At 65.0% G+C, this 46,308-nt stretch carries 39 protein-coding genes, 1 pseudogene and 1 riboswitch; of the genes and pseudogenes, 16 read left to right on the top strand and 24 right to left on the bottom strand.

Annotated features, from left to right (window positions below; translation table 11 throughout):
- From V7066_RS24925 to V7066_RS24935, 3 genes and pseudogenes are all read right to left on the bottom strand, one after another.
- Positions 1–207: pseudogene (locus tag V7066_RS24925) on the bottom strand (NAD-dependent malic enzyme); the annotation flags it as partial.
- 13 nt (positions 208–220) lie between these two features.
- The gene (locus V7066_RS24930; protein ID WP_334185662.1) at positions 221–1,666 is read right to left on the bottom strand and encodes an alginate export family protein; all 1,446 of its coding nucleotides are present in this window, start codon (positions 1,664–1,666) and stop codon (positions 221–223) included.
- A gap of 44 nt (positions 1,667–1,710) precedes the next feature.
- On the bottom strand, positions 1,711–3,033 hold the full coding sequence (locus tag V7066_RS24935; RefSeq protein WP_334185663.1) for a dicarboxylate/amino acid:cation symporter: 1,323 nt from the start codon (positions 3,031–3,033) through the stop codon (positions 1,711–1,713).
- Positions 3,034–3,267: 234 nt separating this feature from the next.
- On the opposite strand from V7066_RS24935, the gene V7066_RS24940 reads away from it, so the two are divergent.
- Both V7066_RS24940 and V7066_RS24945 read left to right on the top strand, forming a co-directional pair.
- Entirely contained in the window at positions 3,268–4,977 is a 1,710-nt protein-coding gene (locus tag V7066_RS24940) for a sensor histidine kinase (protein WP_334185664.1), read from the top strand.
- Entirely contained in the window at positions 4,977–6,287 is a 1,311-nt protein-coding gene (locus V7066_RS24945; RefSeq protein WP_334185665.1) for a sigma-54-dependent transcriptional regulator, read from the top strand. Before V7066_RS24940 ends, V7066_RS24945 begins: the two co-directional genes overlap by 1 nt.
- A 213-nt stretch (positions 6,288–6,500) precedes the next feature.
- On the opposite strand, the gene V7066_RS24950 is transcribed toward V7066_RS24945, so the two are convergent.
- From V7066_RS24950 to V7066_RS24960, 3 genes are all read right to left on the bottom strand, one after another.
- Positions 6,501–6,884, bottom strand: a complete 384-nt coding sequence (locus V7066_RS24950; protein WP_334185666.1) for an OsmC family protein — start codon at positions 6,882–6,884, stop codon at positions 6,501–6,503.
- Between the two features lie 13 nt (positions 6,885–6,897).
- A complete protein-coding gene (locus tag V7066_RS24955; RefSeq protein ID WP_334185667.1) occupies positions 6,898–7,794 on the bottom strand; it encodes a pirin family protein in 897 nt (298 codons plus the stop codon).
- Between the two features lie 124 nt (positions 7,795–7,918).
- Positions 7,919–8,617 (bottom strand): pirin family protein, encoded by a 699-nt coding sequence (locus V7066_RS24960; protein WP_334185668.1) that lies wholly within the window; start codon positions 8,615–8,617, stop codon positions 7,919–7,921.
- A gap of 116 nt (positions 8,618–8,733) precedes the next feature.
- On the opposite strand from V7066_RS24960, the gene V7066_RS24965 reads away from it, so the two are divergent.
- The 3 genes from V7066_RS24965 to V7066_RS24975 all read left to right on the top strand — a co-directional run bounded on the left by V7066_RS24965 (position 8,734) and on the right by V7066_RS24975 (position 11,582).
- Positions 8,734–9,663: a LysR family transcriptional regulator gene (locus tag V7066_RS24965; RefSeq protein WP_334185669.1), complete on the top strand. Its 930-nt coding sequence runs from the start codon at positions 8,734–8,736 to the stop codon at positions 9,661–9,663.
- Between the two features lie 250 nt (positions 9,664–9,913).
- Positions 9,914–10,321, top strand: a complete 408-nt coding sequence (locus tag V7066_RS24970; RefSeq protein ID WP_334185670.1) for a DoxX family protein — start codon at positions 9,914–9,916, stop codon at positions 10,319–10,321.
- 217 nt (positions 10,322–10,538) lie between these two features.
- A complete protein-coding gene (locus tag V7066_RS24975; protein WP_334185671.1) occupies positions 10,539–11,582 on the top strand; it encodes a tyrosine-protein phosphatase in 1,044 nt (347 codons plus the stop codon).
- A 143-nt stretch (positions 11,583–11,725) separates the two neighbouring features.
- Here V7066_RS24975 and V7066_RS24980 read toward each other — a convergent pair whose 3' ends face one another.
- The 4 genes from V7066_RS24980 to V7066_RS24995 form a co-directional block, all read right to left on the bottom strand.
- Positions 11,726–13,000: a metallophosphoesterase family protein gene (locus V7066_RS24980; protein WP_334185672.1), complete on the bottom strand. Its 1,275-nt coding sequence runs from the start codon at positions 12,998–13,000 to the stop codon at positions 11,726–11,728.
- Between the two features lie 11 nt (positions 13,001–13,011).
- Complete coding sequence (locus tag V7066_RS24985; protein ID WP_334185673.1) at positions 13,012–16,218, bottom strand: TonB-dependent receptor; 3,207 nt, start codon at positions 16,216–16,218, stop codon at positions 13,012–13,014.
- Positions 16,219–16,331: 113 nt separating this feature from the next.
- Complete coding sequence (locus tag V7066_RS24990; RefSeq protein WP_334185674.1) at positions 16,332–17,321, bottom strand: FecR family protein; 990 nt, start codon at positions 17,319–17,321, stop codon at positions 16,332–16,334.
- Entirely contained in the window at positions 17,318–17,848 is a 531-nt protein-coding gene (locus V7066_RS24995) for an RNA polymerase sigma factor (RefSeq protein ID WP_334185675.1), read from the bottom strand. Before V7066_RS24995 ends, V7066_RS24990 begins: the two co-directional genes overlap by 4 nt.
- A 211-nt stretch (positions 17,849–18,059) precedes the next feature.
- Between V7066_RS24995 and V7066_RS25000 the strand changes: the two genes are divergently transcribed.
- The 4 genes from V7066_RS25000 (at position 18,060) to V7066_RS25015 (ending at position 20,729) form a co-directional block, all read left to right on the top strand.
- Complete coding sequence (locus V7066_RS25000; protein WP_334185676.1) at positions 18,060–18,392, top strand: hypothetical protein; 333 nt, start codon at positions 18,060–18,062, stop codon at positions 18,390–18,392.
- On the top strand, positions 18,389–19,951 hold the full coding sequence (locus V7066_RS25005; protein ID WP_334185677.1) for a PepSY-associated TM helix domain-containing protein: 1,563 nt from the start codon (positions 18,389–18,391) through the stop codon (positions 19,949–19,951). Before V7066_RS25000 ends, V7066_RS25005 begins: the two co-directional genes overlap by 4 nt.
- Entirely contained in the window at positions 19,948–20,235 is a 288-nt protein-coding gene (locus tag V7066_RS25010) for a DUF3325 domain-containing protein (protein ID WP_334185678.1), read from the top strand. Before V7066_RS25005 ends, V7066_RS25010 begins: the two co-directional genes overlap by 4 nt.
- Before the next feature lie 182 nt (positions 20,236–20,417).
- Positions 20,418–20,729: a hypothetical protein gene (locus V7066_RS25015; RefSeq protein ID WP_334185679.1), complete on the top strand. Its 312-nt coding sequence runs from the start codon at positions 20,418–20,420 to the stop codon at positions 20,727–20,729.
- Between the two features lie 4 nt (positions 20,730–20,733).
- Here V7066_RS25015 and pnuC read toward each other — a convergent pair whose 3' ends face one another.
- Genes pnuC through V7066_RS25030 form a run of 3 tightly spaced genes read right to left on the bottom strand, consistent with a single transcriptional unit; the run spans position 20,734 to position 24,748 of the window.
- The gene (pnuC, locus tag V7066_RS25020; RefSeq protein ID WP_334185680.1) at positions 20,734–21,297 is read right to left on the bottom strand and encodes a nicotinamide riboside transporter PnuC; all 564 of its coding nucleotides are present in this window, start codon (positions 21,295–21,297) and stop codon (positions 20,734–20,736) included.
- Positions 21,297–22,418 (bottom strand): phosphotransferase enzyme family protein, encoded by a 1,122-nt coding sequence (locus V7066_RS25025; RefSeq protein WP_334185681.1) that lies wholly within the window; start codon positions 22,416–22,418, stop codon positions 21,297–21,299. Before V7066_RS25025 ends, pnuC begins: the two co-directional genes overlap by 1 nt.
- 23 nt (positions 22,419–22,441) lie before the next feature.
- Entirely contained in the window at positions 22,442–24,748 is a 2,307-nt protein-coding gene (locus tag V7066_RS25030; protein ID WP_334185682.1) for a TonB-dependent receptor, read from the bottom strand.
- A gap of 35 nt (positions 24,749–24,783) precedes the next feature.
- A riboswitch (TPP riboswitch) is annotated at positions 24,784–24,893 on the bottom strand.
- Positions 24,894–25,002: 109 nt separating this feature from the next.
- Between V7066_RS25030 and V7066_RS25035 the strand changes: the two genes are divergently transcribed.
- Positions 25,003–25,293, top strand: coding sequence for a hypothetical protein (locus tag V7066_RS25035; RefSeq protein WP_334185683.1), 291 nt, complete (start codon positions 25,003–25,005; stop codon positions 25,291–25,293).
- A gap of 4 nt (positions 25,294–25,297) precedes the next feature.
- Here V7066_RS25035 and V7066_RS25040 read toward each other — a convergent pair whose 3' ends face one another.
- A complete protein-coding gene (locus tag V7066_RS25040; RefSeq protein WP_334185684.1) occupies positions 25,298–28,306 on the bottom strand; it encodes a DUF2339 domain-containing protein in 3,009 nt (1,002 codons plus the stop codon).
- A 124-nt stretch (positions 28,307–28,430) separates the two neighbouring features.
- On the opposite strand from V7066_RS25040, the gene V7066_RS25045 reads away from it, so the two are divergent.
- Both V7066_RS25045 and V7066_RS25050 read left to right on the top strand, forming a co-directional pair.
- A complete protein-coding gene (locus tag V7066_RS25045) occupies positions 28,431–29,570 on the top strand; it encodes a sterol desaturase family protein (protein WP_334185685.1) in 1,140 nt (379 codons plus the stop codon).
- Positions 29,571–29,572: 2 nt separating this feature from the next.
- Positions 29,573–30,181 carry a TetR/AcrR family transcriptional regulator gene (locus V7066_RS25050; protein WP_334185686.1) on the top strand — a complete coding sequence of 203 codons (609 nt, stop codon included), beginning with the start codon at positions 29,573–29,575 and terminating at the stop codon, positions 30,179–30,181.
- Between the two features lie 20 nt (positions 30,182–30,201).
- Here the strand turns inward: V7066_RS25050 and V7066_RS25055 are convergent, their stop codons facing one another.
- Positions 30,202–31,509: a metal-dependent hydrolase family protein gene (locus V7066_RS25055; RefSeq protein WP_334185700.1), complete on the bottom strand. Its 1,308-nt coding sequence runs from the start codon at positions 31,507–31,509 to the stop codon at positions 30,202–30,204.
- Between the two features lie 222 nt (positions 31,510–31,731).
- Between V7066_RS25055 and V7066_RS25060 the strand changes: the two genes are divergently transcribed.
- Positions 31,732–31,983: a hypothetical protein gene (locus V7066_RS25060; protein ID WP_334185687.1), complete on the top strand. Its 252-nt coding sequence runs from the start codon at positions 31,732–31,734 to the stop codon at positions 31,981–31,983.
- A 10-nt stretch (positions 31,984–31,993) separates the two neighbouring features.
- Here V7066_RS25060 and V7066_RS25065 read toward each other — a convergent pair whose 3' ends face one another.
- Together V7066_RS25065 and V7066_RS25070 are read right to left on the bottom strand one after the other, a co-directional pair.
- Positions 31,994–32,905, bottom strand: coding sequence for a histone deacetylase family protein (locus V7066_RS25065; protein ID WP_334185688.1), 912 nt, complete (start codon positions 32,903–32,905; stop codon positions 31,994–31,996).
- 68 nt (positions 32,906–32,973) lie between these two features.
- The gene (locus V7066_RS25070) at positions 32,974–33,231 is read right to left on the bottom strand and encodes a hypothetical protein (RefSeq protein WP_334185689.1); all 258 of its coding nucleotides are present in this window, start codon (positions 33,229–33,231) and stop codon (positions 32,974–32,976) included.
- Positions 33,232–33,464: 233 nt separating this feature from the next.
- Here V7066_RS25070 and V7066_RS25075 point away from each other — a divergent pair, with 233 nt between their 5' ends.
- The gene (locus tag V7066_RS25075) at positions 33,465–34,229 is read left to right on the top strand and encodes an NYN domain-containing protein (RefSeq protein ID WP_334185690.1); all 765 of its coding nucleotides are present in this window, start codon (positions 33,465–33,467) and stop codon (positions 34,227–34,229) included.
- Between the two features lie 200 nt (positions 34,230–34,429).
- Here V7066_RS25075 and rtcA read toward each other — a convergent pair whose 3' ends face one another.
- From rtcA to V7066_RS25095, 4 genes are all read right to left on the bottom strand, one after another.
- Positions 34,430–35,446 carry an RNA 3'-terminal phosphate cyclase gene (rtcA, locus tag V7066_RS25080; RefSeq protein ID WP_334185691.1) on the bottom strand — a complete coding sequence of 339 codons (1,017 nt, stop codon included), beginning with the start codon at positions 35,444–35,446 and terminating at the stop codon, positions 34,430–34,432.
- Positions 35,443–36,243, bottom strand: a complete 801-nt coding sequence (locus V7066_RS25085) for a nucleotidyltransferase domain-containing protein (RefSeq protein ID WP_334185692.1) — start codon at positions 36,241–36,243, stop codon at positions 35,443–35,445. Before V7066_RS25085 ends, rtcA begins: the two co-directional genes overlap by 4 nt.
- A gap of 49 nt (positions 36,244–36,292) precedes the next feature.
- Entirely contained in the window at positions 36,293–37,519 is a 1,227-nt protein-coding gene (locus V7066_RS25090; protein ID WP_334185693.1) for an RtcB family protein, read from the bottom strand.
- Positions 37,520–38,165: 646 nt separating this feature from the next.
- Positions 38,166–39,713 carry an RNA-binding protein gene (locus V7066_RS25095; RefSeq protein ID WP_334185694.1) on the bottom strand — a complete coding sequence of 516 codons (1,548 nt, stop codon included), beginning with the start codon at positions 39,711–39,713 and terminating at the stop codon, positions 38,166–38,168.
- Between the two features lie 267 nt (positions 39,714–39,980).
- On the opposite strand from V7066_RS25095, the gene rtcR reads away from it, so the two are divergent.
- The gene (gene rtcR / locus V7066_RS25100; RefSeq protein ID WP_334185695.1) at positions 39,981–41,570 is read left to right on the top strand and encodes an RNA repair transcriptional activator RtcR; all 1,590 of its coding nucleotides are present in this window, start codon (positions 39,981–39,983) and stop codon (positions 41,568–41,570) included.
- A gap of 149 nt (positions 41,571–41,719) precedes the next feature.
- Here the strand turns inward: rtcR and V7066_RS25105 are convergent, their stop codons facing one another.
- Positions 41,720–42,358, bottom strand: a complete 639-nt coding sequence (locus tag V7066_RS25105; protein ID WP_334185696.1) for a DJ-1/PfpI family protein — start codon at positions 42,356–42,358, stop codon at positions 41,720–41,722.
- Positions 42,358–43,944 (bottom strand): tyrosinase family protein, encoded by a 1,587-nt coding sequence (locus V7066_RS25110; RefSeq protein ID WP_334185697.1) that lies wholly within the window; start codon positions 43,942–43,944, stop codon positions 42,358–42,360. Before V7066_RS25110 ends, V7066_RS25105 begins: the two co-directional genes overlap by 1 nt.
- A gap of 247 nt (positions 43,945–44,191) precedes the next feature.
- Between V7066_RS25110 and V7066_RS25115 the strand changes: the two genes are divergently transcribed.
- Positions 44,192–44,653 (top strand): hypothetical protein, encoded by a 462-nt coding sequence (locus V7066_RS25115; RefSeq protein WP_334185698.1) that lies wholly within the window; start codon positions 44,192–44,194, stop codon positions 44,651–44,653.
- 528 nt (positions 44,654–45,181) lie between these two features.
- On the opposite strand, the gene V7066_RS25120 is transcribed toward V7066_RS25115, so the two are convergent.
- Positions 45,182–46,081 carry a phytanoyl-CoA dioxygenase family protein gene (locus V7066_RS25120; protein ID WP_334185699.1) on the bottom strand — a complete coding sequence of 300 codons (900 nt, stop codon included), beginning with the start codon at positions 46,079–46,081 and terminating at the stop codon, positions 45,182–45,184.
- Positions 46,082–46,308: the final 227 nt, after the last annotated feature.

Consider the following 46,308-nt stretch of genomic DNA (forward strand, 5'->3'; position numbering starts at 1 on the left):
CAGGAAGGCATAGCGCTGGAAGTCGCTTTCCTTTTCCTCCAATGCCTTGCGGCGGCGTTCGATCTGGCTGTCGAGTGTGCCGACATGCGGGGGCAGCAGGCCATGGAGGCCGAACGCGTCACGCTCCTCGGCGGTGAAGGCGGTCCCCTTGTTGGTCAGGGGATCGGACAGCAGAGCACGGGCGGCGGCGTGACGGGTCGGGGACATCAATGACCTTTCATCAGAAACGTAGACTCAGCCAGCCCGCGAGAAAATCGGAGCTGCGGTAACCCGCATCGGTCAGCGCGGGGCCGGCTTCGAGATGCTCGTAGCGCCCGGTGAACGAAACGCGCGGCGAGATCTGCCAGACCGCCTGCAAGCGGGCGAGTTCGGCAATCTTGCGCGCCCGGCCGTTCTGGGTGCCGGCAAAGGGTTGGCCGTTGGCCCGATAGACCGCATCGGTGACACTGTCACGCCAGGCAAAGCGGTATTCGGCGTTCACCTTCACGTTCTTCAGCGGCGAGAAGCTGAAAGTGGGTGCGAAGGAACGGATGTTCGAAGGCGTCAGGTAGAGTTGGTAGCTGAAATAGACGTTGTTGCCGAAAGGCGAATAGGCGTCGCGCAGCTTGCCCTCTCCATAACCACCCCCGCCGCTGGCGTAGTCGGCGCTCAGGCCGATGCGCGGCGCGGCCTTGTCCTTGCCGAGACGCCAGGACTGCGCGAGGAATACCTGCCAGGCGTCGATCTTCTGATCCATGAACTCGCCCCACTGGTGGTTCACCGTCCAGTCGAGCTGGAGCGGCCCGGCGTCGCCGTAGACGTGGACCCCGCCATACCAGCGCGTCGCCGGGCCGATCCGCCCTCCCCAGGTGCCCACGCCGTTGCGCCGCCGCCAGAGGAAGGGATCGACGAAGATCTTCGAATCGCCCAGGAACGTCTTCGGCACCGCGTAGCCCAGCGTCACGCCGGAGAAGCGGCGCTCGGGATCGCTCCTGTCGTCGCCGATGCCGTCCTCGCCATAGGCCGTCGGGCGCAAGTCGAAGACGTCGGCGCGCACGGCCTTGCCCCGCACCCAGGCGCGCACGCCGTTCAGCGTATAGTGGATGGTGTTGTTGTCGCGCTGCGAGGTGAGCAGATTGGGGCCGTCGACGAACTCCTGGCGGCCGTAGCGGATACCCACGTCCAGTCCCCCGACCTGCCCGTTCGACTCCGCAAAGTACTGCTGGAAAACGAGGCCGTTGCGCATGCTGGTGACGGGCGTGCCGATGTTCCGGCCGCCGATCCCGGCATGGGCCAGTTCGCCGAAGAAGCGCAAGTGCGGCCCCACATGCAGGTCTGCACCTGCTACCACGCGGCTGATGTCCTGCCGCTGTGCCTCGGCCTCGCGCAAGTTGGGATTGGTGGTCTGGTTGACGCGGAGGCGCAGCTCGCCCGAGAGCGTCAGGTAGATGTCGCCGTCGCCATCGAGCGGCAGGAACTTGAGGCGGTCGAGCGGATCGTCACGCTTCTTCTCGTCCGCCATGACCCGCCAGTCCTCGGCCCAGCGGGAGATGCTGTAGCCATTGTTGACGGCACCGTCGCCGTTGGCGGAAACCGGGTAGAGCGGGGTCTTGGCCTCTTCGGCATGGGCCGTGATGGAGGCGCAGCAAAGGGTTGCGGCCAGCAGCCGCTGGGAAACTGTCTTCATGTCCGTGATTCCTGTGCGGGGCTTTCGCCCCGTGTCGGGTCAGGTCAGACGAGCACCGGGCTCGGCTCGGCGGCAGGCTCGCGATTGGCGAGCACGGCCTTGAACCGCTCGGTGTCGAGCTTGCCTTCCCAGCGCGAGACCACCACGGTTGCCACGGCATTGCCGATGAAGTTGGTGAGGCTGCGGCATTCCGACATGAAGCGGTCGACGCCCAGGATCAGCGCCATGCCCGCGACCGGCACCGAAGGCACGATCGACAGCGTGGCCGCCAGCGTGATGAAGCCCGCGCCGGTCACACCCGCCGCGCCCTTCGAAGAGAGCATGGCCACGCCCAGCAGCAGCACCTGCTGGCCCAGCGTCAGTTCCACATTGCAGGCCTGGGCGATGAACAATGCCGCCAGCGTCATGTAGATGTTGGTGCCGTCGAGGTTGAAGCTGTAGCCGGTCGGCACGACGAGGCCGACGATGCTCTTGGGGCAGCCCGCGCGCTCCATCTTCTCCATCAGCGAGGGTAGCGCGCTCTCCGAGGAGGACGTGCCCAGCACCAGCAGCAGTTCGGCCTTGAGGTAGGAAATCAGCGAGAAGATCGAGAAGCCGGCAAGCCGCGCGACCAGACCCAGCACCACCACCACGAACAGCGCGGACGTCAGGTAGAACGTCGCCACCAGCCCGACGAGGTTGGCAAGGCTGCCGACACCGTATTTGCCGATAGTGAAGGCCATGGCGCCGAAGGCCCCCACGGGCGCGGCCTTCATGACGATCGACACGAGCTTGAAGAACACCAGCGAGACGTCTTCGAGCAGCGAAAGCGGGCGCGCACCGCGCTCGCCCAGCATGGCCAGCGCAATGCCGAAGAGAATGGCGATCACCAGGACCTGAAGAATATTGCCCTGGGTCATGGAGGACAGGAAAGTGTCCGGGATCATTTCCATCAGGAACCCGGTGATCGACGTTTCGTGTGCCTTCTCGGAGTAAGTTGCGACCTTCGAGGCATCGAGCGTGGCGGGGTCGATGTTCAGGCCGTGACCGGGGCGAACCACGTTCGCCACGATCAGCCCGACGATCAGCGCCAGGGTCGAGAAGAAGAAGAAGTAGCCGAACGCCTTGCCCGCGACGCGGCCGACCGAGCGCAGGTCGCGCATCGAGGCAATGCCGGTGACGATGGTCAGGAAGATGACCGGAGCGATCACCATCTTGACCAGCTTGATGAAGGCATCGCCCAGCGGCTTCAGCGCTTCACCCGTGCCGGGCGCGAAGTGGCCCACCGTTACACCCGCCGCGATGGCGATCAGGACCTGCACATAGAGGTGACCGTACCAGCGCTTGGGCGCGGCGGTCTCGTGCGTGTCGGACAACTGGGCGTGCATGGTAGGGCCTTCCTTCCTCTCTCTGCCCGCTCAAGACTTATGCTTATCGCGGGCTGAGCAAAGACTGTTCGATTCCACGCTGCGGCCAAAGACATTTTTGCACATGATGTAAATGTCTGATTTTCAGTGGTTTGTGGAGATATCGAGAACCATGGGAGAGCAGAAATCGGCACATTGCAGTGCAGCGATGTGCCAAAATTTGCACATCGCCTGCGCCGAGCCTAGAAAGACAAGGTGACTCGTCGCCACACCTTTCTCTGGCTCCTTGCCGCCCTCCTCGCCGCACTGGTCGCAGCGGGGCTGGTCGGAGAGATCGTGCGCCAGCGCGCGTCATCCGCCTTCGCGGCATCCGTCGCCGCCGATGCCCGTCTGCGCCAAGCCCTGCTCGACAGCGAGATCGCGCGCTTTCGGCTGCTGCCGCAGACCCTGGCCGACGACCGCGACGTGATCGCCGCAGCCGACGGCGAACCCGGAGCCGATCGCCGCCTCGATGCCAAGCTCGAAGCTTTCGCGCAGCAGATCGGCGCTTCCGCGATCTACCTCGTAGGCGAGGACGGCTTCGCGATTTCCGCCAGCAACTGGCGCCGCCCCGACAGCTTCGTGGGGCGCGACTATCGCTTCCGCCGCTACTACCGCGACGCCCGCAGGCACGGCGACGGCGCGCAGTTTGCGCTCGGCACCGTCAGCCACCGCCCCGGACTCTACCTCGCGCGCAAGGCCGCCGGGGACTGCGTGATCGTCATCAAGCTCGATTTCGACCGGATCGAGGCGCAGTGGCGCAGGGCCGGCGGCGAGACTTTCGTGACCAATCGCGACGGCGTGATCCTCGTCGCCAGCCGCCCGGACTGGCGCTTTGCCATGACCCGCCCGATCGCCCCCGCCCGGCAGAAGGCGATCGCGGGGGACATCGGCACGCCCGGCCTGACCCCGACGCCCTACGCGATCGACGGCGACGGCTTCCTGCACCGCTCCGGCGCCTCCGCGCGCCTCCTGCTCGCCACCAGCCCGCCCAATCGCGACCAGTGGCGGGTCAATCTCGCCCTGCCGATCCGCGTCGCCGTCACCACGCCGATGCGCAGCGCACAGGCGGTAGCGGCGATCCTCGCGCTCGTCGCGGTCGGTGCGCTCTGGTGGCTGGCCCAGCGGAGCCGCCGCCGCCGTGAACGCACCGCGCTGCTCGAAACCGCCGTCACAGAACGCACCGCCGAACTGCGCCGGGAAATGGAGGAGCGCACCGCCCTCGAACAACGCGCGGCGCTGCTGCGCGAGGAACTGCGCCTCGCCAACCGCCTCGCCACGCTGGGGCAGGTCACTGCCAGTGTCGCACACGAAACCGCCCAGCCCGTCGCCGCGATCCGCAACTACGCCCGTTCCGCAGGCCAGTTGCTCGACCTGGGCGATCCTGCCGAAGCGCGGGAGAACCTTTCCGCCATCGACCGACTGGCCGAACGCATCGGCGTGATCACCGCGCAGCTTCGCGGCTTCGCGCGCAAGGCGAGCACCGGCGAAAGCGCAGTGTCGCTGGCCGAAGTCGTCGACGGCGCGCGGCTGCTGCTCAAGGAACGCCTCGCCGCGCTGACGTTCGAGACGCCGGCGATTCCAGCCGATCTCAAAGTGCGCGGCGACAAGGTCCGGCTCGAACAGATTCTCGTGAACCTGCTCCAGAACGCGACCGAGGCGCTGGCCGCCAGGCCCGATGCACGCATCAACCTCGCCGTCACCGTCGAAAGCGAAACCCTGCGCCTCACCGTCTCCGACAACGGCCTCGGCATCGCCCCGGAAATCGCCGACCGCCTGTTCACCCCCTTCGCCACCAGCCGCGCCGAGGGCCTCGGGCTCGGCCTCGTGATCGCGCAGGACATCGCCCAGGAATTCGGCGGCTCCCTGCGCCTCGTACCAAGCGAAACCGGCGCCGCTTTCGAACTGCAACTGAGACTCGCCTGATGGAAACCTCCCGCCGTATCGCTCTCGTCGAGGATGACGAGGACCTCGCCCGCTCGACCGCGCAACTGCTCCGTCTCGCCGGTTTCGAGGTGGAGACTTTTCCCGCCGCCACCCCGGCCCTCGCCGCCATAACTGCTGCCGTCACTACCGACTGGCCCGGCGTCGTCGTCACCGACGTGCGCATGCCGCATGTCTCCGGCATCGACCTGTTCCGCCAGCTTCACGAGCGCGACCCGGAACTGCCGGTAATCCTCGTCACCGGCCACGGCGACATCGAGATGGCGGTGCAGATGCTCAAGGCCGGGGCCTGGGACTTCCTGACAAAACCGTTCGCCCCCGACGCCCTGATCGCCGCCGTCAACCGCGCTGCGACCGCCCGTGCACTGACCCTGGAAAACCGCCGCCTGCGCACCCTCGCGCAGGCCGACGACGCGCCCGTCTTCCTCGGCGAAAGCCCCGCGATCCGCCGCCTGCGCGAGATGATCCCGGTGCTCGCCAATGCCGATATCGACCTGTTCATCGAAGGCGAGACCGGCACCGGCAAAGACCTCCTCGCCCGCCTGATCCACCGCTCGGGCAAGCGCGCGCGCCACCGCTTCCTGCCGATCGCCTGCGCCGGAATGCCCGATACTCTCGCGGAGCCGCTGTTCACCGCGAGCGGCCACGCCGAACCCGGCCTCGCCGCCGCCCATCGCGGCACGCTCTACCTCGACGACATCGACCGCGCGCCCGCCCCCTTGCAGGAGCGACTGCTCCCCTTCGTCGAACAACGCGCACTGCGCCGCCGGGACGAAACGATGCCGGTCGACGTGCGGGTGATCTCCACCAGCCAGAACGCCGCCGAAGGTCCGCCGCCCGCGCTCCTCCCGCCGCTGTTCTACCGCCTTGCGGCCATGCGCCTCTCCGTGCCGCCCCTACGCGAGCGCCGCGAAGACATCGCCCCGCTCTTCGCCCGCTTCGCCGGAGATGCCGCCAGCCGCAGCGGCCGCGACCTGCCGCCGGTGACGGCAGCCGTGCGCACGATGCTCGAACGCCACGACTGGCCGGGCAACGTGCGCGAACTTGCCAATTTCGCGGAACAGTTCGCACTGGGCCTCGGCGAATCTTCGCCCACCCCCTCACCCTCGGCGGCAAAAGGCCTGACCGAGCGCGTGGACGCCTTCGAACGGGAGGAAATCGTCGCCGCCGTACTCGCGGCGAACGGCGAGATCGGCGCGGCCATCCGCTCGCTCGATCTGCCGCGCAAGACGTTCTACTACAAGGTGAACAAGCACGGGATCGATCTGGGGGCTTTGCGCCAGAAGGGGTGAAGAGGCAGGGGTGAAGAAAAGGAAAAGCAGGGGAGCATAGCCCCCCTGCACCCCCATTACTGTCGATGTCGCGCCCAGCCTATCCGTTGTGCGCTCATGGCTGCGTCGGGAGACATAATGGCTGCGCCGCAAGGAGCGCGATACGGATAGGTTGGGCGCCACGACGACATTCCGAGGGTCTGGGGGATCATCCCCCAGGACTTCCTCTTACCTTCAAACCAGTTCCGTCTCGATCCCCAACCCCGACTTCAAAGTCAAAGTCACGGGCGTCCGCTCCGCGATATCCGCAAGCCGGGCCTTCTGCTCCTCATCCAGCCCGACGATCGAGAGCTTCCGCTCGATCCGCATCTCTTCCTTCGAGCCCTTGAGCCTGAGATCGACGTCGACCGAAACCAGCGGCCAACCCTTGCGAGCCGCGTACATCTTCAAAGTGATCGCCGTGCAGGCCCCGAGGCTGGCGAGCAGCAGGTCGTAGGGAGCAGGCCCCGCCCCCTGCCCGCCGAGCGCTTCCGGTTCGTCCGCGGTGATCGCGTGGCCGCCGACGACGATCTCGGTGCGCCAGGGGGTTTCGCCGATATGGGCGGTTCCATGTGCCATGGTCTGGTGTTCCTCAGGCCGGAAGGGGGATGAATTCGTGCTCTTCGGGCACGCGGGCGAAGCGCTGTTCCTTCCAGTCTTCCTTGGCCTGCTCGATGCGGTCGAGCGAGGAGGAGACGAAGTTCCAGAAGATGTGGCGCTTTTCCGGGAGCGGTTCGCCGCCCAGCAGCATCAGGCGGGTGCCGCCCTTGGCCCTCAGGATCACTTCGGCGCCCGGCTTGAAGACCACGAGTTCGGTCTCCTTGAAGCTGCCCGTCTGGCCTTCCACTTCCACTTCGCCGCCGACGACGTAGATCGCGCGTTCGACGTGCTCGGCCTTCACCTGGTAGCGCGCGCCGTCCAGCATGACGATGTCGGCATAGACCATGTCGGAATAGGTCTTGAGCGGCGAGGTCAGCCCGTCGGAGGTGCCGGCGATCAGCGTCAGCCGCGTTCCGGCGTCTTCGGTCACGGGAATTTCGTCGGCCTTGTGATGTGCGAAGGCCGGGGCGATCTCTTCGGCTTCCTTGGGCAGCGCGATCCAGGTCTGGAGACCGAACAGCTTGCCGCCGCTGGCGCGGACCTCGGGTGAGGTGCGCTCGGAGTGGACGATGCCGCTGCCTGCCGTCATCCAGTTGACCTCACCGGGGCGGATCGCCTGCGCAGAGCCGAGTGAGTCGCGGTGGAAGATCTCGCCTTCGACAAGGTAGGTCAGCGTGGAGAGGCCGATGTGCGGATGCGGGCGCACGTCCAGGCCTTCGCCGCTGCGGAACACCGCCTCGCCCATCTGGTCGAAGAAGATGAAGGGACCGACCATCCGGCGCTGCGCCGTGGGCAGCGCGCGGCGGACCTGGAAGCCGTCGCCGAGATCGCGGACGGGGGGAAGAACGACGAGGTCTACGCCTTCGATATCGGATGAGTGGACGGTCATGGGGCAATCCTTCCTTGCGCTTCTTCTGTGCGTTTGAGCGCCGGGGAGAGTCTTGGCGCCGAACCGGAAAATTTCAATCGGGGAGATGGGGAGCGGATGGATATCCACCCGCTCCCGGTATTGGTCAGGCTGCGTCGACGAGGACGATTTCGCTGTCCTCGATCGCGGTGATCCGCAGTACGTCGAGGTCGCTGATCGCCACGCCGTCACGGGCATTGGCACGGACATCCTCGATCTGCACCGCACCGATGGCGGGAACGAGGTAGGCCTTGCGATCCTTGCCCAGCGGGTATTCGGCGGTTTCGCCCGCCTTCAGAGTGGCGCCCACGACGCGGGCATTGGTGCGGATCGGCAGGGCGTCGTTGTCGTTCTCGTAGCCCGAGGCGAGCGTCACGAACTGGCCCGAACGATCACCCTTGGGGAAAGGCTTGGCGCCCCAGCTCGGCTCTTCGCCGTCGCGGGTCGGGATGATCCAGATCTGGAAGATCTTCGTCGTCACGTCCTCGAGGTTGTACTCCGAGTGGGTGATGCCGGTGCCGGCGCTCATCACCTGGACGTCTCCGGCTTCCGTGCGACCCTTGTTGCCCAGGTTGTCCTGGTGGGTGATCGCACCTTCGCGGACATAGGTGATGATTTCCATGTCGCGGTGGGGGTGCGGCGGGAAGCCGGTCTGCGGGGCGATCGCGTCGTCGTTCCAGACGCGAAGGTTGCCCCAGTGGACGCGGGCCGGATCGTGGTAGCCGGCGAACGAGAAGTGGTGCTTGGCGTCGAGCCAACCGTGATTGGCACCACCGAGGCTGTCAAAGGGGCGAAGTTCGATCATGTCCTGTCTCCGGGGGCGGCGGGGTAAGGTGCCGTCCTGTTGAAACCCATATAGACTTGCTCTCATTTCAAGTTCAGAGGGATAAAATCGACATGACTGTTCGAGGAGATTGAAAAGTGAGTAACCCCGGTACGCCGACGCTGGACCAGCTTCGCATTTTCCTGGCCATCGTCGATACCGGCAGTTTCGCAGCCGCCGGGCGCAAGCTGAACCGCGCGGTCTCGGTCATCAGCTATGGCATCGCCAATCTCGAAGCCCAGCTCGGCGTCCTGCTGTTCGAGCGCGAGGGCACCCGCAAGCCCGTCCTCACCACGGCGGGCCGGGCCGTGCTTTCGGAAGCACGCGGCGTCGCGGAAGGCATCGACGGGCTGCGGGCCAAAGTGAAGGGCCTGCTCGACGGTCTGGAAGCCGAAGTCGATCTCGCCGTGGACGTCATGTTCCCGGCCGAGAGTCTCGGCGTGATCCTGCGCGCCTTTGCTGCCGAGTTTCCGACCGTGCAACTTCGCCTCCATGTCGAGGCGCTCGGCGCGATCACCTCCATGGTGCTCGACGGGACTGCCGTGATCGGGCTGTCCGGGCCGCTCTTCGCGGGCGTGGAGGGAATCGAAAGCGTCTCGGTCGGCTCGGTGGCGATGGTTCCGGTGGCCGCGCCCGACCATCCTCTCGGCCGCATGGACCCGATCCCGCCCGGCGCGGGCCGCGAATATACCCAGCTCGTGCTCAGCGATCGCTCGCGCTTCACCGAAGGCAAGGACTTCTCGGTCATGAGCTCCAAGACCTGGCGCCTCGCCGACCTCGGCGCCAAGCATGCCCTGCTTCGGCAGGGGATCGGCTGGGGCAACATGCCACTGCCGATGATCGAAGCCGATCTGATTTCCGGCACGCTCATCCGCCTCTCGATGCCCGACCATACCGGCGGCATCTACCGCTTCGGCGGCATCTGGCGCCGCGACACCCCGCCCGGCCCGGCGGCGGCGTGGCTGCTCGACCGCTTCGTCGCCCAGTGCGGCCTCGACAGCGATATGGGCGAGCTTCCTGACATCTGATCGGATAGCTCAAACTGTATCCAAAACACGCAGGCCGCATGGGGCGTCACGACGCCGAAACCCTGGCGCAGTCGCGGGAAGCCGCCAAGCATTCCGCGCTGACGCCTCTCATTTCCAATTAATCGAACGCTAAGATCAATTTTATCCGGATTTCTGGAAACATCTTTCTTCGGCATTTCATGGCCCATCGAGGCACCCCGCAGCCGACCCGGCCGGACCCTCTCCAGACAAAGCCCAAAGGGGAAAAGCCATGAATACTGCAACCGCCAAGATCGCTCCTGCCGCTAACGAAGCCGGAATCGTGAGCTTCCTGCCGCTCGTCGGCCGCATCCTGATTGCCGCCATCTTCATTCTGAGCGGCCTTTCCAAGCTCTCCGACCCCGCCGGAACCATGGCCTACATCTCGTCGGTCGGCCTGCCCTTCCCCGCCGTCGCCATGGCCGGTGCAGTTGCGGTCGAAGTCGTCGGCGGCGCGCTGCTGATTTCGGGTTATCGCCTGCGCACGGTAGCTGCCGGTCTCGCACTGTTCAGCCTCGTCACGGCGGCCTTCTTCCACTCGCAGTTCGCCGACCAGAACCAGTTCATCCATTTCTTCAAGAACGTCGCGATGGCCGGCGGCCTCCTCCAGATCGTCGCTTTCGGCAAGGGCCGCGGCTGACCGATCCCGAATCGACGACACCAGAAAAGGGGCTGCCCAACGGCGGCCCTTTTTTGATTCGACTCGCGTCGGAGAATCATACAGTCGTTTTACGCACGTCCGCAGTCGGCCATCATATCCGCGATCAAATAGGAATATATTGACCGAATTCCTGTCACAAAGGATACATACATCCGTCTTAACGGCCTGCATCCTAACGACATCAAGGATTCCGCTCATGCGCAAGATCGCTCCCTTCGCCGTTATCGCGGCACTCACCGCCGCGCCCGCCGTGGCTAGCGAACCGGCGACGCTCACCCGGCTCGACGACCGGACGGTCGAGCTTGCCCGAACGGACAGCGCCCCCGTAAACGTCTGGGTCAGCACCGACCCCGTTCTCGACAAGGGCGACCAGCGCTTCGCCGCCGCCAGCAAGGAGATCGCGCTCAAGCTGCCGATCCCGGCAAGCGAGCGGCGCTACGTCATTCTCGAAGGCAAGGGCGGCAAGACCACCGTCGTTGCCGAGCGCGTGCTACCGCTCCAGCAGGGCAGCAATTTCCGCGATATCGGCGGCTATGCCACCCGGGACGGTCGTACCGTGAAGTGGGACAAGGCCTTCCGGTCCGGCGCAATGCCGCTTCTGACCGAAGCGGACTACGCCCTGCTCGATCAGGTCCATCTTGGCGCCGTGGTCGATTTGCGTTCGATCGAGGAGCGCGAAGTCACGCCAGACATGCTCGACGACCGCACCGGCGCGCTGTTCCTCGCCAACGACTATTCGCTGAAGCCCCTCTTCGCGAAGATGGCCAAAGGCGGCGGCGAAAACATGTACGAGGGCATGGAGATCATGCTCGTCCCGCAGTTCCGCGCACTGTTCAACCGGCTTCTCGCGAACGAAGGCGCCGTGGTCTATCACTGCTCGGCCGGGCAGGACCGCACCGGGATCGCCACCGCGCTCATCTACGACGTGCTCGGCGTCGACCGCGAGACGATCCTCAAGGACTATCACCTCTCGACGGGCTTCCGGAAACCGCAGTGGGAAATGCCCAAGGTCGATCCCGCCGACTACCCGGGCAATCCGATCCTCAAGTATTACGCCGCGCGCGCCGACGGCCAGCCGCCCAAGGCCGAACCGCTCTACACGCCGAGCGGCGCCTCGCACCTCGCGCAGTTCTTCACGTATCTCGACCGGCAGTACGGCGGCACGGAAGGCTACCTGAAGCAAAAGATCGGCCTTACCGACGCCGATATCGCCAAGCTGCGCGCGACGATGCTCGACTGAGAACGAATGCGCCCGCCCGGCTGATCAAGCCGGGCGGGCTGAACGAGGCCGCCCTTCGGGTCGCAATCGAAGAGCGGCCACGCCCGGGCCGAAGCAATGCCCCCCGGCTTGCCTCGGCCTTTTCGCTGTCAGGGCCTTCGTTGTCAGGGCTTTTGCAAGGTCACCGCGTCGAGCGGCTCGCCCGTCGCCGTGTAAGCCCGATACGTCAGCGCGGAAGGACTGACGTCGATGACCTGATAGGCCTGCGTGCGCGAGGCCGACTTGCGCGCCCAAGGCAGGCTGCCGACCTCGTACATCTTCGGCCCGGCGACCGAGACGGCATATGTCGTGCCCACATCGTCCGCCGCCGGACCGTCCTTGCCCACCGCGCCGCGCGCATAGCCGTGATCGTGGCCCTGAAGCACGAGATCGACATGGTACTTGTCGATCAGCGGCTTGAGCGCCGCGCGGACCTTGGGGTTGTCGCGCCCCGGCTCGCTGGAAAACAGAGGGAAGTGCAGGAACAGGACCGTCCAACGGTTCGGGTTCTTCGCCAGAAGATCGTCCAGCCACTTCACGATCGCCTTGCGGGCGGCTCCGTCACGGTCGACCTGCATGGAGTCGATCGAGATCAGGCGCAGGCCCTGATAGTCGGTGTACCAGCTCGTCTCGCGGCTGGCCGGAACCTCGGCCGGGCCGTTCTCCGGAAGCGTGAACTGGCGGCGCCACTGGCCGTTGATCGAGGACCCGGCCCGGGCGGCCTCGTCCTTGACGTACTCGTGATTGCCCGGCGTCGGCATCTGCGGCGTCTGGGCATAGAGGAACCCGCCCGAGGCGAACCACTCGCCCCACTCCGCGTCGCTGTCGTGCCGGTTGATGAGGTCTCCGGCATGGATCGTGAAGGCCGCGTCGCCCGCCTGCCGGAACGCCATGCGCAAGGTGCGCGAGGCTTCCGACAGGATCTGGTTCTGCATGTCGCCCATGTAGATGAAGCGGAACGGCTTGGCCTCGCGCGCGGCGGTGCGGAACTGGAACCATTCGGACCAGTGCGTGCCGTCGCCGACGCGGTAGGCATAGACGGTATCCGGATCGAGCCCGGTCAGCACCGCCGAGTGATAGGCGGCGCGGAAGGCCGGGTCCTCGCGAACCGCCAGAGTGGCGTCGTCGGTCTTCGCCTCAAGCGTCAGCGGCGTCTTCACGAAATCGGGACTGCTCGTCGCCTTCGCATACTGGACCTGCCCCGAGAGACCCGGCGCCGAGCGCCAGGTCACGGCCATCTCGGTCGCCGGATCGGCGGTGAGATTGAGGATCACGCGCTCGGGCCGGACGGTCGCAGGGGCCAACGGCTCCTGCTGCTGGACCGGAGCATCGGCGGCGATCGCCGGGAGCGGCAGACCGAACGCCAGCGCGCCCAGCAGGATGCGGGTTTTCATCTTCATCACCGATATCCTCAGAAGATCAGGTTCAGGCCGAGCGTGATGCTGCGCCCGTTCTTGATGTAAGCGCGGCTCGCGCCGGTTCCCGACGACACCGTTTCCCAATAAGTGTGGGAGTCAAAGAGGTTCTGGACCTGAAGCTGCACCGACGACTTCTTGAGGAAGGTCTTGCGGAAGGTCAGATCGACGAAGCTATAGGCCTGCTCGTAGGGATTGTTGCCGAAGTCCTGGATGCCGCCCATGAACCGCGACTGATAGTTCCATGCACCGTAGACTTCCCAGCCCTTGCGCTCCCAGAACAGTTGCAGGTTGGCGATCGTCTCGGGCGTTTCCATCAGCGGCAGCTTGTAGCCGTCCGGATGCCACGAAAGCCCCGTCACCGCCCTGGAGCGCTGCAAGGTAAGGTTCCCGCCGACACCCAGCGAGCCGAGTACGCCCGGAAGCCAGTGCAGCAATTGCTGACCGCTGATTTCCATGCCGTAGACTTCCGCAGTCTTGCCGTTGTTCGGCATCGAGATCGCCACGCCCGCCGGATCGACGTTCTCGCCCAGCGTCCCGTCGCGGATGTTGCTGGAGGAGGAGCGGAACAGGAAGTTGGTGATGTGCTTGTAGTAGAGCGCCACCGAATAGGCCCCGGTCCGTCCTGCATAGTGCTCCAGCGACATATCGAGGTTGAGCGAGCGCATCGGCTTGAGGTTCGGGTTGCCCTGCGCGATCGAGGTCAGCACCCATTGCGAGATCGGGTTCTGCTCGCCGTCGCCATCGGGATCGGTGTCGTAGCCGTATTCGCGCGCCGAACTCATGCGGGCGATGTCGGGGCGGGCGAAGCTGGTCCAGACCGCGCCGCGCAGCTTGGTGCGATCGTCCAGCTCGTAGTTCACATGGACCGAGGGCAGCACGTTGACGAAGCTCGACTTGTCCGAGACGAAGCGCTCGCCCTGGATCAGGTCCATGTTCCAGGCATCGATCGTGTTACGCGTCGCTTCCATGCGCACGCCCGCGATCACTTGCGCGCGGCCGAAGCGCGCCGTGCCCATGGCATAGGCGGAGATCACGCGTTCCTCGAAGCGGAAGCTGTCCTCGTTCGAAAGTTCGGCCTGATTGGGATCGACCGCGAAACCGTCGAAGATCTCGCTGTCGCCGGACTGCGCCCGCTGGAGTTCGGCCAGCATCTTGCGATTGTCGATTGTCGTGCCGAGCCGGTAGAGGCCGCTATAGGCCCCGCCGAACAGGCTGTTCACGTCCTTGCCGTAGAACTCGGAAAAGTCCGCCAGCGTGCCGTCCGCTTCGAGATTCAGGAACGAGCCCTGATAGGTGCGGCGGCGCGAGTTGTAGAACTTGGCGCCGGTCTTGAACGCTTCCAGCCAGGAATCGACCGGCTTCCATTCGAGATTGAACTGTGCCTGCCACAGCTTCTCGCTGCTGCCGCCCACTTCGCCTTCGAGGCTGCTGAAGCCGTATTGCGACGGGTCCTGCACCGCATCGAGACCGGCGGAATTGAGCAGCCACTTGGGGAAGCGCGAGTCTTCGCTGCTGCTGAACAGCACGCCCTGGTTGCCCAGCCAGCCGTACTTGTCGCTGCGGAACTCCAGCGTGTAGCCGTCGTCGAGATTGTCCTCCGACTGCGAGTAGGAGACGTCGTAGTCGATCGTCACTTCGCCCAGCCGCGATACGCCGCCGAGGTTGGCCGACGCGAGGCTGCCGGTTTCGCGCGAGCCTTCCCAGAACCGGCGCAGACGGAAGCCCTGCGGGTCCCAGGTGCCCGAACCGCCGTTCAGGCTGTAGAACGAGCGGGTGGAACGGTCGGCATCGGTGATCAGCCCGTCACCGTCGCGATCGACGATCTGTCCCACGGTATAACCGTAAATCCGCCCGAGCTTCGCGTCATAGCCGGTCACGTTGTCGTCGGGCTGGAGCAGCGAGGTGTCATCGCTGTCCACCTGCGAAAGCCGGGCCGAATTCTTCGAGGTATCGTTGCGGAAGTTCAGACGGTTGAGGAATTCGTCCTTGCGGTACTTGTTGTACTGCCCGCGAAAGTGGAAATCGTGGTTGTCCGAACGATAGTCGATGCTGGTATTGGCGCCCCAGCGCTTCACGTCGGTCTCGCCGAAGCCGAGGTCCATGCCGCGCATGACGAAGCGGTTGGGGTCCCAGCCCAGGGTTTCGCTGTCGTCGTACCAGGTGTCCGGCTGGTTGTCGCCGTCGACGCCGTTCTGTTCGAACTGCGATTTGCGGCGGCTCCAGTTGCCGGAGACGTAGATGCCGAAATGCTCGTTGAACTGGCGCGCGAGAGCGCCGGAGACCTGGCCGGACTTGCGGTGGTCGTACTTGTCCAACATGCCACCCTCGACCGAGAGACGCGCATAAGTCGGGGTCTGGTCGAACGCCGTGGGGGTGGAAATATCCACGGAGCCGCCCAGCGCATCGCCGTCGCGGTCGGGCGTCAGGGTCTTGTAGACGGTGATCTGCTTGATGCCGTCAGGCGGCAGGACCGAGAGGCGCACGCCGCGGTAGAAATTGTTGTCGCGCGATCCGGCGCCGCCCAGGCGCACGCCGTTGATCGAGTAGTTGTTCAGTTCGGTCGAGAGGCCGCGCACGGTGATGCGGTCGCCCTCGCCCGTGGTCGGGCTGCGCACCGCATTGACGCCCGGCAGCCGCGCGAGCGCTTCGGAGACGTTGTTGGCGGGCAACTTGCCCATGTCGTCGGCACTGACCGTGTCGGAAACGGTGTCGTTGCTCCGCTTGATATCGAGCGAGCGCTGGACCGCCTCGATGTAGCCGGTGACGACGATCTCGCTGTCGCCGCCCCCGGCAGGTTCTTCGGCGACGGCTGCCGCCGCGACCGGCGCGGCCCGGCGGGTCTGCGCGGCAGCCGCAGGACGCGGCTTGGCGGCCCGCGCCTTGAGGATCACGGTGCCCCCACGCATCTGCGTTTCGACATTGGCCCCCCGCACCAGCTGCGAGAGCGCCTGCTGCGCACTCATCTTGCCGGAAACGGCGCTGCTGCTGCGCCCCCGTACCGCATCGGGCGCCGCCGCCACCTGCATGCCCGTGACGCGCGAGAACTCCTGGAGCGCCCGGCTCAGGTCCTGCGCCGGAATGGTGAAGCTGTACTGCGCGGCGGCTGCCTGTGCAGTCGGCGCGGCAAGGCCGCCCCCGACCGTTGCCAGCGCTATGGCCAGTGCCGAAGCACGGGCCAGGACTTTACTCGAACGAAACATCGGATCCCCCGTTTGGATTAGGTATTCGGGGGGAAGACGCGCGCACCCGGCCGATCCCGACAATTATTTTATCTTACATTTTCATTACTTTATAATGAAAACTTGATGACAGCTCACCGCGACAGCACGTAGCGGGCCGTCTCCTTGCGCCATCTGAGGTCGTGGATCGCCGCCAGCGCCTCCAGCACCATTTCCGGATCGGAGGTCTGGAAACGTCCCGTTACCGGCAGGCTGCCGAGCGCCGGATCGTCGAGGACCACCGGCAGACTCGATCCGCGATTGAGCCGCTGGACGAGTTGCCGCACCGAAGTGTCGTCGGCATCGAACCAGCCGTCGATCCAGCCGGGATGATCGCCCCGCACTTCGCCGAGGCTACGCACCCGGCCACCGCCGACCTCGATGCCGTTCCCCGCCGGCAGGCGCCATTGCCGGCCGGCCCCGGCATCGACGCTGACGAGCCCGCGATAGACCCGCACCACGCGGGTCTCGCGGTCCACCATGTCGATGTCGAACGCCGTGCCGAGCACGGTGATGCGCGAAGTCCCCGTATTCACCGAGAACGTACGGAGATTCTCATGCGCGACGTCGAAGAACGCCTCCCCGTTCTGGAGCGCCACCTCGCGCGACCACGGGGTGATGCGCACGTTCATCTGCGTGCCCCCGCTCATCCGGACTTTCGATCCGTCGGCCAGCAGGACATCCCGCGCCGCGCCGCGCGCCGCCGCATAGCTCGTCTCGTTCACCAACGCGCGCGCACCCAGCGAGGCCAGACCTACGAGGCACAAGGCCACAGCGGCGAAACCGGCGAACTGCTTCCAGGCCTGCCCGGCCCGGCTCGGAATTTCCCAGTCCGGGGTTCCATCCTCGCCGGCAAATCCGAAGTGCTCCGGTTCGGCCTGTGCCGCCTCCAAAGCATGGCGCAAGCCGCCCGACTGCCAGAGCGCCTGGAACCGCGCATAGCTTTCGACGTGGCGGGGGTCCTGCATGATCCAGCGATCGAATTCGGCCGCGACTGCCGCATCGTGGAGCGGGCGGTTCATCCGGTCCACCCACTGCGCCGCCTCGCGATCGATCGCATCGAATTGCTGCGTCTGCGCGTTCATTCGCCGACCCCCGGGACGCGCACGCCCGCACGCTCCAGCGCGGCGCGCAAGTCCAGCAACCCGCGAGTGATATGCTTCTCCACTGCCTTGGCACTCATCGAGAGATCTTCGCCGATCGCACGGCAGCTTTCCTGGTTCAGACGTCTGCGAATGAGAACTTCCCGGCGCAGCGGCGGCATTCCCCGCAGGCACCGCGAGAGCACGTCGAGCGCGCGGCGCGAATCGAGAACCCTGTCCAGCGAGGGGTCATCGCTTTGCCATTCTTCGTCTACTTCCCCGAAATGTCGCTTCTCGCGGCGCCCGGCATCGACGATCAGGTTGTCCGCAATCCTGAAGGCCAGCGCAAAAAGACTGCCGATCTGCTGGGTCTGGCTGAGAGCGATCAACCGCGCAAGCGTTTCCTGCGCCACATCGTCGGCCAGATCCGGTCGCACGCCCCTGGCCCGGAGATAGCGCAGAAGCGCGGCACTTGCTGCATTCCAGTCCTGCGACGGCGCCGCAGGACGATCCATGACCTCGATAAGCACGATTGTTCCGCCCTGCGCCCCGCCGTCTCGTGTCCGGCGCGCGCCGCCCTAGGGACGATCCATGACGGTTTGACGAACAATATCTGCGCGCGGGATTCCGGCAAGCGGCATTCCAGCCAGTCCCAACCAATCATTGACTCCGACGCGCCCCGAAACTACCGGCTTTCTTGCGATTGATTTGCAATATCCTGCTCTCGGGGGAAGATCGAGCATGGCCAGAAGTGCCGCCACTGCCAGGGGAACGAACCGCGGAATCGGCCGCTGGAACGTCGTGTCCCGCATCCTTGCGGCCGTCCCGGCGAACTATCTGTTCACCTCGCTTGCAACGGCCTGCCTTGCGCGGCTGCTGGCGCACGGCCTGACGGTCGATCCCGCCGAAGCCAGCGTCGCCGCGACACTGCTCTCGTTTGCCGTCTTCGCCACGGTGGCGCTGTTCGCCTTCGGCCTGCGCTCGATCGCGCGGTTGTGGCTCTGCCTCGCCGTGGGTAGCGCGATCGGTGGCGGCCTGCTCTGGCTTTCGCTCGACATGGGAGGCCGGCTGTGAAGGAAGGTCTGCGCCAGTCGATGGCACTGCTCCACACCTGGACCGGACTGCTGCTGGGCTGGCTGCTGTTCGCGATGTTCGCCACCGGCACTTCGGCCTATTTCCAGGACGAGATCACCCGCTGGATGCAGCCGGAAGTCACCGGGGATGCCGATCCGGTCGCCTCGGCCGAAGGCGCCGTCCGTTTCCTCCAGCGCACCGCGCCCGACGCGAAGAGCTGGTACATCTCGCCCCCCAACAGCCGCAGCGCCACCACCCAGGTCTACTGGCAACCGGGCGACGGCGCCAAGCCCGCGAAGCGCGGCGAGACCAGCGCCGTGCTGGACCGGAGCGGCCGGGAAATCTCCACCCGCGAGACGAGCGGCGGCTTCTTCCTCTACCGCTTCCATTTCGACCTGCACTACATGCCGGTGCTCTGGGCGCGCTACCTCGTGGGCGTAGCGGCGATGTTCATGCTGGTGGCGATCCTCTCCGGGATCATCACCCACAAGAAGATCTTCGCCGACTTCTTCATGCTGCGCTTCAACAAGGGCCAGCGCTCCTGGCTCGACGCGCACAACGTCACGGCCGTGGTCGCCCTGCCCTTCCACCTGATGATCACCTTCACCGGGCTGGTCACGCTGGCGACCATGTACATGCCCTGGGGCATCGCCGCGAACTATGCCCAGAACACCACCTTCTTCGAAGCCGTCTTCGGCAAGAGCGAGGAGGTCGCGCGCAGCGGCAAGCCCGCGCCGCTGGCCGCGGTCGGCCCGATCATGCAGTCTGCCTCGGCCCACTGGGGCGGCAAGAAGGTCGGCTATCTGCGGGTCTCCAATCCCGGTGACGCCACCGCCCTGATCGGCGTGACCCGCGCGCCCGAAGGCGCGATCGGCTCGCGCGGCGAGGAAGTGACCTTCAACGGCGTCACCGGACAGCCGGTGGACCAGAGCATGCCCAAAGGCGCCGCGCTTGCCACCGAAAGCGTGATGATCGGTCTCCATGCCGGTCGCTACGCGGAATACGGCCTGCGCTGGCTCTACTTCCTGTCCGGCCTTGGCGGCACGATCATGGTGGGCAGCGGCCTCGTCCTCTGGACGGTCAAGCGCCGGTCCAAGCTGCCCGATCCCAGCCGCCCGCACTTCGGCTTCCGCCTCGTCGAAAAGCTCAACATCGCGACGATCGCGGGCTTCCCCATCGGCCTCGCCACCTACTTCCTGGCCAACCGCCTGCTGCCCCTGCAAATGACCGATCGCGCCGACCGCGAGATCGACAGCCTGTTCCTGGCTTGGCTCGCGGTACTGCTCTGGTCGCTGGTCCGTCCCGCCGCCCGCGCCTGGCCGGAGATGCTGGGCCTCGCCGCCGCGCTCTTCGCCGCCGTGCCGCTGGTCAATGCCGTAACCACCCCGCGCGGACTGCCCGTGAGCCTGCTGGCGGGCGACTGGCTGTTTGTCTCGTTCGATCTGGTGATGCTGCTATTGGCGCTCGGTTTCGCCATGGCTGCACGCAAGGCCGCCCGCAAGCGCGCGGCAGGTCCGCACACCGCAAGACGCAAGACTCGGGAGGCCGTGACCGCATGATCCACCTGCTCTGCCTGCTACTGGGAATCGCCGCCTTCGCCGCGCTCGCCCTCTCGATGAAACGCCACCAGCGCGACCTCGCCGGTCGCGCCCTGACCCAGCACGAGAGCCGTCTCGCCCGCATCGGCGGCTGGACGCTCGTGGCGCTGGTCCTGCTGATCGACGCGGGCGCCTTCGGCCTCGGCTACGGCATGATCGCCTGGGCCGGTCAGTTGACGGTGGGCGCCTGGATCAACGTGGCCTGGCTGTGCTGGAAGACCAGCCCGTCGCGCAAGAGCCGCTAGGCGATTCGCGGCATGGCCGATAGGCCGGCCTCGAACCGGTGACAGCGATTGTACCGCTGGGTCCGATACTTGATCGGACCGCCGCATCCGCGAAACTCGGGTGTTTCCTGTTACGGGAAAACGGGTAAGCTGGCTGTCGCAACAGCCCATTCCCTACCCGTTTCTCCAAGGAGGCGCGCCCCATGCGCAAGGATGCATCCCTGTACTCGATCGACGGTTCCCCGCTCTCGAATCCCGCCACGGAAGAGACGCTGACCGGCCGTCTGAATCGGGTGCTGGAGGTGCTGCGCGCCGAGTTCCCTCAGGCGGTCGACATCGGCCTGGAGTTCGACGGCAAGCTTCACGCCCACATCGACGTGCGTGGCGGAGAGGAAGTCTGCGGCATCGAATCGAAGCTGCCGAACCTGAACGACGGCATGTTCACCCATGTCGCCCACGGCGCGACGCCGCACCATCCGTTCTTCCACCGGATCAGCGCCATCGTCGTCGGCTGATCCTTCAGATTTGCGCCTGCCGTGCCCGTTGCCAATTGCGGTAGCCGAGCACGGCCAGGACGATCATCGCCCCGTAGAGTCCGGCGGTCAGCCATAGTCCCTTGAACACGAACATGCCGACGTAAAGCACATCCACGGCGATCCACAGCAGCCAGCTCGCCGCATGGCGCCTTGCAGTCCAGTACTGGGCGACGAGGCTGAAGCTGCTCAGCGCGCAGTCCATCCAGGGCAGCGCCGCGTCGGTATAACGGCTGGTCAGCCAGCCGAACGCCACGGCCGCAACGGCGCCGACGGCCAGCCCCTTGCCCGCCTGCGCCATGGAAAGCGGCCTGACGACGATCTCTCCGGACTGCTCCCTGCCCCGCGCCCAGACGGTCCAGCCGTAGAGGATCGCTGCTCCGAACAGCGCTTGTAGCACCATGTCGGCATAGAGCCGCACGTCGAGGAACAGCTTGAAATAGAGCGCGCAGGCCGTGAGGTTGACCGGCCAGCACAGCATGCGCCGCCTGGCCGTCAGCCAGATGCCGAGGAAGCTCACGGCAACCGCGACGATCTCCAGTGCCGACATCAGGACAGCGCTCCGGTTTCGAGGTCGCGCAGGAAGTCCTGCCCCGGTGCGGAGAGGAACCAGTCGGCATGGTCGATGCAATAGCCCTGCCACGCGAGATCGGCCTGCGTGCGGTCGTCCAGAATACCGGCGAAGTAGTCGGCTTCGGACAGTGCAAACTCGATATGAACCAGCGGCAGCAGGCGGATCAGCGTCTCGATCTGGGCGCGGGTCAGCGGCAATACCGTGCAATAGCTGGCCAGCAGCGCCAGTGCGGCCTCTCCATCCGCCCCCGGCTCCGGATCGAGCCAGGCGACGGCGCTGCGCTCGATGGCGGTGGCGAGATCGTGGAGCGCGCAAGTCCGCGTCGCAAGGCCGAAATCGATCACCCCGCTCACCTGACCCTCGGCGGACCAGAGCAGATTGGAGGGATGCCAGTCGTTATGGGTCCAGAGCGAGGGCTGGTCCGCCAGTCGCTCGGACAGCCCTTCCCCCAGTGACGCGAAGAGACGCGCCAGCTCCTGCCGCCAGGGCTTGTCCGCAAGATAGGCCGCAAGCGCCGGACGGGCGGCGACATAGGCCTCCGCCGCCGCGAGCGGATCGCCCGTGGGCAGGATCGTGAAGCTGCTGACGAGCGGATGGTCCCCGCGCGGCCCGGCCGGAAAATCGGCCGCCGCCCGGTGCAACCGCGCCAGCGCCGCCCCCGCCTCGCGGGCATGGCCGAGCGATAGGAACGGCGTCCAGGACTGGCGGTCGCGATAGAGATCGAGACCCGGCGCCTTGCGCAGCACCTCGTAAGTCCACTGGCCCTCGGCCAGCGCGCCCACGCCGTCCTTTCCGGGCACGACTTCCGGCACCGCGACACCCGCCGCCCGCAAATGCGCCATGAAGGCATGTTCCTCCGCCAGCGCGGCCGGCGTGCGCAACTGCCGATGATGGCGCTTGAGAAACACCTCGCCGCGCTCCGCCTCCACCAGCGTCGCCGCAGAGAACGGGCGCGGCGAATGCCAGAGCAGCGCGCCCGGCGTGCCCACTTCGGGGAAGCGGGCCAGGATCGCCTCGGCCTCTGCGGCAGTGATCGTCGGCCATCGCGGCACTTCGAGCGCCATGCCCATGCCGTGCACGAGATGTGACGCCCCCATGTTCGCGATCCCGCCGCCCATGATCAGAAGGCGCGGCTGAGCGTCGCCACGAAGGCGCGTCCGCTTCCCACGTAATAAGTCGGCGACGAACCGGCGATCACCGTGCCCCCGCGCCCGACCGTATCCAGCGCATTGGCCGTGATCGCCTGCACGCCCGACAGGACATGCGGATTGGTCACGTTGATTGCATTGAGCCGCAGATCCATGCGCTGGGCATCGATCAGCCCGGCCAGATGCACGCCGATCGAGAGGTCCAGCGTGGCATAGGGCTTGATGCTCTCGTCGTTCATGAACGTCGCGTACTGGCGGCCGACATACTTGAGCGCGGTGCTGCCGAACAGACGTCCATCATCGTAAGTCGTGCCCAGCGCGAACTGGAACTCGGGGCTGGAGACCGCGCGCTTGCCCCGGGTCGGCAGGACATCGCCGCCGACCGCGAGATCGTCGTCCAGGCGCGTGTGCAGGTATTCGCCCGAGAGATAGACGCTGACGCCCTTGGCCGGACGATAGTCGATCTCGCCGTCGAGGCCGTAGGAAGTCTGGCTGCCGCCGTTGATCGTCGAATTGACCAGCGCGCCGCCGCTGTTCACCACCGTCGCCACCTGCCGGTTGCGGAAGTGGTAATGGAAGGCAGTCAGCGAGAACGAGAGGCTGGGGCCGATGTAGCGATAGCCCAGTTCCTCGGAGACCGAATATTCGTTCTTGAGGCCGGTCGTTCCCGCGCTCACCAGTTCGCCGCCGTAATAGCTGTTGTAGAGCGCGAACTCGTTCGGGGTGCGGAAGTTGGTGGTGACGTTGGCGAAGAGCTGCTGCCGGTCGTCCAGCTTGTAGTGCACCGCCGCGCGGGGCAATGCGGCGAAGCTGTCCTTGCGCACCTTGTCCTGCGGGCCGGGCAGATAGTTGCGGCCATTGCGCAGCACGTCCACGCCCTTGAAGCCCAGATCGACGACGAGGCGCGGCGTCACCGCGATGCTGTCGGCGAGGAAGAAGCCCTTGGTCACCGTTTCGGTCCGCGCGTTCTCGTAAGCGAGCAGGCGTCCGTCGGCGGTGCGGATGGCCTTGTCCTGATAGCCCCACATGTCGAACGGACGTCCGTTCGCATCGATCGAGGTGTAGGACTGGGTGACCCGGTCGGTGCCATAGTCGAACCAGACCCCCGCCGTGATCGTATGCGCGCCTGCGGTAAGGGTCAGCTTGCTGACGTCGCCCACGCGGAATTGCCTGCCGGTCCAGTTGCCCATCACCGTCGCGACGCCGTCGACCGCACCCGGCAACGCGATCGGCTGGGTCAGTTCCTCGGTGCCGAGGAAGTTGCCGGTCGTGGCAAGCTGGGTGCCGTAGGGCGCATTGCCGTGGCCGAGCTGGAGATAGGCCGAACTGTCGAAGGCCAGACGATCGGACAGCTTGAGGTGAACCGGCGCGGCGACGTAGAAATTGCGGAACGGCGCGCGGTAGAGGCGCCAGTAGTTGGTGTTCCCCTCGCTGTAACGCTTGTCATAGTTGAAGTCGCGGCCCGAGGCCTTCCAGTCGGCCAGGGTCGGGCTGGCATAACTCGACGTATTGGCGTCGTTGTACGAGAAGGAGATGCTGGCGCGGTTGCCGTCGCCCCATTCGCGCAGCAGCTTGGCATCGACGTGCTGCCGCTTGTCGAAGCCCGCACCGCGCCAGTTGTCCGCACGGTTGTTCGAATAGGAAATGAAGGCCTTGAGCCCGCTTGCACCGATCGTCCCGGTGTCGAAGCGCACGAAAGCGCGGCGTGCGTCGTAGGAACCCAGCGAGAGATTGACCAGACCGCCCATTTCGGGTTTTGGATCGTCCAGCGAGAGCGCCAGCGTGCCGCCCGCCGCCGCAACGACCGGCGCGGCGATATCGGCAGCACCCTGCGAAAGCGCGATCTGCCGCACGTTCTCGGCATCGGCGAACTGCGAGGGGTAGGCGTAGAAATAGCCGATGTCGTTCTGCGGCGCGCCTTCCATCATGACGCCGATCTGGTCCTGACCCAGCCCCCGCATCGTCAGCGAGGAACTGGTCGAGAGGCCATAGGGATCGCTGGAAGAGACGTTCGCGCCCGGCAGCAGGTTGACGAGCTGGAAGGCGTTCAGCGTCGGCGCCTGCTTGGTGATGAAGTCGGCCGAGATCGCGCTGATCGCCTTGGGCGCGGTCTGGTCCGGCAGCAGGCCTTCGGGGTCGGGATGGCCGATGACCTGGATGTCGGTGCGGCCTTCAGGCGCTTCGTCCGCCGTCTCGGCCATGGCCAGCGGCGCAAACAGCGCCAGCGCGGCGCCGCCGAGGGAAGTGAGGCTGCGAATGGGGATCAGGGTAAGGGTCATCGTCTTTCGTCCGCTCCAGTCGGAGGGACAACGGACACTCTGCCGCCAGCCCTCCCTACGCCGGTGTCAACCGGATCAGGTTCAGCGGGTCGTGGTCTGCTGACCACCTCTCAGCCGCGCATGAGCGGCCCCCCGGGGTTAGGGGCGCTCTAGGCGCTCAGCGGGCTTGTGGGAAGCCTTATTGCGAACGTGCTGCGCTTGACGAACTTCCGGCGATCCCGGACAGGACCCGCACGCGCAAACGGGAGCATGACATGAACCTGCTGGAGCACACGCTCGCAGCCCTCGCGGTCCAGGCGCTGCTGCGTCTTCTCACCGGCAGCTGGTGGCCGGGCGCCGCCGTGGCCTCGGCCTACTTCCTCGGCCGCGAAGTGGCGCAGGCCGAGTACCGCTGGATCGAAGCCTATGGTCACGGCCTGCGCGCCAACATGCCGTGGTGGGGACCGTTCGACCTCAGGGTCTGGCCCAAGCTGGATCAATGGGTCGACTGGATCGGCCCGCTCGTCTCCACCAGTGCCGTGGCCTTCGCCCTGCGGAAGCGATAGCCCATCAGTCTGCCGCCTCGGGCTTCAGATAGCGGCTGTAGAGCCAGCCGATCCCGATCAGGCTGAAGCCCAGGGCGAGGAACGAGAGAATCCGCAGCAACCCGTCCAGCCCCGAGGCGTCGAACAGGAAAACCTTGCCGACGGCGGCCAGCATCAGCACCAGCGAGGCGAAGCGCCAGCTGCGCAGCCGCTGACGGATCCCCCAGCCGAGGAAGCCGATCGCCAGCGCGATCGCCAGGACCGAGCGGCCGATGTTCTCCACTTCGCCCACCGATCCCGCATAGAGCAGGGTTCCCGCGAAAAGCTGGCGCAGCGTCGCGAAGGCGAAGAGCAGGATCAGGGCCATCCGCAGCAGGTCTGCCGGAAGCTGGAAACGCGGTACCAGGTCCGGTGCGATCCGGGCCGCGAGCGAAGGTACGGCGAAGGGAATGACGAATGCGGGCAGCAGCAGATTGACCAGCGGCCAAGGCCCCACGGCCTGGTCGGTCCAAAACGGGTTCATCGAAATCCAGGTATGGAAGATCGCATGGGCCAGAGCCGCCGCAAGGAAGCCCAGCGCGATCTCGCGCGCCGCCAGCCGATGCCAGATCGCCATGCCCGCGCCGATCAGCAGCGCTTCCCAGACGCAGCGCTCGGCAAGACCGAGGCGGACGAAGGCTTCCGGATCGGCGATCGCGAAGACCTGCTTGAACAGGATGTGTGCTCCGGCAAGCCCAAGCACACCGGCCATCGCCCCACCGCCGAGCAGGATCTGGCGCGGCAGATCCGCACGAACGCGCCATAGCGCGAAAGCGGCCGCCAGTGCCGGCACGACGAGACGGCGCAGCGCCTCTGCCGGTCCGGGCAGATCGATCACGAGGACAGGCGTGCCCTCCACCACGGATTTCACGCTCGCCGCCAGCCAGTAAGCCAGCGGCTCCAGCGCCCAGAGCATCAGGACCACGGCCAGCGTGCCCAGCGCCGGAAGAAGCGCCAGCATGGGCCGACGCCGATCCGCCTCGGTGAACAGCAGCAACACCGCTGCCGTGGCAACGGCCAGCCATGGCGCCGGAACCAGTTGAGCCACCACGCCGTAGCCGAGCAGCACCGCCAGCGGCTGCAAGCCGAAGCGCAGTCGCGACCCCGCATTGCGCCAGGCGAAGGCCGTCGCCGCCAGAGTCATCGCGGTCCAATGCAGCAGGGCGCGGCCCGGATGCGACACCGTTGCCTTCTCCACCAGGCGGGACAAGGCCCCGTTTTCGGCCGAAACCCCCAGCACCACCGCGACCCCCAGCCCCAGGAAGCCAAGCGCGCCGCGGGCCAGGCGATGGTCTCGTCCCACTACGGCCAGCCCCAGCAGTCCTGCCGCCACGGCGGGGAAGACGACCGGCACAAGCCATTGCGGCAGGCCCATCATGCCCGCAAGGATCAGCAGCACACCGGCGCAGCAGACAAGCAAGGCGAAGCGGGCATCGCCGTGACGCGCCTCGCCCCTCCAGCCAAGCCCGGCTCCCAGCGCGGGCAGCGCGGCGAACGCCAGCGCCAGCAGCGCGAACTCGGGATCCCGTCCAGCCACCGCCTCGTAGAACTTCGCGCAGCAGACCGCGTAGCCTCCAAGCGCGATTGCACTCAGCAGACCGACTTCAATGAAGCCGCCCCCTGCCCGCCACAGGTTCCTCAGCGCATATCCGCCGTAGATCGCCGCGATTCCGGCCATGACCGCCGCGAACAGGCCGACTCCGGGTTCGGGCCAGAAAGCGGTGAGGCCCAGGGCCGTCAGCAACGGTACGGCGACGGTGCGCCGCAGCATCGGCGTGTTTCCGGCGAGCCAGCAGAAGGCCAGCGACAACAATCCGTAAAGCCCCCAGGTCAGCGGCGCGAAGTGTCCGTTCGCCACCAGCAGGGCCAGCTGGAATGCGCCGACGATCGCCGCCGCGCCGCGCAGGATCGGTGCCGTGCGACCTTCCAGCGCCAGCGCCGGAAGACCAAGCCCGACGAGCAGGACCAGCAGGCCCATCGACAGGGTCGAACCGCTGTCGAGACCGCCCATCGCGATCGTCAGCAGGCTCCATCCGGCACCGCCGGTCAGCGCCCCGACACCCAGCCAGACCCAGCGCTGGCGGCGCGAGAGCAGCGTGATCGCGCCGATCAGCACAGCCAGATAACCCGCCAGCAGGGGTACGCTCGGACTGTCCGACTGGACGACCGCAGGCGTCGCGAGGCCGCCAACCAGCCCCAGCACCGCGCAAGGCGCACCGAACCGCAGCGCCAGGCCGAGAGCCAGCGCGGTGATGGCGAAAAGTCCTGCAAAAGCGATGCCCGGCCCGACGAGGCCATAGAGGTTCGTCGCCGCCAGCGTCGCTGCGTAGAGACCGCCCACGCCTGCACCGGCCAGCGCCTGCGCCACCCGCTCGTCGCGCACGAAGTCCGCGCGCCGCCTTGCCAGTTCGCCGCCGCCGATCAGCGCCCCACTGAAGGCGAAGCCGAACACGATGCGCACCAGCGGCGAGAGCAGTCCGGTGTCGATCGAATACTTCACCATCAGCACCGCCGCCACGATCAGCGTAATGCCGCCCGCCCAGATCGGCAGCTTGCGGCCGAACAGGTCCTCGAAACCGAAACCGGAGGCTCTGCGCGGCGCGACCGCTGCCGTTACAGGTTCGGAAGCGGCGTCGGTGAACGAGGGCGCCGACTGCGGCTCGGGTTCGCCGCCGTCCCTTTGGGGGATGTCCCGCTGGGTGATGTCCTGCTTGGCGATATCCCGTTCCGCAAAGTCCGGCTCAGTCCGGTCCGGCTCCGGAGCACGAGCAACCGGAAGATCGTCGACCAGCGGCCGGACCGGCTCCTTCACCGGCTCAGGCACCGAATCAGGCACACGCTCCGGCTCGGACACGGAGACGCGCCCCGAGAGCGGCACCCTTGGAGCAACAGGCCAGCCTTCTCGAACAAGCCGTTCCATCCGTCCCAGGCGGCGCCGCGTGTCGAACAGGAGGCCGCCCAGAAGGATCGTCGCCAGCAGCAGGAACTCGGTCACGCGGTTACCCTCTCGATCACGTTTCCCGCATGAGGTATCGTGAAATCGAACACCGTACAATAAAAAATTAGACAACGTTCTATTTCACCGATATGAAGGCCTCACGAATTTCAGGGAAACGGACATGACGGGATTTCTGAAAAAGCTGATGTGCGATCTGGAGGCTCCGATCGAGGCGCGCGGCTTCGGCACCGGGTGGTTTTCGGGCTTCTTCGCCCTGCTTTTTGCCGCGGCCGGGCTGTGCTTCGTCACGGCGCTGCGCTGGCCGGACTGGTTCGCCACGCCCGAACTCGCACGCGTGCTCGCCTCGTCCGGGTTTCGCATCGTGGTCCATGCCACCCTGCTCGGCGCCTATGCCCTCGCGCTGCTGAGCCTGCTGCTGCGTCCCCGCAAGGCACTGGGCATGACCGCCCTGGTCATCGCGCTGGCCGGCACGATCCTCGGCGGTGCTTCGGTGCAACCGCGGGAGATGCATGACTGGGGCATCTTCTTCGGCGTCGACTTCTTCGCCGTGAACCTCATCGCCACCGGCCTGATGTTCGCGCCATTGGAACGCATCGTCCCGCACCGCGCGAAGCAGCGCCTGTTCCGCGCCGAATGGCGGGAAGACCTGTTCTACTTCCTCATCAGTTCGATGCTGGTTCAGCTCATCACCTTCCTGGCGCTCGCCCCGTCGAGCTATCTCAATACCCACGGCACCGGGCTGTCCGGCATCCGTGGCGCGATCGGCGCCCTGCCCTGGGCCGTACAGTTCCTGCTGGCGATGTTCCTGACCGACCTCGCCCAGTACTGGTTCCACCGCCTGTTCCACCGCATACCGTTCCTCTGGGGCTTCCATGCGGTGCACCACTCGGCGCGTTCGATGGACTGGCTGGCCGGCGGACGGATGCATTTCGTGGAAATCGTGATGCTGCGCGGCGTGACCTCGCTGCCGCTGCTGACCTTCGGCTTCCTGCCCTCGGTGATGCAGGCCTATATCGGCATGGTCTACGTGTACTCCTCGCTGATCCACGCCAACGTGCGGGGCGACTTCGACCGGCTGGGCCGCTTCCTCGTGGTCCCGCGCTTCCACCACTGGCACCATGCGCTGGAGGCCGAGGGGATCGACAAGAACTTCGCGATCCACTTCCCCTGGCTCGACCGCCTGTTCGGCACCCATTACTTCCCCAAGGGCAAGTGGCCGCAAGGCTACGGCGTGCCCGAGGCGGTGCCGAGCGGCTACCTCGCGCAGATGCGCTATCCCTTCGTGCGCAAGGCGCACTGAAAATGGCCAGACGCTCCGACCACGGGCGCGAGGAACTGCAGGCCCTGATCCTCGACACCGGGCGGCAGGTCATGGCGGAAAGCGGCTATGCCCGCTTTTCCGCCCGCGAGGTGGCGAAGCGCATCGGCTATTCGGTGGGGACGGTCATGCACGTCTTCGGCAATGTCGGCGCGCTCGTCATGGCCATCAATGCGCGGACCTTCCGGCTCTGGACGCAGTGGCTGGAAGAGCGGCTGGAAGGCACGCAGGGACAGGAACGCATCCTGGTGCTGGTGCGCGGCTACTTCGATTTCGCAGCCAGCCACCGCAACTTGTGGTCGGCCATCTATGAGCACCGCGTCCCGGAAGGCACCGCGATGGCGGAAGACCTCGTCACCGAGCGCGTCCGCCTGACCGGCATGATCGCCCGCGAAGTCGCCTCGGTGCTTCCGGATGCGAATGCCGCGAAGACCACCGAACTCGCCAGTTCGCTGATCGCCAACGTCCACGGCCACTGCGCGTTCCTGCTGGGCGGCACGTTCTCGCTGATGGGCGTCGAGCACCCCGCCGAACTTGCCGCCACCCGCGTCCTGGAAACGCTCCGCGCCAATGGCGCCCGGCTGGCCGCCTGAGCCGACCGGAAGCCCCCTCCTCAGATCAGCGGCTTTCCGCCCGATTTGACGACCGCCCCGCCCTTCATGACGAAACCGACGTTCTCCAGCGCCTTCACGTCGGCCAGAGGGTCGCCGTCCACGGCAATGATGTCGGCATAGCGTCCCGCCTGCAAGGTACCGACTTCGGCGCTGCCCAGCAGGTCCGCCGCATTGCCGGTCGCCGTGCGGATCGCATCCATCGGCGTCATGCCCGCACCGACCAGCAAGGCGAATTCCTGCGCATTCTCGCCATGCTTCGACAGACCGAACGTGTCCGTTCCGAAAGCAATCTTCACGCCCGCGGCATAAGCGTCATGTAGATTGCGGCGCAGGAGCGGCGCGATCTGCAGCGCCTTTTCGGCGGTGGACGGATTGAGCTGCTCGGGATGTTCCTTCGCGCGCTGGTAGACCCGCTCCCCGACCAGCATGGTGGGCACCAGATAAGTCCCGTACTGCTTGAAGAGCTTGTAACTGCCCGCGTCGGCATAGGAGCCGTGCTCGATGGAATCGACGCCCAGCGCGATCGTATGGTCGATCGCCTCCTTGCCGTGGGCGTGAGCGGCCACCTTCATCCCCAGCGCATGCGCGGTATCGATGACGGCCTTGATCTCCTCGTCGGTCATCAGCTGGTGGCGGGGGTCGTCGCCGATCGACATGACGCCTCCCGAGGGCATGATCTTGATGAGATCCACACCCTCGCGTTTCAACTGCCTGACCGCCAGTCTCGCGGATTCGGGGCTGTCGATGACATTGTCGGCGATATGCGGAATATCGGCGAACTCGGCGCGCAGACCGTTGACCGGATCGCCGTGCCCACCGGTAGGACCGAGCGCCGCGCCCGCTACCCACATGCGCGGTCCCGGCACCACGCCGCCCTCGATCGACTTCTTCAGCGCGACGACGACCTGGGTATTAGCCCCGCAGTCGCGCACCGAGGTAAATCCTGCCAGCAGGGTATTGCGGGTGAACAGGGTCGCCTCGATCGCATCCTCGAAATCGCTGCGCGTCACCGTATTGCGGATCGGATCGCCAGCATGCCATCCGGCGGTGATGTGATCGTGGGTATCGATAAGGCCGGGCAGCACCGTCTTGTCGGCCAGCTCTACCACTTCGGCCCCGGCAGGCGTGACGAAACCCGGCTGGATTGCCGTGATGCGGTCATCGGTAACGAGGATCGAGACCTTCTGCCGAGGCGCCGCCCCGGTTCCGTCGATGAAACGCCCGGCATGGATCACGAGATCCTTCGCAGAAGCCCCGCCACCGGGCACGAGCGCCGCGGTGACAAGCCACAACGCCGCCCCGGCCATAGGCTTCACAGATTTGCCCCCTCGCATTCCCGCCCCTCTCGCTATCGGTCATGGGCAGAGTTGCGCCGCCCGCGCCTCGCGTCAATGACTTATCTCCCGCAGTGATGGCGAAGCCTTCAGGCCGGCCCGACCGGCGCGAGCTTCCCCTTCGTGGCATTTGGAGGCAGCCGGAATGAGGCATTCAGCCTTTGCATTCGTCATGACCCGCGATAGGCGCACGTCATGATGGACATTCCCTGGGACCAGCCCGCCACGCTGATCGATCTCGACGGCAAGACGCCAGTGATCGGATTGATGCTCGAATGCGTGATGCACTTCTCGCTCTTCAAGCCTTTCGCAAAGGAGCAGGCGCGCATTCTGCTGACGCGGCCTGTGTTCCGCGAAGGCCGCAAGACCCGCACCTGGATTCTCAATCCCGACGAGATCGCAACACTTGTCGAGCGGCTCAATGCCGAGAGGAACGCGGCTCAGTAATCCCGCCCGATCAGGCGGCATCCCTCGCGTTGATCGTGGCGGAAAGGGCGAGGATCGTGCGCGCGTGCCGCAAGGCCACGGCTTCGCGGTCCGCGCCATAACCGCCGCCCAGCGTACTCGCCAATGGAATGCCGCGCCGCTTCGCCTCTGTCGCCACAAAGCGGTCGCGGCCCGCCAGGCCTTCGTCGGTCAGGGACAGCCGGCCAAGCTTGTCGTCTGTATGGGCATCGACGCCTGCCTGCAGCAGGATCAGGTCCGGCACGAAATGATCGAGGACCATGGGCAGCGATCCGGCCAGGGCTTCCAGATAACCCCCATCGCCCGTTCCATCGGGTAGACCGATATCCAGTGAAGAGCGTGCCTTGCGGGTGGGGAAGTTCTTCTCGGCATGAATGGACAGCGTGAAGATGTCGCTGCGCCCTGCGGTCAGGGCCGCAGTGCCGTCGCCCTGGTGTACATCGAGATCGAGGATCAGGATGCGCGAGACGTCCCCCTCCTCGATCAGCCTGTTGGCGGCGAGCACCAGATCATTGAACACACAGTAGCCTGCACCGGTATCGGCGAGGGCGTGATGGCTGCCACCGGCGGAGTTTGCAGCATACCCGTGCTGCAGCGCCAGCTTCGCCGCGAGCCATGTGCCACCGGGGGAGAGCTGCGATCGCCGGGAAATCCGCTCGTCGATCGCAAAACCGATCCGGCGCTGCTTGGCCACCGGCACCGAGCAAGCGATGACTTCGTCGACATAGCTCGGGTCGTGGACAGCCTCGAGCCATTCCCGCGGCATGATTTCAGGCGCATGGACCGACATGGGTACGCCGCTTTCGCCCAGCGCCCGCATGACCAGTGCATACTTGTCATGCGGGAAAGTGCCCGTACGCTCGGTTTCGACTACGTAGCCGGGATGATGGACGACGTGCAGCATGGCCTGCAGGTAGAACGCCGAGGCACGCAGGTCGAGATGGTCGTCAACGCCCCAAGCTGCCCGTGCTCTTACGGCGCGGTGCTTGGTCCGGAATTCAACAAAGCTATGATTTCCTGTTCGGCGGCGGTCGCTTCGACGATGAGTTTACGCAATTCCTTCGCCGTGTCTTCGAGAAGGCCGGCGCCCAGCGGCCGCTCGCCATTAATGAAACGGCGAATAGCCCGCTCGTCGATGCCGATGCGCCGCGAGAATGCTGTGGTGCCGCCAAAAAGCTGAACACAATAAGCGAAGTGCTCGCGCTGCTCGTGGGTGGAAGATGCCGTCATATTATCCGCCTGTTGGTTTGCTGTCATCGCCATAGGCCAACTGGCGCATGAGGCAACATGCGCGCCCTCGCTGGGCGGGATCAACGGAAATTCCCTTTGCGCAAACACGTTTCTTCCAGTCCGTCGCATCACTGGTAGCGAAGCTTGTTCTCGAACCCTTCCGTTGCCGTCCGCATCGAAGCGGCAAATGATTTAAGGGTGGAAGACAGCCTCCCGAGAAGTCATGATGAGAAATGGCTTCCGAACCAAGAACCCCAAGGCTCGCTGTCCTGATCGACGCGGACAATGCTTCCTACCGGATCGCGGACGGACTGTTCGCAGAGATTGCCAAGATCGGCGAGGCCAGCGTACGGCGTATCTACGGCGACTTTTCAGGGACCCGGCTGAAATCCTGGTCGGACGTTCTGGCCACGCACGCGATCATGCCGCACCAGAACTTCGCGAACACGGTCGGCAAGAACGCATCGGATATTGCTCTGGTCATAGACGCCATGGATTTGCTCCATAGCGGCCGCTTCGAGGCGTTCTGCCTGGTGTCTTCGGACAGCGACTTCACCCGGCTTGCCGCCCGCATTCGGGAACAGGGGATCGATGTCTATGGTTTCGGGGAGCAGAAGACGCCCGAAAGCTTCCGCCAGGCCTGCAAGCGATTCATCTATACGGAAAACCTGCTTCCGGAAGCGCCGACCTCCGACGAACCGGAAAGGCCGGATCAGCGCCCTGCCTCGGCCGCCCGCTCCCCCACCATGGCGGTCCCGCTGATCCGGCGCGCGGTGAAGCAACTCGAAGACGACGACGGCTGGGTTGCGCTGGGCGGCGTAGGCCAGCGCCTTGCCGCGCTCGCCTCCGACTTCGACCCCCGAACTTTCGGCCATGCCAAGCTCGGCGACCTGGTGGAAAAGACCGGTGCCTTCGAAGTCAGACGCACGCCGGGGCGCGGCGTCCATATCCGGTACAAACAGCCACCCAAACCCGGCGCCGGAAAGTCCAAGATATAGACTATCGGCTCTGCCCTCTACCGGCCTGCATACCATCAGATGCCGGGGGCACTCCGCAGTTCACGCTTGATCGACCTGTGCCCCTGAGTGGCATAGAACGTGATTTATTCCACTCAGGGGAATGTATTCGAATTACATCAAGTCGTAGCGGGTCTCGCTTCAGAGCCGAATTCTCCTCGACCCCGACCATTCAGCCCAATCTATGCGAACGTAACCTGATGGTGCCCGGTGTCGGTCAGGCCAAGATCGATGCGCGTTCCAACAAAGCGCCTGGCGATATCGATACCCGTCAGCAGGTGTCCGCTGGGCTTCACGGTGGTGAATGACCCGCCCCCTGCCAGCACAAACGGCAACACAAGCTGGTCGGCCAGGTACGGACCTGCGAAGGCACCGGATTCGACGTAGCCCTTGAGCCGCCCGGCAGCGGTCTTCGCCAGACGTTCGGCAGTAACGCCGAGTTGTCCGAAACCGCTGGCGATCTCGGTCACGGCATCCTTGCGCGCCTCGATCATCAGAATGATCCCCGGCCCCTGATCGGCCGGCAGTTCGCGCAGCGAGAAGGCTTCCTCCGGCCAATCCGGAAAATCCTTGCGGAGCCGCGCCATCATGCGCAGGGCGATCTCGCTGGGCAGGCCTGCAAACACCACCTGAGCCGACGCATAACCCAAGGCCCCGGATTCCGGGCACTCGATGGGGCGAAGCGGTGCGGGCGTGATGTCCACCTCGATACGGCCGCCGCCGCGCGGGTAGAAACCATGCCGCACCAGCCTTGCCTCGATCTTGGGGCCCATCCGGTTGATGACCGGCAGGAACGTCCGCTCGATGAAGTCGAACGGCGGCGCCAGCATGTTGTGCGTGCCGCCTTCCAGCACCAGCCGCGAAGGCCGGTCGGCCAGCACCAAAGGCATGAGCACGGTCTGGAGCACCAGACCGGTGCTGCCGGCAGTGCCAACCGAGAAATGGTATTCGCCCGGCTCGACCCGGCCGGGCCGGAACGTGATTTCCGGCGAACCCACCTCAAGGCCCTCCACCTCGGCATTGCCGATCCGCGCCGCCGCCTCGACGGCAGTCACGTGCTGGCGCATCAGGCCGGGCTTCGAGCGCTTGCCCCGAACATTGGCGATACGGAACGGCTTGCCGGTGACGAGCGAGAGGGCGCAGGAATTGCGCACGACCTGGCCGCCGCCCTCGCCTTCGGATCCATCGATTTCAATCATGAGTTTACCAAATCCAGAAAAATGTCTTCCGCCGCCCGAAATGCATCGGACGGCACGGGTCGCTCGGGCACTTCACCGACGCGCCCCACTCCATCGCGGAGCAGCTCATCGCGGATCAGGGCATCGAGTTCGGGATAGCGCCGGGCATTGCCCTGCTCCCGCGTTTCGCGCTTTGCGGCAACGAGATCCTCGATCATCGCCACAGTGGTGACGGAAAGGTCGGTCACGGCCATGAGCTGCTGGAGATTCATCGGCGGACGCCGCGTCGGATCGAGCCGCATGGCACGGATCGCAAGCGCCGGACGAAGCGCGTAAAAGTAGCGCTTTACGGGCACCGGTGCCTCGTCTTCGGGCCAGCAAGCCATCGCATTGCGCCCCAGACTGGCATAGTGCCGGGCAACGCCGCGCGGGTCGAAGACCATGTCCCCGAGGGCCGCCACCCGCGCCATGACCGGATGATCCGCGCGATAACGGATCGGCGATTGCAGCCACTCACTGCCAGTCGCGTTCGACTTCAGCATCAAGCCCAGCAGCTTGCGCAGATCCCAGCCGTTAAGGTCGATTTCGTCGACGATAGGCCGCTCGATCACGTCGCGCGGCGGGCGCAGCGCCAGATAGGCATCGCGGGTGCGCACATAGACAAAGCGCACATCGTAATCGCTGTCGGGCGAAGGAAAGCCCCAGGCCCGCGAGCCGGATTCCACCGCCAGCAACAGGCGCGCGCCATCGTCCGCCTCGATTGCGGCAAGGCGCCGGTCGATTTCAGCCTTTACGGTCGGGTCGATCTGCCCGGTCACGGTATTCACTCCATTCGGTTTCGGGTGCGGTGGCCCGCGTGAGGGGGGATCACCCCTTCACGCAGACCACTTGCTTCAAGGTATGGACGATCTCGACGAGGTCGGCCTGGGCCGCCATCACCGCCTCGATCGGCTTGTAGGCGCGCGGCGTCTCATCGATGACGCCCGCATCCTTGCGGCATTCGACACCAGCGGTGTCAGCCACATGCTCGGCCAAAGACACTTGCCGCTTGGCCTCGTTGCGGCTCATCACCCGTCCGGCCCCGTGCGAGCAGCTGTGGAAGCTCTCCGGGTTGCCGAGCCCGCGCACGATGAAGCTCTTCGCGCCCATCGATCCCGGAATGATCCCCAAGGTGCCCTTGGCGGCCCGTACCGCACCCTTGCGGGTGACCAGCACGTTTTCACCGAAGTGGTTCTCCCGCGTCACGTAGTTGTGATGGCAGTTCACCGCTTCCAGTTCGGCGTCGAAGGGCTTGGCGATCTTCAGGCGCAGCGCGGCGATGACCTGCGCCATCATCATGCGCCGGTTGAGCGCCGCGAAGTCCTGCGCCCACTCCACCGCCTCGACATAGTCGTCGAAGTGGTCTGTCCCTTCCGGGAAGTAGGCAAGGTCCTCGTCCGGCAGGTTGATATGCCACTTGCGCATGTCCTGCTTGGCCAGTTCGATGAAGAACGTGCCAATGGCGTTGCCGACCCCGCGCGAACCAGAGTGCAGCATGATCCAGACCCGCGCCTCTTCGTCGAGGCAAAGCTCGATAAAATGGTTGCCCGTCCCCAGTGTCCCGAGATGCGTCAGGTTGTTGGTGTTCTTCAGGCGCGGGTGCTTGTCGCACAGCCGTTCGAAACGGACGGCGAGCGTCGCCCAAGCCTCGACAATGGCCGGCGGCGGAGAACCCCACGAACCGCTGTCGCGCTTGCCGCGCCCAACGACGCGTCCGTGCGGGACCGCCTGCTCGATGGCCGCACGGATGCCGTCCAGACTGTCCGGCAGGTCGTGCGCCATGAGCGAAGTGCGCGCGGCCATCATGCCGCAGCCGATGTCGACGCCGACCGCTGCCGGGATCACCGCGCCCTTGGTCGGGATGACCGACCCCACGGTGGCGCCGATGCCGACATGCACGTCGGGCATGGCCGCCACATGGCGGAAGATGAACGGCATCTTCGAGGCGGCGGCAAGCTGGTCCTTCGCCTTCTCGTCCACGGGCACGCCGCGGGTCCACATTTTGATGGGCACGCCGCCTTCGACCTGCCGGAATTCGAAACTGGTGTCGGTCATGGCCGATCTCCTTGAAAATACGTCATAGGTGCCGGCGACGAGAGGTGGCGAGACGTTTTTGCTGAGCTACTCCGGTTTCCCGGGGATGGCTTCGAACCATCGACCTCCCGCTCCCAGAGCAGGTGCTCTACCCGATGTAGTCCCGCCGGCATTCGCCAGCATTGAATGGGGTCACGGCGACGAGGATTGGGAAGGACATTGCCCACAAGGGGCGCCGCTCTACCGCTAAGCTACAGGCCCGCAGATTGGTGGACCTGGCGGGATTCGAACCCGCGCCTGCATCGTGACAGGATGTAGTCCTTGCCCGGCATTCGCCGTGAAAAAATGGGTCGGCCGCGGCGACGAGAAATGGCGAGACGTGGTCCTTAAGCTACATGGCAAGGCGGGATTCGAACCCGCATCTCCCCGATCCATCCCATCGCCAGGATGGGAAGGAACGGGGCGCTTTACTCGTCGGACCTGCGCATGGTGCCAATGTAGTCCCACCGGCATTCGCCGCGGCCTGAAGTGATGCATCCCGGCGACGAGGTATGGCAAAGACCGCTCTACCAACTGAGCTACCACCCGTTTCCGGGAGGGCAGGGTTCGAACCTGCGACACGTGTAGTCCTTGCCTCATTCGCCGAGGATGCAATCGTCTTCGTTCTTCAAACCTCCGTTTCGTTCACGATTTCGACCCAGTCGCGCGTCTGCCCGGAGGCAAAGCGCGCCATTGCGTCGAACACCGCATCGGTGAAGCCGCCGACATTCAGGATGTCCGCCCGGCTTGTTGCCTGCGTGGTACCGTAAGGCGCGATGTCGATGCAGATCAGCTTGGCACCCGGATTGCGGGCCTTCAGCCGGTTCCACTCGTCCATCGTCGCCGTGGCGCCATTGCGGGACGGATCGACCCAGGACTCGTTGTCCGAGACGATCACCACGGTATCGACCTTCGCCCGCTCGCGGTTGAGCAGCGCGAGCGGCGCCGAGACATTGGTGCCGCCTCCACAAACCCCGGCCAACTTCGCGGCATTCACCGCGACGCGGGCCTTGGGATCAAGCTTCAGCGAAACCACGTTGAACTCGAAAGGCAGTACGCGGGCCTGACGGTTGCCGCGCAGCAGCGCCGCCGCAACCAGCGCCGCGACATCGATGCACCGCACTTTCGAACTCGCGCCCTTGCGATAGCCGGTTACCGGCGACGACATCGAACCAGAGACGTCCGGGCAGACGACGACGTTGCCGGAGAGAACCGGAACTTTCGCAAGCGAGGATTCCAGCGCCTTTTCCAGCGCCGCCTGCACGTCCAGCGGCACGCCATCCCCCACCTGCCCCATGGCGACCATGAGCTGGTATGGCATGACCCGCGCACGAGAGAGCGCCTCCGCATCACCAAGCCGCCTTGCAACCGTCCCGCTCACACCCGGAACCAGGAAGGCGCCGCTGCGGGCAATCGTGTTGAGGTTCATGCGCAGTGCCTGCCAGCCCATCCGTCCGGCCAACTCGCCCCACTGCTCCGCAGAGAGCGAGTGCGCGGTCAGCCATTCGAACGGCACCGGTGGCAGCGGCAGCGAGGTATCCCGCTTCCACGCCTCGAACGCGGCGATTTCGGCCGGCAGCGCGGCAAAGTCATAGGGCTTGCCGATCAGCCAGCCGTAGAACGCGCGCCGTTCTGCCGACGCGGGCCCCGGGTGAACCATCCTGACGATGTCCGCCAGAGAAGGATCGTTGCCGGTCGCCGCGGCCATCAGTCGCTGTATCGATGCCGCCTCCAGCCACTCGCGCACGAGCCGCTTGGGACGCGAACCCAGCGAACGCCGCCCGACCTGCCCGGAACGCATGATCTGCACGAACGTGCGCAGCATGCGGCCGTTGTCGATCACGCGCCCGAAAACGCAGGGTGCAAGATCGGGATCGGCGGTGGTCAGGTAAGCCGTCAGCAAGGCCGGCATATCCTTCATCGCGCCGGACTTGCGGGCATAGACAGCAGCCTTCGCCACGAATTCGGGCGAGACGTCCGCAGCGGCGGCCAGCACATCGTCAAGCTGCGCCTCGGCGCCGGAGTAGAACCCGTCGGACAGCGAGCCGGTGGCGGCCAATTGGGCGAGCTTCGCTTCGGGGCCATAGGCATAGGCCACGCCGCCTGCATGGTTCACCACATCGGTGCGCGGCAGAAACCGCGAAGCGGTGCCGGCAAAGAGACGCTTGAGAGCCATGGTTGCAATTCCTTGTTTCGGGAGTGGAGGCAGCCGGCCCATTCCGGCCGCCCCGCTTTTCCCGTTTCATCGTGCCGGAGTGTTCGACCGCTCCGGCACAAAGGTATTTGCAGGCACCGTGCCAAATTCGATCTTATGCCGAAGAAAAATTTGAAAATCACGGAAATCAGGGATTTTCTGGGTATCGCCAATCTTCATGTCGGGCATGGCCGGAAGAAAGCGATCCTATATTTGTATCCCTTTATATAAGATGATATCCTAGGATATATGCGATCAACCACCGTCATCGGCTTCCTCGGCTCCACGCTTGACGCGTCCAAGTTCGGCCCTTCGCGATGGATGAAGTGGCGCCCCTCAGTAGCGCTGGCCATGCACGAGGACTTGCGTGTCGACCGCTTCGTGATGATGCATGGCACCGGGCACAGCCGCCTTGCCGGGTTTGTCAGCGAGGACATCGCCTCCGTCTCGCCCGAAACCACGGTCGAGCGCCACGTCGTCGATTTCCAGGACCCCTGGGATTTCGAGGAAGTCTACGGGAAGCTGCTGGATTTCACCCGCAGCCTGAAGATCGACCCCGAAACGGAAGACCTGCTGGTCCACATCACCACCGGCACCCATGTTGCGCAGATCTGCCTGTTCCTGCTGACAGAGGCGCATTACCTGCCCGGCCGCCTGCTCCAGACGCAGCCCAGCCGCCGCGCCGACGGCACCGCACCGGGCGCCTGGAGCGTGATCGACCTTGATCTGTCGCGCTACGATTCCATCGCCACTCGTTTTGCTGAAGACAGTCGGGAAAGCGCCTCTTTCCTGAAGTCAGGGATCGAAACCCGGAACGCCGCCTTCAACGCGATGATCGAGGAGATCGAACAGGTCGCCTCGCGCACCCGCGCGCCGATCCTGCTGATGGGGCCGACCGGCGCCGGCAAGAGCCAGCTCGCCCGCCGCATCCACGACCTCAAGAAAGTGAAGCGGCAGGTCTCCGGCCCGTTCGTGGAAGTCAATTGCGCCACCTTGCGCGGCGACAGTGCGATGTCGGCCCTGTTCGGACACAAGAAAGGCGCCTTCACCGGCGCCGCGGCCGACCGCGCTGGCCTGCTACGCAGCGCCGATGGCGGGATGCTGTTCCTCGATGAGATCGGCGAGCTCGGCCTGGACGAACAGGCGATGATCCTGCGCGCGATCGAGGACAAGCGCTTCCTGCCCGTGGGCGCCGACCGCGAGGTGTCCAGCGATTTCCAGCTTATCGCCGGCACCAACCGCGATCTGGCACGCTGCGTGGTCGACGGGACTTTCCGGGAAGACCTCTTCGCGCGCCTCAACCTTTGGACGTTCTCGCTGCCTGGCCTCGCTGACCGGCGCGAGGACATCGCCCCCAACCTGGACTACGAACTGGATCGCCACGCCGAACGCGAGGGCGAACGGATTTCGTTCAACAAGGAAGCGCGCGGCCGCTATCTCACTTTTGCGATGTCCCGAGACGCCCACTGGAACGGCAACTTCCGCGACCTTGCCGCCAGCGTCACGCGCATGGCGACCTTTGCGCCGAAAGGCCGCATCGATCTGGCGACGGTCGACAACGAAATCACCAGACTTGGACGCCTGTGGTCCGGCAACACCGCCAACAAGGACGATGGACTGGTAACGGTCCTCGACGCGGAAAGACTGGGCGAGATCGACCCATTCGACCGCGTCCAATTGGCTTACGTCGTGGACACATGCCGCGAGAGCACGTCCCTGTCCGAAGCCGGGCGACGCCTCTTTTCCGCCTCGCGCGCCCGCCGCAACAGCACTAACGATGCCGACCGGCTCAGGAAGTATCTTGCTCGTTTCGGTTTGGATTTCACGGCAGTTCAATAGCGTTCTGACCTGCCGGACGGTGGTCTCTCCATCATACTACGCCAACACGTATCGTAAACAGACAGTAGACCCCTCGCCGCCACACCTATCTCCTGAGAGATACTTTATTGCCTAACTAACGACGACACTCGCGCAAACCCCATTATTCCCTAACCAAGCGAAGGCACGATCACGTTGGGAATGAGGCTCGCCACCGGCGGATCGGGGTAATATTGCGAAACGCGCTGCGCCTCCTGGGCGGCGGACGTGCCGGACAGAATCTCGATCAGCCGCAGCGCCTCGTCCAGCCCCGAGGAAATTCCTCCGCCGGTCAGCCGGTTGCGATCCTCCTGAAAGCGCGGATGACCGTCACCGACGGTCACCTTGGGATAATTCGCCAGAAGATCGGGGATCGCCGACCAATGCGTCGTCGCCGTATAGCCGTCGAGCAATCCGGCCGCGGCCAGCAGCAGCGCTCCGGTACATACCGAACAGACCCAAGTGCTCATCTGCGCCTGTGCTATCAGGAAATCCAGATAAGTGCGGTCTGGGTCACCAATGATACGCTCCAGACTCGCCGACCCCGCTCCCGGCACCCAGAGCGCATCGTAGGTAGACGGCACCGGAAGACCGGCGGATACCTGCAGCGCCACACCTGATCCGGTGACGATGGTGCCCGGCACCTCCGCCACCAGATCGACCTGAAGACCGCCCCAGAAGAACATTTCTGCAGGCCCGCAGACATCCAGCAGATCGACCCCTTGGTAGACCGGAATAAGAACCCGCGGCTTCCCCTCCTCGGCCCCCATCAGCGGATCTCCAGCGTGAAGGGAGGCGCCGTCTCCGCCAGTTCGGCAGAGGCTATGCCTGACTTGCGAAGCATGCGCGGGCCGCCGCCCAGCGGTCCCTTGTGAGTACGGACCTCGACTTCGATCGCGCCCTCTTCCGCCGCCTGCACCGGAAGGCGAAAATCGGCCGAACTCCTCAGATGCGTCTGGCAATTGGCGCATCCCTCGACATGCCAGCGGCTGAGCACTGCCTCGTGCCCGAGTAAGCGCCGTTCTCCATCGATTTCAGCATAGGCAGAAATAACGAAGGACCCGCGGATCTTCGATCGATCGACACCCCCTACATGCAGGGTCCGCTCATCGTCGGCACGCTTTGCCAAGGCCAGCGTCTCCGCCGCTTCGAAGCTCGCCGCCGCGAAGCCGTCCAGCGAGCCGGGGCCATAGCTATAGCCCAGTTGCCCTTCGATATCGATGCAGTCCGCCGTGGTATAAACCGTGCCGTCCGCCTTCTTGAACGGATTGAGCGGTGTCTGCATCGTGATCGGCTCGTCGGGATCGCCATCGGCAGGCGGCGGATTGTTGGCGCCGTAGATCGCTCCCGGATCGGAGGAATCGATCGTGAACGACGTGGTGGCGCCATTGCGACGCTGCCAGGTCCAGAAGACGTAGTCGATGAAGCAGTGGTGGAAGAAGAAGATCGGATCGAGACCTGCCGTGTCGTTTTCGCCCATGTCACCGTTCGCACCGTCGATCGGCGACATATTGCCTTGTCCGGGCACGTCGAAACCACCGACGGCCAGATGCATGCTGTTGTGCGGGCTTTCGAGCGCACGCACCGGCTTGGTCGGGTTGGCAGTGTTCCAGGCACCCTGCGAGGTGGTGTTAGAGAACAGCGTGTAAGTCGGCGCATTCAGGCAGGCGACGAACTTGCTGTAGACCTCCCCCATCGGATTGCCGCCGATGACGATGGTCGACGTGAGCCAGGCGATGACGTTGCCGTTCAGAGTTTCGACATTCGCGGCATAACTGGGAAACTTCGCGTTATGCGCGGCAGTCACCTGCCGGTCGGCCTCCGTACCGACCAGCCCCGACAGCGGATAGCGCACGGTCTCGTAGCCGGCGGGCTTGCTGTAAAGGGCATTGTCTCCCTGCACGTTGTCGACGATTTCCAGCGGCAGTTTGAAGGATCGCAGCGGATTGTCGATCTGAACGCCGTCCAGTTCGAAGAATTCGTCCGTCAGGGCGCGGGGAATGCCGCTCGTCCGCGAGGCCTCGCTGCATTCGTCCCAGAAAGGCAGTGTCACACTCTCGCAGCCCGGAATGCTTTGCAGCGCCTTTTCAAGTGCATGGAGATAGGCGCGGTGCCAACTCGGGAAAAGCACGGTACCGTGCTGGCAATAGCCGCCCCACCACTTCGGATCGGTTTCACCCGGCCCGCGAAACGGTTCCCCATGATATCCGCCCAGCACGAAGAACGAGCGGAGATCGGCAGGGTCCAGCTCCTTGATGCCCTTCCACGCCCGCATCAGGTTTTCAAGCTCGGCCCTGTTCCCGGCGTCGTAGTCTGCCTGAATATCGGCAATCGAGCGGCGGATACCAACACTCATCACGGATTCTCCTGAAAACAGGCCAAGACCATCACCTTCTTGACGACGACCTCATGACACTGAACTTAAATCGATTGGCAGTAATTAGAATAAACTAACCTGCAATCACCAAACACTTTGATTCGAATTAAACTACGACACGATCTATTTCAGATCGAATTCAATCTCGATGAATACAGATTTTTAATCCGCCATCAGGGATGGCCGCATGGTATTTGCGATGGAAAGCCCAGGATCGAGGTGCCCGATGCTCGCCGGAAAGTGGACTTATCGCAGTTACCTGAACAATCCTGCGCTCGTGGGAGAAGACGCTGCAGCCGCGCTTGCCCTCATTTTCGGAGAAGGCACTTTCGATTTCGAGCCGGAAAGCCACGACCGCTTCATCGGCGGCCTGGGAATGGGCAGCGGCTATGCACTGGCCCTGGAAGGGCTGCTGATCGCAAGCGACCCGGTGCAGTTCTCGATCATCGGCCGAGGCATACCCGGAACCGCAACCGACGGCTGGCGCTACGACTATCACGGCACGGCGGGCTACACATGGCCGTCGGCAACCGATCAGGTCTCCAGCTTGCTGGGCACCGTGCTTCGGGTAAATGCACATGGCGCCAACGCCCCCGCCGGCGTTACCGCATCGTTCATCGCGGTACGGCAGCCCGAAACGATCTCGCCGCGCATGGCCCGCCGCTCCTCGCTTACGATGGGGCTGTGAGACCTTTGCCCGTTCCGACCATTCTTCCACTCATGCGGCGCTACCCGCCATGGCTGGCAACGCCGGCGATCTGGTCCCTGGTCATGTCGCCGATCACGGCGGCTCAGCCACATCTGCTGGCAATCCCGATCTGCGGAGGCAAGGGCACGGAACAGAAGCGCCTGCCTATTTTGCCCGGAAGAACTCCCGATGACCGGCAAAATGACGCCTGCGCTCATGCCGCCTGCCCACGGCCCACCCGCGAAAGCCGGAATTCCGTCAAACCTCGCCTAACGTAAACTGGCCAGCAGCCTTCTGAATCGCTTTCCTGATGCACAGCTTGGTGCGATTCGACATAAAGTGCAGGCACCTTCCAGAAGCGCAAAGTGCGCCGGTCCGGCGCACAAATTGGCGGATTCCCTCTCAACCTTGTGCGATCTCAAATAATGCCAGTCCTTCGCGCGGCCTCTGACGATTTCTTCAAAGCAGATACCAAACCCTGACCGACGCCAATAATGCCCGGCCGATTGTCCGCATCGCATACGAACTCTAGCGCCAGACGCTCTGCTCTTCGAACCAGGGCGGAAACATTGAAAGATATTGAACCAGACGAGGACTTCCTGCGCGATTGGGGCTCGCCCCGTGCGGCAGATCATGACGGCAGATGATGAGGTCTCCTGCTCGTCCCGCGATCGGGACCGCCTCATCCTCGAGATCGAGCGAGCGCGGATCTTGCTCCCCGAGGTCATCCAGCCAGGCATCCAACCGACGATGAAAACCTGGAACCAGACGAAACGCGCCCTGCTCTGCCGCGGTATCGGTAAGATAGAGAACACCGAACATGCCGTAAGGGACCGGCCGATGCAGGCTACAATCCCAATGCAGGGGCGACGCTCGAAATGGTGCCGCATCTGTAACCGGAGGACTGAAGCCGAGCCGATCGATGCTGGGCCAGAGATCCGCCGTTCCCCATAGCTGCGCGAATGCCTTGTGTATTCGTGCGCTGTACCGTGCGACATCCTGCTGCGGACTTTGGAAATGCTGCAGCATGATTCCCTGCGGCCGCGCAGCATACCATGTCTCCGGGACGTCCTGCCGGGCCTCGGCCAGTTTCCAGACCAAGTGGGCTAATGCCATGACTTCGGCAGGCGCTATGGCATTATCGAGAATGGCATAACCGTCGTACTCCCATCTGGTGAGTTCACGCTCGTCCAGGACCGGCGGCATGCGGTCTATTGCATCGAGGCGGTCCTTCACTGCGGTCGGTATCGGCTCGCCGCGCACCAGCGCGATGTACCGGGCAAGCGCATCCGGGGACGGCAACCCCGCCATCTGCATTATCCAGCGCCTGAACTCGCCGGGCGAGGGACGGGTCTGCCCCAACCAGGTCGTTGTCTGTTCGAGCCCCAGCCCAAGCATGCTGAGCATCACCCGGGTGCGGGTGGTCATGCCTCCCCCGCCCCCGGTTTCGCCCAGTACTTGTGCCCGGAACCTGTCTAGCCCCGGAACAACGGGAAAAGCGCGATCATCGGTTTCGCTCAAATATAGCACTTCGCCCATGACAGTCTCTTGTCAGAAGTCCTTTGAGACTCTGAGTGTTACTCGTCCGTCGCGTTGGTTGGAGGCGCCGCGCAGGCCGAGTTCCATGTCGAAGACCCAGGTCGAGAGGGTGTAGA

The sequence above is a fragment of the Novosphingobium sp. genome (assembly GCF_036820275.1).
Classification (GTDB): domain Bacteria; phylum Pseudomonadota; class Alphaproteobacteria; order Sphingomonadales; family Sphingomonadaceae; genus Novosphingobium.

Bases quoted from the DNA above. Each gene is read 5' to 3' on its own strand.
- V7066_RS24930 (WP_334185662.1), bottom strand. From the start codon at position 1,666: ATGAAGACAGTTTCCCAGCGGCTGCTGGCCGCAACCCTTTGCTGCGCC.
- V7066_RS24935 (WP_334185663.1), bottom strand. From the start codon at position 3,033: ATGCACGCCCAGTTGTCCGACACGCACGAGACCGCCGCGCCCAAGCGC.
- V7066_RS24945 (WP_334185665.1), top strand. From the start codon at position 4,977: ATGGAAACCTCCCGCCGTATCGCTCTCGTCGAGGATGACGAGGACCTC.
- V7066_RS24950 (WP_334185666.1), bottom strand. From the start codon at position 6,884: ATGGCACATGGAACCGCCCATATCGGCGAAACCCCCTGGCGCACCGAG.
- V7066_RS24955 (WP_334185667.1), bottom strand. From the start codon at position 7,794: ATGACCGTCCACTCATCCGATATCGAAGGCGTAGACCTCGTCGTTCTT.
- V7066_RS24960 (WP_334185668.1), bottom strand. From the start codon at position 8,617: ATGATCGAACTTCGCCCCTTTGACAGCCTCGGTGGTGCCAATCACGGT.
- V7066_RS24970 (WP_334185670.1), top strand. From the start codon at position 9,914: ATGAATACTGCAACCGCCAAGATCGCTCCTGCCGCTAACGAAGCCGGA.
- V7066_RS24975 (WP_334185671.1), top strand. From the start codon at position 10,539: ATGCGCAAGATCGCTCCCTTCGCCGTTATCGCGGCACTCACCGCCGCG.
- V7066_RS24980 (WP_334185672.1), bottom strand. From the start codon at position 13,000: ATGAAGATGAAAACCCGCATCCTGCTGGGCGCGCTGGCGTTCGGTCTG.
- V7066_RS24985 (WP_334185673.1), bottom strand. From the start codon at position 16,218: ATGTTTCGTTCGAGTAAAGTCCTGGCCCGTGCTTCGGCACTGGCCATA.
- V7066_RS24990 (WP_334185674.1), bottom strand. From the start codon at position 17,321: ATGAACGCGCAGACGCAGCAATTCGATGCGATCGATCGCGAGGCGGCG.
- V7066_RS25000 (WP_334185676.1), top strand. From the start codon at position 18,060: ATGGCCAGAAGTGCCGCCACTGCCAGGGGAACGAACCGCGGAATCGGC.
- V7066_RS25010 (WP_334185678.1), top strand. From the start codon at position 19,948: ATGATCCACCTGCTCTGCCTGCTACTGGGAATCGCCGCCTTCGCCGCG.
- V7066_RS25015 (WP_334185679.1), top strand. From the start codon at position 20,418: ATGCGCAAGGATGCATCCCTGTACTCGATCGACGGTTCCCCGCTCTCG.
- pnuC (WP_334185680.1), bottom strand. From the start codon at position 21,297: ATGTCGGCACTGGAGATCGTCGCGGTTGCCGTGAGCTTCCTCGGCATC.
- V7066_RS25025 (WP_334185681.1), bottom strand. From the start codon at position 22,418: ATGGGGGCGTCACATCTCGTGCACGGCATGGGCATGGCGCTCGAAGTG.
- V7066_RS25030 (WP_334185682.1), bottom strand. From the start codon at position 24,748: ATGACCCTTACCCTGATCCCCATTCGCAGCCTCACTTCCCTCGGCGGC.
- V7066_RS25035 (WP_334185683.1), top strand. From the start codon at position 25,003: ATGAACCTGCTGGAGCACACGCTCGCAGCCCTCGCGGTCCAGGCGCTG.
- V7066_RS25045 (WP_334185685.1), top strand. From the start codon at position 28,431: ATGACGGGATTTCTGAAAAAGCTGATGTGCGATCTGGAGGCTCCGATC.
- V7066_RS25050 (WP_334185686.1), top strand. From the start codon at position 29,573: ATGGCCAGACGCTCCGACCACGGGCGCGAGGAACTGCAGGCCCTGATC.
- V7066_RS25055 (WP_334185700.1), bottom strand. From the start codon at position 31,509: ATGGCCGGGGCGGCGTTGTGGCTTGTCACCGCGGCGCTCGTGCCCGGT.
- V7066_RS25060 (WP_334185687.1), top strand. From the start codon at position 31,732: ATGATGGACATTCCCTGGGACCAGCCCGCCACGCTGATCGATCTCGAC.
- V7066_RS25065 (WP_334185688.1), bottom strand. From the start codon at position 32,905: ATGCTGCACGTCGTCCATCATCCCGGCTACGTAGTCGAAACCGAGCGT.
- V7066_RS25070 (WP_334185689.1), bottom strand. From the start codon at position 33,231: ATGACGGCATCTTCCACCCACGAGCAGCGCGAGCACTTCGCTTATTGT.
- V7066_RS25075 (WP_334185690.1), top strand. From the start codon at position 33,465: ATGGCTTCCGAACCAAGAACCCCAAGGCTCGCTGTCCTGATCGACGCG.
- rtcA (WP_334185691.1), bottom strand. From the start codon at position 35,446: ATGATTGAAATCGATGGATCCGAAGGCGAGGGCGGCGGCCAGGTCGTG.
- V7066_RS25090 (WP_334185693.1), bottom strand. From the start codon at position 37,519: ATGACCGACACCAGTTTCGAATTCCGGCAGGTCGAAGGCGGCGTGCCC.
- V7066_RS25095 (WP_334185694.1), bottom strand. From the start codon at position 39,713: ATGGCTCTCAAGCGTCTCTTTGCCGGCACCGCTTCGCGGTTTCTGCCG.
- rtcR (WP_334185695.1), top strand. From the start codon at position 39,981: ATGCGATCAACCACCGTCATCGGCTTCCTCGGCTCCACGCTTGACGCG.
- V7066_RS25105 (WP_334185696.1), bottom strand. From the start codon at position 42,358: ATGGGGGCCGAGGAGGGGAAGCCGCGGGTTCTTATTCCGGTCTACCAA.
- V7066_RS25110 (WP_334185697.1), bottom strand. From the start codon at position 43,944: ATGAGTGTTGGTATCCGCCGCTCGATTGCCGATATTCAGGCAGACTAC.
- V7066_RS25115 (WP_334185698.1), top strand. From the start codon at position 44,192: ATGCTCGCCGGAAAGTGGACTTATCGCAGTTACCTGAACAATCCTGCG.
- V7066_RS25120 (WP_334185699.1), bottom strand. From the start codon at position 46,081: ATGACCACCCGCACCCGGGTGATGCTCAGCATGCTTGGGCTGGGGCTC.